At 42.7% G+C, this 57,671-nt stretch carries 28 protein-coding genes (1 of these 28 only partly in view); all 28 read right to left on the bottom strand.

Going from position 1 to position 57,671, the window contains the following annotated elements; translation table 11 throughout:
• A protein-coding gene (locus tag DWW23_RS10900) for a SusC/RagA family TonB-linked outer membrane protein (protein WP_233564313.1) crosses the window boundary here: on the bottom strand, positions 1-791 show its 5' end (the start). 2,461 nt of this gene lie to the left of the window's left edge; only the first 791 of its 3,252 coding nucleotides appear in the window; it begins with the start codon at positions 789-791; its stop codon lies beyond the left edge, outside the window.
• Between the two features lie 206 nt (positions 792-997).
• Positions 998-1,951, bottom strand: a complete 954-nt coding sequence (locus DWW23_RS10895) for a FecR family protein (RefSeq protein ID WP_122353310.1) — start codon at positions 1,949-1,951, stop codon at positions 998-1,000.
• A gap of 8 nt (positions 1,952-1,959) precedes the next feature.
• The gene (locus DWW23_RS10890) at positions 1,960-2,571 is read right to left on the bottom strand and encodes an RNA polymerase sigma factor (RefSeq protein WP_122353309.1); all 612 of its coding nucleotides are present in this window, start codon (positions 2,569-2,571) and stop codon (positions 1,960-1,962) included.
• Between the two features lie 274 nt (positions 2,572-2,845).
• Entirely contained in the window at positions 2,846-6,445 is a 3,600-nt protein-coding gene (locus DWW23_RS10885; RefSeq protein ID WP_122353424.1) for a glycosyl hydrolase, read from the bottom strand.
• A 126-nt stretch (positions 6,446-6,571) separates the two neighbouring features.
• Positions 6,572-8,359, bottom strand: a complete 1,788-nt coding sequence (locus tag DWW23_RS10880; protein ID WP_233564312.1) for a RagB/SusD family nutrient uptake outer membrane protein — start codon at positions 8,357-8,359, stop codon at positions 6,572-6,574.
• An 18-nt stretch (positions 8,360-8,377) separates the two neighbouring features.
• Positions 8,378-11,527 (bottom strand): TonB-dependent receptor, encoded by a 3,150-nt coding sequence (locus DWW23_RS10875; RefSeq protein ID WP_229800985.1) that lies wholly within the window; start codon positions 11,525-11,527, stop codon positions 8,378-8,380.
• A 333-nt stretch (positions 11,528-11,860) separates the two neighbouring features.
• A complete protein-coding gene (locus DWW23_RS10870; protein WP_122353307.1) occupies positions 11,861-12,871 on the bottom strand; it encodes a FecR family protein in 1,011 nt (336 codons plus the stop codon).
• Positions 12,872-13,012: 141 nt separating this feature from the next.
• Positions 13,013-13,561: an RNA polymerase sigma-70 factor gene (locus tag DWW23_RS10865; RefSeq protein ID WP_122353306.1), complete on the bottom strand. Its 549-nt coding sequence runs from the start codon at positions 13,559-13,561 to the stop codon at positions 13,013-13,015.
• Positions 13,562-13,729: 168 nt separating this feature from the next.
• Positions 13,730-16,012: a hypothetical protein gene (locus DWW23_RS10860; protein ID WP_233564311.1), complete on the bottom strand. Its 2,283-nt coding sequence runs from the start codon at positions 16,010-16,012 to the stop codon at positions 13,730-13,732.
• On the bottom strand, positions 16,009-17,844 hold the full coding sequence (locus tag DWW23_RS10855; protein ID WP_122353305.1) for a right-handed parallel beta-helix repeat-containing protein: 1,836 nt from the start codon (positions 17,842-17,844) through the stop codon (positions 16,009-16,011). Before DWW23_RS10855 ends, DWW23_RS10860 begins: the two co-directional genes overlap by 4 nt.
• Positions 17,831-20,047 carry a glycoside hydrolase family 3 C-terminal domain-containing protein gene (locus DWW23_RS10850; RefSeq protein WP_122353304.1) on the bottom strand — a complete coding sequence of 739 codons (2,217 nt, stop codon included), beginning with the start codon at positions 20,045-20,047 and terminating at the stop codon, positions 17,831-17,833. The genes DWW23_RS10855 and DWW23_RS10850 overlap by 14 nt, the downstream gene beginning before the upstream one ends.
• A 13-nt stretch (positions 20,048-20,060) precedes the next feature.
• The gene (gene galA / locus DWW23_RS10845) at positions 20,061-22,505 is read right to left on the bottom strand and encodes a beta-galactosidase GalA (protein ID WP_122353303.1); all 2,445 of its coding nucleotides are present in this window, start codon (positions 22,503-22,505) and stop codon (positions 20,061-20,063) included.
• 30 nt (positions 22,506-22,535) lie between these two features.
• Complete coding sequence (locus DWW23_RS10840; RefSeq protein ID WP_122353302.1) at positions 22,536-24,272, bottom strand: discoidin domain-containing protein; 1,737 nt, start codon at positions 24,270-24,272, stop codon at positions 22,536-22,538.
• A gap of 316 nt (positions 24,273-24,588) precedes the next feature.
• Positions 24,589-26,868: a hypothetical protein gene (locus DWW23_RS10835; protein ID WP_122353301.1), complete on the bottom strand. Its 2,280-nt coding sequence runs from the start codon at positions 26,866-26,868 to the stop codon at positions 24,589-24,591.
• Between the two features lie 12 nt (positions 26,869-26,880).
• A complete protein-coding gene (locus DWW23_RS10830; protein WP_122353300.1) occupies positions 26,881-29,121 on the bottom strand; it encodes a hypothetical protein in 2,241 nt (746 codons plus the stop codon).
• Positions 29,118-31,340, bottom strand: coding sequence for a glycoside hydrolase N-terminal domain-containing protein (locus DWW23_RS10825; protein ID WP_122353422.1), 2,223 nt, complete (start codon positions 31,338-31,340; stop codon positions 29,118-29,120). Before DWW23_RS10825 ends, DWW23_RS10830 begins: the two co-directional genes overlap by 4 nt.
• Positions 31,341-31,401: 61 nt before the next feature.
• A complete protein-coding gene (locus DWW23_RS10820) occupies positions 31,402-34,089 on the bottom strand; it encodes a hypothetical protein (RefSeq protein ID WP_122353299.1) in 2,688 nt (895 codons plus the stop codon).
• Between the two features lie 106 nt (positions 34,090-34,195).
• Positions 34,196-36,580 carry a hypothetical protein gene (locus tag DWW23_RS10815; protein WP_122353298.1) on the bottom strand — a complete coding sequence of 795 codons (2,385 nt, stop codon included), beginning with the start codon at positions 36,578-36,580 and terminating at the stop codon, positions 34,196-34,198.
• Positions 36,581-36,623: 43 nt separating this feature from the next.
• A complete protein-coding gene (locus DWW23_RS10810) occupies positions 36,624-38,045 on the bottom strand; it encodes a family 43 glycosylhydrolase (RefSeq protein WP_122353297.1) in 1,422 nt (473 codons plus the stop codon).
• Between the two features lie 6 nt (positions 38,046-38,051).
• Positions 38,052-39,947, bottom strand: a complete 1,896-nt coding sequence (locus DWW23_RS10805) for a right-handed parallel beta-helix repeat-containing protein (RefSeq protein ID WP_122353296.1) — start codon at positions 39,945-39,947, stop codon at positions 38,052-38,054.
• A gap of 99 nt (positions 39,948-40,046) precedes the next feature.
• Positions 40,047-42,314: a hypothetical protein gene (locus DWW23_RS10800; protein ID WP_122353295.1), complete on the bottom strand. Its 2,268-nt coding sequence runs from the start codon at positions 42,312-42,314 to the stop codon at positions 40,047-40,049.
• Between the two features lie 11 nt (positions 42,315-42,325).
• A complete protein-coding gene (locus DWW23_RS10795) occupies positions 42,326-45,061 on the bottom strand; it encodes a glycoside hydrolase family 38 C-terminal domain-containing protein (RefSeq protein WP_158583174.1) in 2,736 nt (911 codons plus the stop codon).
• 35 nt (positions 45,062-45,096) lie between these two features.
• Positions 45,097-47,355, bottom strand: coding sequence for a GH92 family glycosyl hydrolase (locus tag DWW23_RS10790; RefSeq protein ID WP_233564310.1), 2,259 nt, complete (start codon positions 47,353-47,355; stop codon positions 45,097-45,099).
• A 35-nt stretch (positions 47,356-47,390) separates the two neighbouring features.
• The gene (locus DWW23_RS10785; RefSeq protein ID WP_122353292.1) at positions 47,391-50,369 is read right to left on the bottom strand and encodes a LamG-like jellyroll fold domain-containing protein; all 2,979 of its coding nucleotides are present in this window, start codon (positions 50,367-50,369) and stop codon (positions 47,391-47,393) included.
• Between the two features lie 279 nt (positions 50,370-50,648).
• Positions 50,649-52,436, bottom strand: a complete 1,788-nt coding sequence (locus DWW23_RS10780; protein WP_122353291.1) for a RagB/SusD family nutrient uptake outer membrane protein — start codon at positions 52,434-52,436, stop codon at positions 50,649-50,651.
• A 19-nt stretch (positions 52,437-52,455) separates the two neighbouring features.
• On the bottom strand, positions 52,456-55,851 hold the full coding sequence (locus DWW23_RS10775; protein WP_122353290.1) for a TonB-dependent receptor: 3,396 nt from the start codon (positions 55,849-55,851) through the stop codon (positions 52,456-52,458).
• A gap of 154 nt (positions 55,852-56,005) precedes the next feature.
• A complete protein-coding gene (locus tag DWW23_RS10770; RefSeq protein WP_122353289.1) occupies positions 56,006-57,001 on the bottom strand; it encodes a FecR family protein in 996 nt (331 codons plus the stop codon).
• A 96-nt stretch (positions 57,002-57,097) separates the two neighbouring features.
• A partial coding sequence (locus DWW23_RS10765; protein WP_122353421.1) for an RNA polymerase sigma-70 factor occupies positions 57,098-57,671 on the bottom strand: 574 nt, incomplete at its 5' end.

Below are 57,671 nucleotides of genomic sequence, written 5' to 3'. Positions count from 1 at the left end.
TAGATAGCTCCATCCAATACGATCAAAGGATTATTACCTCCATCCCGGGTTGAGTTCTGACCACGGATGCTGAATCCTGCCACACTACCTGCTTTATTTACGCCACCGACATTCAGACCGGGAACCGATCCCTTGATTGTTTCCATAATATTATTTGTCGGTACATCCCGGTAGGTATTGATATCAGCTTTAGTCACAGAGCCGGTTATAGCCTGTCTGTTCAGCGTACCGTATCCAATTACGACCACTTCATCCAAAGCTTGAGTATCTTCCTGCATTTTTATCTTATAGACAGTTTGATTACTTACAGAAACTTCCTTGGTTGCGTATCCGATATACGAAATCAGCAAAGTCATGCCCGGAGAGGCTTCGATATTGAATTTTCCGTCCACATCCGTTATTGTTCCTATAGTAGTTCCCTTCATGGAAACATTGGCTCCGATAATCGGTTCGTTATTGTCGTCTACTATTGTTCCGGATATTTTCATGGGATTGGTACCCGCTTTTTTTACGGCAAGATAAATCTGATTATCTTCTTTCTTCTCATAGATCAACACCGTTCCATTCAACAATCGGCTCATGGCTGCATCTATCGACTGATTATTGACTTCAAAAGATACCGTTTTATCCAAATCCGGGAGTTGATTACTGTAAAAGAAACGATAATCTGTAGCTTTTTCAATGGTACGTAAGGCCTGCCTGATGGTTTGTCGCTTTACATTGACAGTCACCTGTGCAAAAACGGAAGTAGATAGAAAGGCTACTATACATATAGCCCCTATCTTTTTCATAATATTTCCTTTTTTCAGAAAGGAAAAAATAATTTCTGATTTTTTATTCATACTTTTGTGTAGTATTAAATGGTTAATTACCAGAGAGTGACTACTTACGAATATTCAACTCTCTTAATTGACTGATAATAGGGGAAGGTGTTGCAAGCACTTTCCCTTTTTTGTGTATGTGTTTTTTCTACGTCATATCCATACTATTTAAAGGGTTAATCACTATAAAGTTCTATCACGTCATCTTTTTTCTTATAAGAGATGGAAGATGTAAATTGTAAGGCATAAAGAGTAGACTGTAAGCTGGCATTTTTCAGGGTTCCGGTGAAGGTGATGCAATTCAGCCTATCGCTTTTAATCTCAAACTTCACATTATAATTGCGCTCCAGTAGTTTGATAATATTCAGAATCGGCTCATCGTTGAATACCATTTCATTATTCATCCAGGCGATAAATAACCGGTCGTCTTCCTTTTTCTTTATCATACGGTTTTTCTTCAACGAATAAACGGCTACTTCTCCTGGGCTTAGGTTGAGAGATTGGGTAGAAGACGAAATAATAACCGAACCTTCTGCCAGATAAGTCGTGATATTCTCATCATCAGGGTAGGCATGGACATTAAATGAAGTACCCAAAGCACGTATCTGAATATCTCCAGCTTTTACGATAAAAGGAGATCGAGCATCTTTTGCAACATCAAAATAAGCTTCTCCAACCAGTTCGACCTGACGTTGTTTCCCGTTGAAATTACTACCATAACGTAGTTTCGAGTCAGCATTCAGATGGACTATTGTGCCGTCCGGCAGAGAAATATCCGATTTCTGTCCCTGGCCTACTTCTACAGTCATATCATTATATTTGGTTAACAACCTGTTTTCGTTCCAATAGAATAATGATACAGCAATGGCACCGACTACGGCTACACAGGCAGTAATCCGCATAAAGCTCCTCCTGATATTTATCTTTTTGGGGTTAACAGTCTTACTGATAACCTTAAAAATACGTTCATCTACCGACTCCGGCATATGACCGAAAGAATGTTCCCAGATTCCATCAAAGTCCTCCACCCACCTGTCTGAGTCGTTCAACATTGCGGCTAACTGACGTTTTTCATGCTCAGTAGCCCTATTATCATAGAATTTGTCAAGTAATTCCAAATGTTTGCTCATAATCTCCTTTAAAATAAAAATGATAAAACCGGATAAAGCAATAATATGATACCATTCAGCAAGTCTCCCCTGTTAGCCCTCAGCATTTGGGAAAGGAACTTTGTTGACTGCCTCAGATGACTTTCCACCGTATTTTCAGAAATACCCAGCTGGCTGGCTATCTCTTTTTGGGAAAGGTGTTCAATATGTTTCAAACGATAGACTCTTTGTCTGGCTGGCGGCAGCATAGAAATAATACGTTCTACTTCCTCCAACAACAGATTCAATTCAACTTCATTCTCTACACAATTCTCGGCTTCCCTAACGTTCTCTATCTGTGAAATCATCAACTGTTCCTGAATGCGTTTTGCCGTTTCCTTCAGAAACAGGTTACGAGATATCTTTTTCAGATAACCCTGGAATGAAAATTCAACCACAATCTTCTTCCGATTCTCCCAGATAATGATAAATGTCTCCTGCACAACTTCCTCCGCCATCGAATAATCGCCGTGTGAAAGTCGGATGACAAACTGAAAGAGAACGTGTTTATACCGATTGTAAAGCTCTGTGAAAGCTTTAAAGTTATCAGACATAATCTCCTTCATTAACTGTTGATCTGATAACTGCTCAATTTTGTGCATTCGTGGTGTTTTTTCTATAAATGATACATTGCATTATTACCGAATCCTATATTAAGGAGATAACAGGGGGGAGGTTTCCGTGATTCAAAAGTGATTCTTTAACATTATTTTGCACACAAAACACAAAATAAAAGAAGGTGACACACTATAACACTATATTTGCTACGTCACTATTTATCGAATACAAATATAAAAGCAGCTATCGCTATATAAAATAGCAAATAGCTGCTTATTAAGTGGATTATTATTGCTTTTAAAGCAATAAGTACCCTGATTATTCACATATACTCAACGACACAGGCCCTAAAAGTCCGGCAACACCGTCTCCTCTATATGGAGTCGGAATCGTCTGATAATGATTTGACAATGTACTATAAACCAACACTTCAAGTTGATTGTCGCCCTGTTTAACATACTTGCCAATATCCATTTTATATGGTGGCCTCATCATTATACCAACCTCTTTTCCATTAACTTTTATCTCACAGGAAGCATTTACATCTCCCAGATCTAAAACGACTTTACTCCGTGCCCCGATTTTTGGTATAGTTATCTGCTTTCTGTAATACATTCCACCTGAATAATATTTCAAAGCTCCGGTTTCTGACCAATTACCGGTTTCTAAAAGTCCCTTTCCTGTCTTTATTTTAACAGGTTCACAAATCACACCAGCTCCTTGATAACCAGGTTTTCTTTTGACAGAGAAAGCAACCAAGCCAACCTTTTTCCGAGTATCCGGAAAAATAACCCGATATTTACTTACTCCCGAAGAATCCTCGGACAAAAGCTGAATATTCCTTTCCTCTATAGCCTTTCCATTGAACCATACTTTCAAATCACTTCCGGCTATCGTCATATCCATTTCCTCCATTCCGGGAACAGACCTGAAACGATAATTCCAAACAAGATTGTTGCCGCCATAAGGATCATATAACAAATGATCCCCCAAAGCCCATCGTGTCGAAATTATTTTATCATATGAAGATGGTTTTTCCGGGGTAACAGATGATGCCGGGAAAAATACCACAGAACTTCTCTTTCTAAAATCCCTATATGTTCCTTTTTGAAATCTGAATTTCCCTTTCTCCGTATTAGCATACGCAACAGTGCATTGATGCCATCCTTCTTCCAGCAAAATATTCCGATCTGCCGGCTTCTGATCGACTAAAAGATAATCGGGATCAACACCCTCTATTTCAATTCTATAATAACCAGTAACCGGGACATATACCTGACTTCTGTATATCTGATGTCCTCCCTGATCCAATATGAAGAAACCATTGCTGACTTTACCTTTCAAACCATGCCAGCCTTGTGATCCCGGATTATCAAAAACACCATATTGCCACGAAAATTCCAATATTTCCTGCGATGAACCATTCTCCTGTGAAACATTTTTTAATGGAATATCCGCAGACTTAAACTCACTTACAAACTGAGGACCAAAACCATACACGCTTTCAGGCCATTCCGAATCATCAAAATCAGGTAATATCCAGTTTTCAGGAGAAAAAACTGCCGGTTGATGCTTAAAAGAACGGGCTTCAGCCCCAATAACTTCCGAAGCAGGGAAACGAAAATCACCCCATTTATTGTCTAAAGTCGGCAACAACTCAGTCTCCCACGAACCAGTAATCAATGATTCGTATATTACCTTCGGTTCTTTTGTGAACTCCGGTGCCATAGTAGGTTTTCCCTTTGAAAAAACAAACAAATACGAATTATCAGGTTCTTTTTCCAATTTGAGCCATGTTCCTTCTTTTGTTTGACGGATGACAGGATAATCGGATATTGTCCCGTCAGAAGCATTCCAAAGTTCAACTTTACCTGTAGCTCTGAAAAAACACTCCGTATCTTTAGGCACGTCCATAATCATATAGACATCACGTTCTCCCACACACCTATGCAAAACTTTACCTTCTCCGGTTCCCGATATGAAATCGGGAATAATCAGGGCCTTTATTTGTTTCACAACCTCATCTTCCGAAAGATATAACCCTACACCATTCGAATTATTAACCTGTTTCTTTACTTTCTTTCCCTGAGATATTTCCTGGGAAGTCGCACCAAATATTTCCCGGATAATCGCATCCACCTTGGGATCATTTTCTCCAAGACAGGTACTGGCTTTCGGTAATTCGCCAGTTGCAATTATTATCCCTCCCGAACGATAAAAGTCCAATACTTTTAGTAAAGAAGAATAATGCATCGCTTTCATATCTGCCAAAATCAATATACGGTATTTTTCTCCAGAGATGTTCAAACAAGCGTTTTCAACTTTTGATTTTTGCAATGATCTGTAATCCATAAAGTCATAATCCAAACCGGAATTACTAAGTTTCATGGCTTGTTCAAAAGCTATCTTTGTATTAGCCTCCGGATAAGCCTGCATCGATTCTGTCGGATACATTAACGCGATATCACAAACATGAGTACCCTGGCTCATCAAATAGCTCAATCTTTCCGTATACTGAAGCCATTGTTTCATATGCGGCCAATAAGGCATTCTAAAATGAAAACAAGGCGGAGCCCATTCCCACCAACCACCATGCGTAGAATAATATAGTCCATGCATACAGACTAAATTTCCGCCTGCCATAAAATGATGATCCATTTGTTTTGTCAGCCACGAGCCTGTACTCCCCCATCCCATACTATGAAAAGCTTCAAGCCACGTCCTCGGACGTTCATATAAATGAGCTATCGAACTGGATACTTTCGTTTGTAAAAAACTGGAGCCGGTCGACGGTGCATCATTTCCCGGTGCAGTATACCAGGAATTGGCTCTGAAATAATCGATGTATGCCAATGGTTCCGTTCCACGTCCAAAATTATCGCTTCCATAAATTAAACCACGTGAAGCATGCCAATTATAAATGGGTTGAAAATAACGTTCTTCCGCCAAATCCATTAATACATCGCAATAATCCAGACGTATTTTAGGAGTTATATCCCCGATATCTTCTTTTAAGGCCGGAAGATAAAGTGTAATATCATATCCTTTTCTCTTTTCAAATTCTTCTTTAAAGTCCTCTGACCAGGAACCCATTTTAATAGGATAAGATAACTCGTCCTGAAAAAAATAATTCATGCTGCCTGATGCTGCATCTCCCATATTTTTTTCAAAACGATCAAAATATACGTTTATATATTCTTTCCCGATGTCCGGATGCAATAAATGGCTTTTTTTAGTTGAAAGAATATATACTTTATAATTTTTCCCTTCCGGAACTTTCCACAAAAGTTTTCCATCAGATATATGTTTAGCCAAATCTATTTTCTCCGGCCAGGCAACAGCACCTACAAACTGTTCCGGGATATCATAAATAAAAGTTGTTCCCTCCAGAACAGTATCAGACACAATATCCAATTCTCCCTGATAATTCTGAAATTTCTCCTCTTTCAACAACTCATCCGTATAATACCCATTACCAATCCATCCGATAGTATAGTCATCCATGCCTAATCCGATATTTCTTAATGTGCACTCTTTAGCAAACCAACTCCAAAAATTCCACCAATCTCCGGAGAAAACATTCGGTCTTCCCGCTTCTGTTTTTCCGGAAAGTCCATATCCGTTTTTCATCTCCTCTACATCCACTTCCGGATCCATATGTATGTAACTCACAGCGAAACCGTCTGTTGCAGATGCCGATAAAATGTCAAGCTGTTCTTTCATTCGTTCCCGGTTTAAACTGTCACCGTTCCACCAATAGAAAGGCACATTACCATATCCTTTCGGAGGAGTAGCAAATTCTGAAAAAACATCTGCATCTTTTTTCGGATATCCTTTATATTTTTGTGACTGAGCAAAAGTAACCAGACCTGAAAGAGAATAAAGAACAATTATTTGAAGAACGATTATCTTCCTCATAAACAAATTATTATATTGTATTTTATTTAAAATCATAAACACATTATCATATAAAGAGGCTTCCCTGTCTTTGCACAGGAAGCCTCTCAATAAATTTATTCTTATCATTAATTTATGACAAGATCATTACCAACCGGGATTTTGTTCCAGTACCACATCTTTATTCGTATCAATAACAGTTTGAGGAATAGGCCAAAGATTGAATGATTTTGTCAATGTTAATCTGGGATAATTCCAATATGAATATTTTTTTATGCGATCGACAGCGACTGTCCCTCCCATACGAAGAAGGGTATTCCAACGACTCTCTTCATACATCAATTCGCGGGTTCTTTCGTCAAGAATTAAATCAATGCTGACATCACTGGCTGTCACCAGGTAACTGCATTTTGCCCGCGAACGCAACATATTTATATCAGACGCTGCACCCGAATTATCTCCTACTCTCAATTTTGCCTCGGCACGTAACAATATTGTTTCAGGTAAACGTATCAAATAATCATCGCGGAAAATACTACGCAATACTCTACCGTCAGCTGCTAATGTATAAAAGTCAGGGCCTATTTTGCATGATATCGGATATATCAAGGTATAAGCGCCATCGTCATATTTACCGTTCGCATCTTTTTTGTAAAGAACATCCCAAGGTATTTGCTTTCCATAATATTCAGATGTTTTTATATTTCCTAAAAAAACACGACGTAAAACAGCCTCTGAATTACGCATATCTTCAGCCCATTTATCTTCATAAACTCCATCACGCGAATAAGGAGTTGGAGTAACCTGGCTACAACCAAAACCTCCGACATCTTCCATCTGACCACCAATGTGAGCTCCCCCCTGATCTCTGAAAACCGGTCCATAAATAGCCGGGTAATCTAAACAAGCCAGATTACCGTCTGATTTATATACTTCATAGTCAGATTGAGCACACCAGATAGCTTCCGTATTTCCATTTTGATAATCTTGATTTCCAATCTGGAAAAGGTCCCAATACACATTTCCTTCTATAGGATAGCCTGCTGAAGAATAAGTCCGATCTGCTGTTTGTTCTGTAACTGAAGTGGCATAATAAAACTCCGGTCCTTCGTTCTTACGTGCACCGAAACGTTCCGTCATAAGACTATAGGTTCCTGAATCTATAACATCATTGGCATACGAAATAGCCTTATTATATGCACTGGCAGCGTCACCACCTTCCTCTTCCAGCAAAACTCCCTTATCAATGTACAACTGACAAAGATTATGCTGAACAGCCGCCCTTACCAAACGTCCGGCCTCTGCTGTTGTAACAGGCAAATCGTTTATGATATCTTCCATTTCATCGATAGCATATTGATAGGTCTCCATACGTGTCGAACGTTTATAATCATATTTAGGAGTAGAAGTTATTTCTGTAACCAACGGAACTCCTCCAAATAGTTCTCCCAAATTTCTGTAAGCAAAAGCCCGGAAGAATCGGGCCTGAGCAATTATATAAGCTTTGTCGGATTCCGAATTCCACATTATATGCTCTAAATCTGCGGCATAAATGGCTGTATTTGCCGTATTAATCAGATAATAAAACGCGGCATATGTATCCTTAAATACTCCATATTCCGAATTAATCATGCTGTAATCGTTAAACCGATAAGAATAACGTATAGTCGGTACATCAAGAACATCAGTACCGTTTCCCATTCCATATGACCACAAATTCAATTCTCCGTAGTTATTGTAAGGACAATAGATATTGTGAACTTTGATATAACAAGTGGCAAGCACTTGATCTACCTGCTCAGAAGTAGTAAATACATTGTCAATTGTGTAAAATGTTTCGGGATCTTCTTCCAAAAATTTACTATCATCACAACCAACGACTGCAAATATCGTCATCAACAACAATAATGTTTTATATATATATGTTCTTTCCATTGTTTTATAAAGTAAAATTTAGAAACTCAAATTCAAACCAAAAGAAACGTTCGTCATTATCGGATATGTCTGACTTAATGCTGTACTACCGGTTTCCGGATCACCGCCATCCCAGCCGGTAATTGTAGCCAGGTTTTTCCCGGTAATAAACAACTTAAAATTATTAATACCCATATTCTTCACCCATGGCTGGTTGAATGTATACGAAAGCGTTACATCCTGTAAACGTACATAAGCCCGGTTTTGCAAACCAAGAAAATAACTATCTCCTGTGAAAGTTGCAGCCGGATATTTATTACTCGGATTTGCCTCTGTCCAATAAGGTATATACAAACCATTCGAAGCAAACCACTGCCTATCCCCTCCGGTTATATAAGCATTTGTATTTCCTGCCTGATAATAACCGTTACCTCCGAACACTCCGGCAATCATCACATACAACTCCCAGTTTTTATACTGTAATGTATTACTTAAATTCAGTTTGAAATTCGGTGCCTTATTTCCTATTACAGAACGGTCTTTTTCATTGATCACACCATCATTATTTTTATCCACATACTTAGGAGTTCCTGCAGAAACACCATTGGCTTCCATATACTCAGTATCATTTGTCTGGACAATTCCATCCTGTTCATATCCAAAAATAGAATGTATCGATTCACCTATAAACAGACTATTTCCGATATCATCATCTTCCTTTCCGTCGCCATCAAGGTCTTCTCCATACAAGTGAACCAGCTTATTACGATTCAGCCAAAATGTCAATCCTGTAGTCCAGTTAAATTCCTTATTCTGAATATTGACAGTCCGTACAGTAGCTTCTACTCCCCTGTTTTTTACTTCACCCATGGAAGAGTACATACTACCAAATCCAGTCATTACTGGAATCGAGCGAGAAAAAATCTGATCATATGTTTTAGATAAATACACATCTACATCGACGAATAAACGACTATTCAGCCAGGTTGATTCAAATCCCATATTCCATGCCTCAGTCGTTTCCCATCCTAAGTTTGAATTACCTATAGTATTCTGGTTAATACCGTATGAAGGTTTTCCCGAATTACCAAATGGATAATATATACCTCCGGAATGACCCGTTACTACCTGCGACAATGTTGAATATTGTGTCAATCCCTGATTCCCGTTTTTTCCCCACGACAGTTTTAGCTTCATGTCATCAAGAAATTCTACACTTTTTACAAATGGTTCATTGGTCATACGCCAGGCTGTACCTATGGCCCAGAAATTACCCCATTTATTATTTGCACCAAAAACAGACGAACCGTCTCTTCTATAAGAAGCTGTCATGTAGTAAGTGTCACCAAACGAATAAGAAGCTCGTCCAAAATACCCTATATTCGTTCTTTTCCAGTTATTTAATGATATTTTTTGAGTAGACGCATAATGGAGACCATTTAAACCTAAAGCAGTATTCCCGTTCGCTGCAAAATCACTACCTGATAAAGTCTGGGATTCAAACTTCTGGTAGTCACGAGTTGCAACTGCGGTCAGATCAATATTATGTTTTCCAAATGTCTGGTTATAATTCAAAATATTGTCAATCACATAACTGGTTGTTCTTTCATTTGCAATGCTACCTCCGGCACTACTTAAATAACTATTTTGAGTAGCAACAGAATAGCGGGAGTCATCATCATACGACCCGGCCGGAACATTGTATGACTCATGAGTAAAATCACCGTTCTTTCTGTAATTAAGATTTCCTGCATAATTGAAACGGTAGCTTAAACCGGAAATCCACGGACATTTGACCACTGCATACGCATTCGCACGAAGATTATCACGAAGATCCACATTTTCTTTCTTTGATTCGTCATCGATCCCCCACAAAGGATTGCCTCTACCGCGCGTACCGTCAGGAATAGCCTCAAGCATACCATTCGGCCTGTACATCATAGCATACGGAGACAAGATCGTAGCTGACCAAATATTAGCTCCAATACCGGAATAATCTGTTCTGGTATATGCTGCATCAAGACCAATCTGCAACCAACTTGTAATATCAGTATCTATTTTTCCCAATATTGAGACACGTTCATAATCATCACCTTTTATTACACCTCCACTCTCTGTATAGGAAGCTGATAAATAGTAGTTCATCCTATCACCGGCTCCGGATACTGCCGCCTGATAATCCTGGGTCCATCCAGTTCGTGAAATTTCATCCAACCAATCTATTTCTTTTCCGGAATTCATGTTTATTTCTTCCTGAGGTACCAAAAAACTATAATCAGAATATCCGTTCGCAGCGGCCGTGGCATCAAGCCATTGTTCACCATTCATCAATTCTGGTTTAAGATGCCATGACTGCATGCTTCCTCTTGCATTAAAATGGATGACCGGCTTACCTTGCTTACCTTTTTTAGTTGTAATAATAATTACTCCATTAGCAGAACGAGAACCGTATGCAGCAGCAGAAGTAGCATCTTTCAATACGTCATAAGATGCTATATCATTGGGGTTAATATCATTAATACTTCCCATAAATATAACACCATCCACTACCACCAGCGGATCGTTTGAGCCGGATATGGAATTTTGTCCGCGAATCTGCATAGTAGGAGTTCCTCCTGCTGAATTTGTCGCACCAATATCAAGTCCGGTCACATTTCCTTTCAAAGACTCCAAAGCATTTGTATTTGTCGCCAATGATATCGGTGAATTTTCCAACTTGACAGAAGATACAGAACCTGTAAAATCTTTTCTTTTAGCAGTTCCGTAACCGATAATAACGATTTCATCCAATGCTTGTAAATCCTCTTTCAACAGAACATTCAAACGATCTTTATTTCCTAAACTAATTTCCTGAGTAACATATCCTATATAAGAAATCTGGATCACAACATCAGTAGGAGCCTCTAACATAAAATTACCATCGATATCAGTGATAGTTCCAACGGTTGTCCCTTTTACAGAGACATTCGCTCCGATAACAGGTTCTCCATTCTGATCTTTAACTGTTCCACTAATTTTTCGCGATTGATTACTTTGACTGTTACGTGATATTTTCAGAATAATCTGTTTTCCAACCACTTCATAACTGATTTGTTTTCCCGCAAAAGCTTTTTTCAAAATAGCATCCAGACTTTCCTGACGAGCATCCACAGAAACCTTTTGTGACTGATCTACTGTCTGGTCCAGCATAAAGGTGTAATCTGTTTTTGTTTCTATTTGTTTAATTAACTGCCGAAGCGATTCATTTTTTACTGATAAATCAATTTTTTCACTTTGGGCATAAGTAGAATTAAATATAAATAACGTAAGTAAAAGCGGAATTAACTTCCTTCTTAATTTAAACATTATGTAATAGCTTTAAGATTATAAAATATATTATATCTTTGCCTTTATATATCAATTAGTTATTCTGTCTAATTTTAGGCAGAATAAAAGCACAAGCATATATATTTCAAAAGGCATGGAGATTAGGGGTCTCTGTGCCTTTTACGCATAAGGCAGAATACGTCTAAAAAGACTTTCCTATTTATATCTGATCGTCACCTCCTTTCCGTCTAGTTTATACTCTATTGGAGAAATTTTATTGATCATCTCTAATAATTCTGTTAATGATTCCGTCTTAATTGTAAACCAATAAGATTTTGAGACGTCTACATTCGATAACGTAATATCTACTCCATACCAACGTCCCAGTTTCTTCCAAACTTCTTCTACAGGATCACCATCAAACTTTAAAAGATTGTGATGCCAGCTCGCTTCGATCTCCGCATCACAAGATTCAACCCGGCAAGACAAACTCTTTTTAGAAACTATAGCTTCCTGATCAGGAGACAAATAGGTCAGCAAATTTTGATTTTCGGCCGACAGCAAGCTAACCTTCCCTCGAAGCAAAGCGACCTTTATGGCCTCTTCATCTGTATAAGCACTGACGTTGAATGCCGTACCATGCACTTTTACATCCACAGTACCCGTCTTGACTATAAAAGGATATTGAGTATCTTTTTTAACGTCAAAGAAGGCTTCTCCTTCCAGATTGACAATACGGTCATGCGTACTATATTGATAATTATAGGACAAACGCGACCCGGAATTTAACCAGACAAGTGTACCATCAGGAAGAACAAGTTGGGTTTTCTGCCCAGAAGGAGCCATAATTACATTTTCAAACTGAGATGCCTGCCAGGAATCTTTTTGACTATTAAATAAAAAAGACAAAGAAAATCCAAGAATCAAAGCTATAGCAGCTGCAATACCGGAGATGCGGATCAATAGTGAGCGGGAATACAACGGGACCTGTTTTACTTTATGACGGATACGATCCTGTATCTTCCCCCAAACTTCGACTTTGTCGGGTATCACATACGAAGAGGCATTCACCCGTACACCTTCCCATTGCTGCTGCAATTTATTCAGTAGAAGACGATGTTCGGAATCTTCATTCAGCCAATGATTTACTTTCTCCCTCTCAGACAATGTACACTGTCGGGATAAGTATTTAGCCAGTAGTTCATATGGTATTTGTTGCTCGTTCATTTTCTTGTTCTTTGTTAGTTGACACATAAATCCCCCTAAAACCCCCAAAGCCCTATAAATTATTTTATAAATAAATTGAAATATATGCCATCCAACCACCCAAAAGAAGTGTTACTTCACAAAAAACCAAGTAAACTTATGTCAGTAATTCTTTGATAAAAGGGAAAGTAAAATGATCATCACCGATTCATCAGAATGAGCTGCTATGTATTCACGGATCTTTTTTAATGCAATACCCATCTGATTCTCGACAGTCTTTACGGAGATTTCCTTTACATCAGCTATTTCTTTATAGCTTAATTGTTCTTCACGGCTCAGGATAAATATCTCCCGGCACTTTTCAGGTAAAGATCCGACAGCTGCTTGTAATAGTTGATAAAATAACTCACGGTCCACACAATCGACCGATTCGTTTTTCTCTAATTCAATACGGGCCCACTTCTCTAATAAAACAGTATGATTATCTTCATCACGTAAATAATTCAGCATCCGGTTACGGGCACTGTTATATAAAAAAGTCTTGATATATTGTATTTCTTGTCCTTCATAGTCCTCCCACAAACAGACAAAAACATCCTGCACCACTTCCTCTATCACCTGATAATCACGGGTATAGTAATTCAGGAAGCGGCATATAGTTTCAAAATAGTCATTATATACATCTTTGAATGTTCTTTCATTGATGATCATGGTGGTATAGCTTTTTCATTAAATCATCTCGTATCCCTTTTCGCGCAAAAATAGGCAAATAAATAACATATAAATAAGAAATAACGAAAAAGATAAAGCTTGCAGGGACTGGCTAAAAACAGATATTAAAACAAATCAGTACACCTGCAAGCATGAAAAGTATATTAATCAATCACTTACTACAAATAAATAACTTGTACCCGGTAAAGTTTCCAAATGAAAAACATCGTCTTCCAGTTCTTTTTCATCCAGCAGCTGGCCGGACTTCCGGACTTCCATCCGGACTTTCTTTTGTTTCCAGGGATTCAATAAAGTCAACGGTCGTCCTTGTTCACTCACTATGGTAAGGGAAGTAACCTCTTTATTTTTCAATTCTGCGGATACCAGAAAAGCACCCTCTACCCGTATCTGATGGAAAGAAGCATCTTTCTCACGCGGCCAGACCGGAAAAACACGGACAATATCCTGATGTCCCATACAAAGCATCTCATTGATCGTATTGGGGACAGTGCTCCAATTTTCGATGCCATGCGGATTATCCAGCTGGAATCCGTTCGGATACGTATGGTGGGAATAAACATTCAGATGAACCAGGATGCTGTCCGGATCATATCCTATCCGTACGGCCGCCGGGAAAAAGCTGTTCGTTCCGTTGAAATCGGACCAACGTCGCATTTCATCGACTGTATTATGTGCAATCTGCAACAGTTGCGGGTCTGAATTCAAGCCGATCTGCCCTGCCGGATAAATATGCTGTATCCCCAAGGTATTATCGCCCCACCAATCCGTACCTTTCTCCGTATAGCGAAAGACTGTTTTTCCGTTCCGCTCCTGTAGCGGATAATCGGACATATGATCTTTGATAAATGCCCATTGCTCTCTTTTATCTTCATCGACACCTAAAAAAGAACTCATATCCGATACTGTCTGCATGACCATCCGAACCAATCCCAAAGACAGGATCGGGTTCATTGTTCCTACCGTGCCTTCGTGGATGGCATCATTATAGATGACATAGCGATCTCCTTCAAGAGTCAGATATTTTTCCCAGAAAGCAGCAACACCCTTCACGAACGGATATACTTTCCGGGTATATTCTTTATCCCAAGTCCGGTAAAACTGCATCGACATATTGACAACCGCATAAGAGGAGTTGCTCTTCTGTCCCATGAAGAAACCTTCATCCTCCACCAGCTTTCCATCGATCCAACCTTTAAAATAAGTATCCATAAAGGGAGAACGACGGGTCGTTTCGATACCTAACGGCCCTGCTCCTACCGGTAATAAGATGCCATCGGAAATACCTGTTACTTTTTCTGAATAATAATTACCACGGGCTATCTGGGCAAGCATCGGCATATAATACGGATCGGCCTGTTCGATACGGTTGGATGAATACAAACCGTAATAGGGAGCCATATGATTATAATTCAAATGGTAGTCACCGTTCCAGTTAGGACGTTCCCGGGTAATCCAGGTGCCGAAGATAGAAGGGGGAAAATCCTTATCACGGCTACAAGAGGCCATTCCATAGAGAGACAGATAGTACTGCTTTTCTATTACCGAATCCGGTATACTGACAAAGGATTTCTGCCAATAATCTTTCCACCATTCCTGATGATGCTTTTCAATCTCATTTAAATGGGTAAAAGAACAATCTTCAACTCGTTCAATGACATCAGCAACACAGTCATTACTTTTAAAGTTACTAGAGAAAGCACAGACCAGACGAACCGGTTTACCTGGCTTCAACACAAAACTACCATCGGAAGACTGCCCCATACGTAAAGCCATAGCCGCTTTCGTCGGAATGTCAACAGAATCTTCGAAAGCTCTCCACAAATAAAAGACTCCTTCCTTTGTAACGCCGACCTCCCGTTCATCAGGAAAAACACGTTCTAACGGTGGATTATTTATTGTTTCTTTCTCGCCCGGTAAGGATAGATTCACGTACCCTTCCACGCTGTCTTCACCATTCATTTCCAGTTCAAGAACCAATAAGTCCTCTTCTGCTGAAATATAAGTTTTATAAGATACAGACAGGTCGCCTTTTGTAAATCGGGCAGTCGTAGTTGCATCGTACAACTGTTGCTCCACCAGATAAGAGGCACCTTTTAATGCCGGCATCGACAACTCAATTTTGCCTAACACCAACGGATATGATTCATCTAACGCCGACTTCAACCGCCAGAAATCATTTCTTGCCACATAAAAGGTTTGTGCTTCAGGCGGACCGGCTAAAGCAACACCGGTAAAACCATTCCCCAATAAAGGAGCATCTACCGAATTACGGTTGGGGATCCGTTTCGGAGGCTCGGTAAAACGTATGGTATGTTTCCGTATGATTGCCTCCGATTGTTGTTCACTATCACTAAGATCATTGCATGAGAATAAGAAAACACTCAATGCAGACAAGCCTAATGCCATCAACAAATTACTATTTTTTCTCATTTGTCCAGTGTTATATCTTTAGAAAACCTCACATGTTTTTTTTTCATATTTACCAGATGTAAACCCGAAGACAGAATATCTCCCTCCCAGTTCGTTCCTTCGATAACTACCTGACTGCAACCGTTCAGGAAGAAGGCATGTTTATTAGAAGATCGCGGTTGCAAATCTTTAGTCCGGATAACCGTATTATTCTTAAACGCCAGTCCCTTCGTACTTTTGGCATAAAGAATCGGATAATCAAACACCTGAAATACATTATCTTCTATACGTACGTTTTTATGAACGGGCCGATCAGGATCTATTTGTGTATTCGAAGGATTCAATGCAATAACAGCATTACCCGGACCACCCTGATAAGCACAATCTATAAAAGTATTATTCCGAATCAAAATATCACAGACCGGACCCGATTCGAACCAGCCTTCAGCATCTCCCTCTATCAGGATCGCACTCATACCTGTTTTCTCGAAAGTGTTATTTTCAATAATGGCTTTACGAGGGGTTGTAATTAACAGCCCACGCGTACAAGTACGGGTAAAGTAACTGTTACGGATCTCAACCTCCGGCGTACAAGTCATATTCTCAACACAATCCAATCCGAGCTCAATATCCGCCGGAACAGGATTATCCAGACGCACTATAACCTCTCTGTCTGATACCCGTCGAACCTCCTGCACCTTCGCCCTCTGATAACGTTCCATACGTTTGGCTCTGATAAAAGCGACTTCATCTCCTTCATGAAAAGCAACGAAACCATAACTCTGTCCATGCATAAAACGAAGTCTTAACGTATTAGCATCCATTTTTTCCATGATCCTCAGATTGGTACCATGTATATTTATCGGATCATCATGAGCACCTTCATAACGGCAATCCGAAATGTTTATCATTCCACTACACCCGGAAAAATGCATCATATCGGCAGATGCCGCAAGTATCCTGCCACTACCTTCCGGCGGAACACAATTGACATGGTCCATAGTGATATTATTCACAAACTGACTGACAATACCTAAACCATGCATATAATGCATATTCACATGCTGCAAAACAATATCGCGACTCTCCAGTATAAACATTCCGACCTGGTCACGAATAACATCGCGGACAGTTAATATATTCCCTTCTTTGGGATGAAAATCAGAAGGAGTCGAAAAACTTACAACCCCATGAGACAGTTCTTTTGCTTTTGATTTGGATAAGACATTCCAACCATTCGTATAAACGGAAGTTTTCTTTTCCGCATCATATTCATTGCAATGAATACGATTCGACTTCCATCCTTCACCAAACAGATTTATATATCCGTCCACTATTTCATACCACGAATCCGGATGTAAAGTAACGACAGTTTCTCCGGTCGCAACCCGGGTATATCGAATCTCTGATGCAGTCGGACGCTGGAAGTTTGTACTTATATTCCGGATCTGTATATTTTTACAATGGTCCAGTACCATTGTGATCATTTTCCCGTGATACATTAACAAAGAGCCATTCCCTTCGACAATAAGATCCTCCATCTCTTTAAACAATAATCCTATTGTCTTTATTTTTGAAGGACACTCTTCTTCTGTGGATGTATTAGATATAAAATATTCAGCACGAACAGCACCCTCCGGCCAGATATCATAGCGCCCTTTCGGAAAACACAAGACTTTTGCACCTGTCTGTTTACAAGCTCTTATCGCTTCCTGTAAACCTGTTACAACATTCTCATAAGTATTAGGTAATACACCAAAATCCGAAACATAAACGGTGTCTATTCTATTTGCCTTTACATAACAGGCAAATAGAATAAAACACAATAATAAAAAATATTTAGTATACGACATAAGGTTCTCCTTCAATCTTCAACTCGCCGAAACTTCCTTCCGATTTATAAGGTTGACCTCCGCCGATATATAATTCCACCGGGCCTTCTTTCTGAACCAGATTTCCTTTATCGTCGACCAGAGCCAACTCTTCCGGAGAAAGGGTGAAAGTGACAGTCTGGCTTTCGCCCTTATTCAGATGAATACGTTTGAAACCTTTCAGGGCACGCAACGGGACACGGGTATTTCTGTTTTGAGGATGAGAGACATACAACTGAACAACCTCATCGCCATCCCGTTTACCGGTATTTGTGACTGTCGTTGTTACCTGGATACTTTCACCGGTCTTCACAACAGAAGCATTCGACAACGGTTGATAAGCAAATGTCGTATAACTCAGACCGTAACCGAACGGATAACGGACATCGCCTTTGAAATAACGGTAGGTACGGTTCGCCATCGAATAATCTTCGAAATCAGGAAGATCTTCGTCATTCATATAAGTAGTCAGCGGCATACGGCCTGCCGGGTTATAATCACCGAAAAGGACATCGGTAATGGCATCGCCCGCAGCTTGTCCGCCATACCAGGCTTGCAGGATAGCGTCGGCATTACGGCTTTCCCAATCGAAGCTCATAACAGAACCGGACATATTGACCAGAATCAACGGGCGGCCTGTCTTTTTCAGTTCTTTCATCAACTCTGTCTGCACAGGTGGTAATTTCATCGTTGTACGGTCACCACTGGCAAAACCGCCGTAACCTGCCGCTCCGGCATCACCGGCCTCGCCTTCATAATCGGCACTGATACCACCGACAAAGATAATGATGTCTGCTTTCTTAGCCTGTGCGGCTACCTGGGCAAAAGAAGGGGCACCTTCCAGTTTCTGAACAATACCGACACCTGTCAGCGTATCGATCTGAATCGTATTGCCAAAACGTTTCTTCAAACTCTTGTACGGGGTCATAATTTCGCTGGGCACACCAAAATAATTAGCCAACAATGTACTACCGTTATCCATATTCGGACCGATTAAAGCAATCCTTTTAATCTTAGAAGCATTCAGGGGAAGTATATTCTTATTATTCTTCAATAAGACCATCGACTCCTGCGCCATCTTATAAGCATGTGCCTTATGCGCATCGCACTCGATCACTTCACGCCCGATCGTAGCATACGGAACACGGTCAGCCGGGTCATACATACCTAATTTGAACTGTATTTTGAAGAGACGAGCTAAAGAGACATTTATATCTTTTTCCGAAATAATACCCTGCTGGACGCCCTGCTGAAGTTTCTGATACAAATCGCCACATTCCAGGTCGGTACCTTTCAGTACTGCATCTGCTACAGCATCTACATCATTGCTATGCGTTTTGTGATGATGAGCAAAGTCCTTTACAGCCCAACAGTCGGAGGTCACATAGCCATCAAATTTCCACTGGTTACGAAGAATATCCTGTAACAATTCATTGTGACCACAGCAAGGTTGTCCTTCCAGCCGATTGTAAGCACACATCACACCATGTACTTTCGCTTTCGTCACCAACTCGCGGAAAGCCGGCAGATACGTATCCCACAAATCATACAAAGAGGTACGTGCATCAAAATAGTGCCGATTACCTTCCGGTCCGCTATGTACGGCATAGTGCTTGGCACAAGCTACCGCTTTCAGATAATGAGAATCACTACCTTCCAAGCCACGGACAATGGCCGTTCCCATCTTACCTGTCAGATAAGGGTCTTCGCCATAACACTCCTGTCCACGTCCCCAGCGGGGATCACGGAAGATATTGATATTCGGAGTCCAATAGGTCAGCCCACGGTAAATACTACCGGTCTTTCCTTCCCGTAAATCTTCGTTAAAGAGGGCGCGGCCTTCCGAAGAGGTCATATCGCCCATAAGTTGCAAAGCCTCCGTGTCAAAGGTAGCAGCCATACCGATCGCCTGCGGAAAAACAGTCACCTTTTCCTTCGTACGTGCCACACCGTGCAGCGCTTCGTTCCACCAGTTGTAAGCAGGTATACCTAAACGGGGAACCGCCGGGGCGGCATGTTTCATCAACTGGACTTTTTCTTCCAGCGTAAGGCGGGAAATAATATCCTGTACACGTACGTCCAACGGAAGGTCAGGATTCCGGAACGGATAATCATACGTTTGTGCAACCAGGCCGTTCAGAGAGAGAACAGCCAGTAAAACGATACTTTTTAGTTTGTTTTTCATGAGATTATCTATTTTATTTTGTTACTTCGACAATGATTTTACTCTCTTTCAGTCCTTCCGATACGGCTGTCAGTTCAATAGGTTGTCCTGAACGGTCACTGGTAACAAGCACCTGGGCATAACCACCGAAAGCATTCCTGTGTACATCGCTACCTGCGGGGAAGACATCCGGTTCGTGACTGGAAGGATGGCCGTTCCCCACTCCCAGGATCTTACCGTTACGGACATCGAAATGAATTCCGTTTTCGGCAGTCGGAACCACACGCCCTTTGGCATCCAAGACTTTTACGGTGATGATAGCAACGTCATTGCCGTCACCCTGAATGGCAGAGCCATTTTCACTGACCAGTTGCAAGGAAGCCGGCTTTCCGGTAGTTTCTACCAACTCTGTATATTTCTTTCCGTTCTTCTTTCCTTTTGCCAACAACTTACCCGGAGCATATTTAACACGCCATTCGGGAACATCAAATTTACCAACCTGTTTTTTACCCAAACTCTTACCATTCATGAAGAGTTCGACTTCATCCATATTGGTATACAGGTGTACGTTTACCGAATCGGTACCGATTCCATTCCAATGAGGAAGAATATGCAACACCGGTTCTTCCGTCCACCAAGCCTTATAATACCAGAAAGCATCTTTCGGGAAGCCGCAATAGTCTAAGATACCGAAATGAGACACTACGCCCGGCCAGTAATGTTCTACCGACTCGCCACCATAATCGAATCCGGTCCAGACGAAGGCTCCGGCAACAAATTTACGTGCATCCACATAGCGCATCCACTCCTGCGCACGGGCACCCCATCCCGGATGGTCGCGGTCGTAAGCCTGATGGAAACCTTTAGCGGCATTCGTTTCATAGATGCCACGTGTCATAACCGTACTTGCTTCTTCTGTGAAAATACAGGGCAGGTTCGGGAATTTCTCGTGTACAGCGTCGATATTACCTATCTTATAATAGTTCGAACCCTGTACGTCGACGGCATAAGTGAAGCCTTCCCCCCAACTACCGTTCATCGCCGCCGTGCACGGACGGGAAGGATCCAGTTTACGCTGAACGGCTTTCATGCGCTCAACGATCATACGACCTTTTTCCGAGCCTTGTATCGCCGGTTCTTCATTTCCCAAACACCAAATGATGACGGACGGATGGTTACGATCGCGACGGATCACGGTCTTCATCTGATTCAATCCCTCATCGCTGGAACTCAATACACGCATTTCATCCATAACCAGCATACCCAGTGTATCACAGGCATTCAATACAGCCGTTGTCGGAGGATTATGGGATGCACGATATGCATTCACTCCATATTCTTTCAGACGGGCGATTCGCCACGCATTCAGCTGGTCCGGAACAGCAATACCTACGCCGGCATGGTCCTGATGGCAACATACGCCCTGGATCTGAACACGTTCGCCATTGAGGAAGAAACCTTCGTTGGCATCAAAACGGATATCACGGATTCCGAAAGAAGTATCATAACTATCTACGACTGCTCCATCCACCAGGATATCCGTATGCATCGTATAAAGAGTCGGCGTCTTCAGCGACCAAAGATTGGCCTCCGATACGTTCATCTCTATCTCAAACAGTTCGGTTTCCAATGGTTTGATAGAGAGTGTGCCGCCCGACTTGTTTATTTCCCGACCTTGATGGTCGATTATGGAGTTTTGTACAATGACATTGGCCACATTGCTACTCTGATTGGAGACTTCTACCTGCGCCTTTACGCGTGCCTCCTTCGTCCGGAGATTGACATCGCTCGACACAAAAGTTCCCCACTGGGGGATATGGATCGGAGCGGTGCGATGGAGCCATACATTCCGGTAGATACCGGCACCTTCGTACGACCATAATTCAGAATGAGTAGCATCTACACGCACGGATATCACATTTTCTGCATCCGGTTCATAATTCAGACATTCAGTCACATCAAATACCAAAGGAACATAACCGCTTTCGCCGCGTCCCAGATAAATACCGTTCATCCACACCTGGGCATCACGGAATATACCTTCGAACTCCAATGTATAACGGTCTCCCTTTACCAATTCGGGAGTGAACCGTTTCCGGTACCAGCCCACACTATTTTCAGGTGAACGCCCGCCCAGTTTACGGTATCCTTTTACCTTGAACTGCTCTTTGCTGTAATCCAAAGCCATTCCCCAATCATGCGGCAGAGATATCTTCTCCCATTTACTGTCATCGAACTTCTGCGTATGAGGAATAGATAAACGCGACTCCTGGTCCGCATTCAATAAGGTCGACTCCTGTAAAAATGCGACCTTTGAAAACGACAGTGCCTGTCCATAATTAAAATCCTTTTCCGGATTAGCCGCATGCCCTTTGGCGAAGAGCCAATCCTGATTCAACAACACTTTCTCCCGTTGTGACTGAGCTCCCATCCAAAGGGCAGGGAGCAATAACATCACCGTAAAAATCAATCTTTTCATTCTTCGATCTTTTGTTTTCTATTCTATATATTATTGGCAAACTTCTATCTGCGACGTTTGAGTAACGCCATTCTCATTATAAGTATCTATGGTAAAATAATAAGTAACACCTTTATTAAGACTTCCGATCTCCAGGGTTGTCTCTCCCATTACCTGGAAATTGTTATAAAGTTTGTCTTCCGCCACGCCATAACGGACAATATATCCCTGGGTATGCGGCACTTCATTCCAACTTAAACGAACTTTACACGGGTCGGCAAGATCGCGTTGCACCGTAAAATCATTGATCGCACGCGGCTTACTGCCCAGACCGTTACCGAATATCCTCAAATCGCGGACGGACAGGTTCTGGGATACTGTATATTCTTTATTTTGCAATTTGATATATCGGGCTTTGAACGGAGCCTCAAATTCGATATAGTCGTGAGGCGTATCTGTTTTCTTAGTACTGTAATCCACTACCGGATACCAGTCCTCGCCATTCGCCGAAGCATAGATCAGATAACTTTGGTAAACGCCGGGGACAAAGCCCCGCTGGCTGGCTCCGTATTCGTCGAAATTCACCTGGATCGCCTGGATAGATGCCAGCTGCTGCAAGTCGACCTGTAGCCATTCGTTCTCTTTATTCGAGGCGGCAACCCAAGCCGTACGGGCATCCTCATCGACTGTGTTTCCTGCCGGATACCCATCCAGCGAAGAAGAAACAGTCACCGGCTTCTTATAAGACAGCAGCATCCAACCGGGTTGATAGTTTCCGGCTGTTTGTTCTTTCCCTCCGGGCAGATACATCGGATAATCGCCCAAATAAGTATTTGTATGCAGATAGCCGTCTTTATCGAATCCGGCAGGATAAAAAGAGACTCTCCGCTCAAACATATGGCGGACAGAGATCGAATTGGTCGCAGCCTTCCAATAGTTTTCGTTACCAGCCATAAACATACAGCCATGTCCGGCACCACCGATAAACCCAGTCGGTTTATAAGAGACCGGGCTGTTTTCCATATAAGTAAACGGACCGGTAGGCGATGTACTGACATACACACCATCCGCATACGATTTCCATTCGGTTCCGGGACCGGCATATTGTAAATAATACTTTCCCTGATGAGCCGTCATCCAGGCTCCTTCGATATAAGGACGACGAGGAAGTTCGTTCAGTTCGCCCGTCCGCTCCCAGCCGTAATTTTCTTTATTGCTGTTAAAGCAAGCGACTACTTCTGTTTTTGCTTCCAAGGTATTCAGATCCAACACCTGCATATAGATCGGATCGACAGGTGAGCAACCATAATACATATACAAATTATCCCCTTCCACATAGAAAGCAGGATCCCAGAAAGACCAGATCTCTTTCACCGGTTCCCATTCCCCTTTTTCCGGAGCGGATGAACGGTACAACATGCCTTTCCCGTGAGTGGAACCGACATAATACAGATAATCATTATGTATAAAAAGTCCCGGTGCATAGTCCTCGATCGGCAGCACTGAATCGGTTATAAAAACATGCTTCCAATCGGTAAAGTCATTGGAATACCAGTAGCCTGACGACTTGGAAGCAAATAAATAATAGTTGTCTTTGAAAGAGACTACGACCGGATCGGCAGCTTCCCGAATCCCCTGACCTCCATCTATTTTCATAAACCGATAATTCAGATTGACCGGATTACAAAACGTTTTCGGAGACTGGGCTATCTTTGCTTCGATCTGATGGGAATCCTGGCAACTTACCAAAAAGGGTACAGCCAGTAAGGTTAGCAATAACTTTTTCATACTTCTTGTATTTATCACATATAAAGATTGAGTTTTTCAGGTATTTACGGAGACAAATATACAGATTAGCAAGTAGATATGCAACAAAAACAACGATATTTATTGTCTAACAAACAATATCTATACATAATCATCCTTCATACAATAAGCCTATACACTTTCTGTATCTCGGAAAACACCTGATAGACAGATATCCTTAAGACATCAGGATGCCTATATCATTAAAAGTAGCACTATAGTGCCAAGGTATATAGCACTACTATGCCAACATCCTTCACACTATAGTGCTATACCACTCAATACTATTGTGTTATTTTCAATACCCTTCCGCTCTTCGTAAAACAAACGATTCTACCTTATCGCCATTGGCAAGACGGTACAACGTCCAACTATTTCCGTCTTCACCGGCCTCCAGTCTCCAGTCGTAGGACGGATCCCTGAGAAGTTTCTTTATCTGCCGGGGGAAAGCATTCGCCCTACGGGCATCTTCCCAGGTACGGATAGCTTTGAATATCTTCTCCTTCTGCGGACAGCTTTCCACATCTTCCTGGTTGATCGCCAGGAAATAGGTTGCACCGTATCCGACTGAGATGGCCTGTACATGTTCATATTGCTCCACAGTAGAAGTATCTTTTATAGCAAAATTACCTCCGAACGAAACCGGATAATAATTCGAATAGGTCACGTCACGCAAGTCTTTTCCCTGACTGGTCGCACTTCCCCATTCGCGGGTATCGATATCATACAGGTTACGTCCGCCACCCACATTCCAGACGCTCTGGTAATGCCAGGAGCCTTCCGACAATGTGGCGCCGGAGAAACGGATATAAGGTACATCCAGTTCTTTCGCCCTTTCAAACATTTTACGGAAGAAGCGTTTGGCAGAATAATAACCGTGTCCATTGTTGAAAAGAAATTCCTGTCCGTCGAAGTCATAAAGTGTCAGGCCGCTATAGGCTGCCACCTCTGCATAATACTCGGCGATCTTATCCTGAAGGGCCAGGTCCGGGATCAAACCGTCATAACCGTAGTTGATAGTTACCTGCAACTTATAAACCGTTTCATTTGCCTCATGGGAAGCAGGCTTTGTGCCCCAATATCCCCGGGTTACATTCTGCAAAGTATAAGGGGCCGTTTCGGATACCCCCAGATAATGGATCAGCTCCTTTCCTATTTTTATTATATTCAAATCCTTGCAATGGCCTTCCCAACTGGCAATCTCTTCCAGGTATTTCGGATCGTCCACTACTATCACGGTATCTTTCGCCGTGATACTCTTCACCAGGGTACGTTTCTGCTGGTAACATAAACTGTCGCTCGGTACAGGACTGGCATCCATTGTGCCGGGTGCCAGCGAGTTGGTTATACAGACCCGTCCCAACATCAGCCCTTGTTCCGCTGCCAGATCGGCAAATTCACGATGTGATTTATTACCGGAACTAAAACGGAAAGGTTTCTTTGCCTGGTCCTTTCCGTCCAGATATCCCGCGTTCGCACGGTCGGGACGTAAAAATCCCTGGTCGTAGGCATGGATGGCAGGGAAACCTAACCGGGCGGTATACGAAATAATGCTATCATAGCGGTTACCGCTGGTCATTACATCCGGACTAAAGGCTGCCGGATCCTTGACCCATTTGCCTTTTACGGTCGGATAAGGTAATCCCTCCGAGAGGACAATATTTTGAATCACATCCAATAGTGCTGTGCTGTCCGGACTCCCCCACAAAGCTACGGAAGAGCCGATAAAATCGACACCCGGTATAGGCTCCACATCGATATGGTTCGGAATGTTTGCCGGCATGTTCGGGATCAGGGAATAAAAGACCTGGCGCGGTTTCGACCGGTCACGCGACTGATAATTGAGGTAAATGCGTCCGAGGCTATCCACCAAAGCTGCATTTCCGTACATGATCCGGTAATAAGGTTCCTTATTGGCATAGAAAGCGACATCGCTGATACCATTCCCTCCCAGGGTAAACACCTGGCCTTCATGCAGGCTGTCCGGTAATGGGTAGCGTTCTTTATCGGGCGTATGAATGATATACTGGAAAGGGGCGGCATCGCCTTCGATATCAGGTGTACCGCCTAATGTATTGTCGTCGAGTGCCAGCACACCGATACTGTAATTCACTACATCGCTGGTATCGCGGGCCACACCGATAATTTCACCTAACAGATTGGTTATATTCGTATAGTAAGTTCCCCACTGGATCGCATCGATACCATTTCTCGGCTCCAGGCTATTCAATGTCAGTTTGAAATATTTACCGCAGGGTTGCAAAGCCACTTCCGCAACAGAGCCATTCGGGTATTCCAACGTGAAACAATTGGTCGTTTCATTGAAAAAAGCACTCCGGGGCGTGTAATATACTTTCTTCTCACTGTCGTACAATGACATCAAGGGAGAAGGTTTATCGGCAGGACTAAACTCGCGGTTAGGAGATACGGTCGTATTCTTCATACTCGTTATATACCCTTTATCATTCACACCGATACTAAAATAGTCGGTATTGAAATCCCAGGTCTTTCCGGTCGTGCAACTGAAAAGAAGCAGAGAGGCGGCACACAATGAAAGGATCTTCTTATATTCTGTCATAAGAGTTTATTATTAATTTGTTTTTAGTTTATAGTTTACGGACTTACCCGCCTTTACCGTCACTTTATCTTTCCATTGCAGGAAAGCGTTATCACCCAACGGACGGGCAGACTCCTCTGCATTCTCAGCAAAGATCGTTACGGTAGCATCATAAGCGGTCGGATTCGTGATTTGCAGAACCAATTGCTTATTGCTCTGCTTTACAATTTTAGCTTCCACATGATCAAAGACGTAGAGTGAACCGATGTCCGTCCGCACGTAGATACCGGGGATTTCCAACGCCATCATTGCTCCGTTTGTTTCATTCCATCCGGTCTTGCCGCCATCTCCGCGCGAACCACGGCTGTCGGCATCACAATAAGTCAGACGCTCCGTGATCTTACCATTCGGTTGTACGCCTTCCGCATGGGCATGAATCACGTCCCGAAGTAACTCAGCATAAGATGTATCTCCGGTAGAACGGTATAACTTGAACAAGGCGTCTCCTGATTGTGTACAAAAACCCGGGGCCCCGTGTTTATTCTGCGTGCTTGCCCAAACGGCACCGGTCAGATTCGCACCGAGTTTCGCCAATGGAGTATCTTCCGGCAGACGGTAAGGGAAAGAAACGGTCCAGGTGGCGCACAGGTTTGCCAGATCCCCGGCTTGTTTCAGATATTGTTCTTTTCCGGTTATTTCATAAAGAGTCATTAAAGAAGTGAGGAGAGCAACTGCCGTTTCCGAGTCTGCATTTTGCAGGATATCCCCACAGCCACCGGAAGTAAAGCCGACTAATGCAAAATTATCGTAATAGTCTGCCGCTGCCTCGCAAGCCACTTCCAGATAAGCCGGATTATTATAATACCCGGAAGCCAAAGCCAATCCGGCAACAGCCATAGCGCCGCTCGTCGTATTATAGACAGCCACATTACCGGTTTCCACATCCAGATAATTACCCCATGTACCCTGTTTTTTCCAGGTATTGACAAAAGCATCCGCCAGCAGACGCACATTCGTTTCCCATCCGGCGTCGATAACATTGGCTTTTCCCTGTTCCTTCAACAGCATAAATTGCTTGACCATCCAATAAAGCACATCCCCGTTTTTACGTGTCAGGCCGATTCCCGGATTGTTGACGGCCGCATCACGGTATAATACTTTTCCGTCCGATCCGAGAACATCATAATAATAACCGCTTTTTCCTTTAGCACGCGGCAGTCCGAAGTCGAACGTATTCTTCACTTTTCGTAAATGATCCTCATCGCCTAAAGCCAGCATCGGATAGGTATTCATCAGACCGCCAATCCAGCCGTAGGAAATCCAGTCGGCATTCTCCGGGCAGTAGTATTCCCACTGGTCACCCACATAATAACGATCGTCGATATTCCGTACCATCCGTGTCAGTACCTCGCTCATCGGCATCAGATTACGGGGGGCTTCCCCGGCTGTATGCAGTTTACGATCCTTCATAAAGCGGGCCAGTAATACCGGTACATCTTCGCAGGGAAAAGTGATCTCGGTAACCCGAATAACGATCCGGTCTCCTTTCTTCACCTGTATTCCCTGGTCGGGACTTTTGCTGAAACCGATAAATTCCGGTTTACGTTCCCGTACGCCCGGAGCACTGACGACAAAAGAAGCGATACTGCGATCCGGAGTTTCTTCTACGATCAAAGCATGATCCAACAGTTGACTATCCCATTCGATGCCCTGGTCGGTTAATAAAATCGTTCCGGACTTCTTCCCCCGTTCCAGCATAGTCATAGCCGGAGTTGCCGCATTACTGACATTGATCTCTAAACGGGATGGAGCTCCGAACTCAGGAGAAAGCTGGGGAATCGGATTAGAAGTTAGTGCCAGATCTTTCCGGTTATAATCCGTTTTATCGAGGCCGGTAGCGTACGAACGGTTTACAATACGTTGCCTGTTGCCATTGTAGACAGAAGAAGGGATCATCACATAGTTATCGCTTGTCCAGCCATACCGGTCGAATGCCACTGCCACACCGGCATCCTTCATATCCCGTCTGGCTGTAAAAGAAAAAGTATACAGTTTACCGCCATTTGCCATCGTCTGCTCGGTCCGTACTTCCCAGTTGGAAGACGAATTTATTTCTTCACAATGCTTCAACTCGGCTTCGTTGTAAGAACACTCCAACAAACGGATATTTTTATTCACGTCTTTCACAGCCGGTAACCAGAAAGCCTGTGCAGTTACCTTTGCATACATACTCGACAAAAGACAGAGAACACATAGAATAATTGTTTTTTTCATATATCAGCTATTATTTTATATATTTTGTTTTTCTTTACCTGAAACGTCGTCAGAAAGTAACCGCTTTTATCTTTTTCAGACGAGAACTTACAACCTGATACTTTTACCGGTATGCTGGTCCGTATCCGGCAAATACGGTCTGAAGAAGCTTTGACAACAGCCTGCGAAAGAACCTTCGCTTTCCATTCCATATCCACTTCAAAACCACCTCTTGCCCGTAAGCCGCAAACTTTACCTTCTGACCAGACCTGAGGTATGGCCGGTAACAGATGTAATTCGTTCCGATGACTCTGGATCAACATTTCAGCGATACCGGCTGTTGCTCCGAAATTGCCGTCTATCTGGAAAGGCAATGCATTCAGCAGATTCGGATATACACCAAACTGATTAGGCGTTTGGTTGGCAAGAGCCATAGAGTGCTTCAACAAGGAATGTGCTCTTTCACCATCGAGCAATCTGGCATGTAAAGCTATTTTCCAGGTAAGGCTCCATCCCATCCCTACATCAGCACGGGCATCCAGGCTTTTAGCGACAGCTCTCGCATATTCCGGAGTTTCCAGAGGCGACAAAGCGTTACCAGGATACAGGGCGATCAGATGAGACAAATGGCGATGTGTATCCTTCGGATCATCTTCCGTATATTTCCACTCTTTCAATTGCCCCCAACTACCAACTGCGAGTCCTTTGTCCAATCGGTTATATTTTTCTTCCAGTTCTTTTATAAAAACATTATCTGTACCGATCTGCCTACCGGCTTCAATCGTATTCTCAAACAAATCGGCTATCAATTGCTGTGCATAAGCAATTCCGTCTTCCCAGGGTCCGTGTTCCGGTGACCATTCATCGGGAGCAACCCAGTAGCCTTGTTTATCGAGTACTAACCTATCCATCCAAAACTCACACGCTGATTTCATGACAGGATAAGCAACATTCACCAAATAATCTTTCTGCGGATCATATAAATACTTTTCCCAGATATGCATGCAATACCACGCATTAGCCGGACGGTTCCAGTTCCAGTCAGAATAACCGAAAATATTATTCTGTGTACGCATTGTCCAGCCTTTGCAATCCTGTTCGCGTGCCATCTTCTTCCAGGAATCGTTCAACTGCGATTCATTGTATATATAATTAATAAACGGCCTATGACATTCCGCCAAGTTTGTTACTTCAGCCGGCCAATAGTTCATCTGCACATTAATATTAGAATGGATATCACCTTCCCAGGGTGGTGTATTACTATTATTCCAAAGTCCCTGAAGGTTGGAAGGCAGATCCAGTCCATCCCTGGAAGAGGCGATCATCAGATAACGGCCGTACTGAAAAAACAATTCATCAGCCGCAGGATGATAAATACCTTGCGTATAATCTGCAAACAGTTTATCAGTCGGAACAAACGACTTCTCATCTCCTACAGAAAAACACAGACGATCAAACAGCTTCTTGTAATCCGCGATATGTGCCGCCTTGATCCCTTTATATCTCTTGTTCAGGGTCTTAGAGATGGCCTCTTCTATCTCTTCTTTCCATCCGGTTCCTTCAGAAATATATCGAGATGATTTTGCCGAAAAGTTAGTACCCAGTCCTAACAAAAGAGTTACTGCATCAGCCTCTCTTACGACTATTTTTCCCTGTTCAACGGTTACGGTTCCACCTTCATTTCTCACATGCAGACGAGCGGCATAAGACAAAAGGGTCAGCTTTCCGGAAAAACGAATATCTGTTCTCCCTATCTGCTTATGTTCATTAGCATGAACCCCTTCCAGGTCCAATGCCAGATTCAGGCTTTTCTTCTTATCTGCAGACAATCGGATCACAATCACATCATCCGGGAAACTGGCAAAATATTCCCTCTTATAGGAAACATCCCCCTGACGGTAAGAAACAGAGGCTATTGCATTTTCGAGATTCAGTTCCCGCCGATAATCCGTCACCTCCTGTTCTGGTGAAAGAAAATCAATCCGAATATTCCCGAAATTCTGATAGGCACCTCTGACAGACGGACTGCCAGTCCATAAGGCCTTATCGTTAAATTGTATGCTATCTTGTTTGACTCCTCCGAATATCATTGCACCGATACGTCCGTTACCGATCGGTAACGCTTCTGTCATCCAATCTCCTGCAGGCTTCGTATACCATAAGGACAAAGAAGAATTCTGCTGTATCTTCTTATCAGCATGAACCTTCCGGGAGGAAGGTTCTGCCGACAAGTTCTGCATAAAAGCAGAGCATACAAAAAAACTAATACATACAAAAACACACTTATTGAATTTCATTCGTTTATTTCTCCAGTATTAATGATAACGGCTGGTAAGCCTTCAAGTTAACAGTTATTTTATTTTGTTTCACAGGAAAGGCTTTTCCCTGACGCTCTCCACGCAGATTACAATACTGGGCCGTACGATAGCCGCTGTCAGGCAATGTGATTACACATTCACCCGCATCCCCTGCCTGTTCCCAGACCCGCAGGACTTCTCCGTCTCCGTCCGTGTTAGCTCCGAAGGCTGTTACCAGAACTCCTTTTTTCGACAACTGTATTCCTTCTGCCGACAAAGGCAGTTCTCCACCTTTTCCTTCTCTGTAAACAGCCATAAGAGGTACACGTGTTTCTTCTGTCGGAGTGATCAGCGAAGGCTCATTCTTATATTCATCGACCGACCATAGATAAATCCTGGCCGACAGAGCACCTTCCACCCACTCTGTAAAGTTTGTTCCCCACTGAGTATTGAATAGATTGACAAACACATTCGGTCTTTGAGGAATAAAGTCACCGGTAAAACGATATAATCCCGGGCGATCCAGGCTGACAGCCGGAGCATTCGGTGTATTCAATCCGAATCCCCTGCCTTTCGGGTCGACAACAGCCATACCTGTATTCAGAAAATAATAATCATGATTAGACCGTTTTATAAAATCCGTAGCCGGATTAACAACAGCCCCTGTACGTCCTAAATGGAAGACCGGCTGAGAGACATTGAAAGGGAATGCCAACCATCCGCCTTCCGGCTGCATATCGGCCCGCTTATTCTGCATCCCCCAACAAATTTCCATATAAGGAGAATCTTCATAAAGCGTATAAGTCAAGGTATAATCTTCACCACGGCCGGAACGGCAGAAGGCTGTGGCTTCCACCGAGTGTACTGTCTGATTATAAGCAATTCTTAAAGCTTTACCTTTTACCATTTCATACTTTAAAGCCGAATCTACCGGACGTCCCATCTCCGGATCCGCCCAACCATGATGTCCCGGTTTTACGTATGCTTTGTTATATCGTTCGATCTCTTCATTACCAAACTTCTCATGAATAAACTCGCCAAAGCCGTATTCACTGCCGGTATCGACCATCTCCTGCTGCCGTTTCTTATCCCAGACAGACAACAGAGCACCGTTATCTGGTGAAATAACTACTTTGAAATACTGGTTTTCAATAACATTCTCTGCCTGAACGACACGAATGGAGTGAGCCTTTTCCGAAACAGGTTCGGTTATCACCGAATAAGTTTTATATCCCAAAGTAGGTACATCATGAGCGGTAAATGAGAGATAGTTACCCTCATTATAAGCGGGAATGATCTCGCCAGTCTGTTCGTCTTTCAATCCATAAACAGTAAATTTCTTCTGATAGACACTCATATACAACGAAATAACACCCGAGCGCTTCCAGGGTAACGGGTTATATACCACAACCTTCTGCCCGTCACCCTCTACGGCATTGGCCAGATTACGCATGTCTTTACGCAAAGAGGGGATAAGATATTGTTTCGATCGATGTACACGGCTAGCCTTTTCGTTCCATGATTCTTCAATAAAATCATAAGCACCTTTCGCACGATCTATCACAAACGGATCGCCATATTTCCAGGAAGCCTGGTGGCCGTGGCTGATTGCCAGTCCGAAAGTATGTTCGTCAAACAATACCGACTGTTCGATAGCCTTATCGACATACGGTTTCACAGGTTCAGCCTTGGCGTTCCAACCTTTTAGCAACGTATTCAAGGTCTCTTCATTATAGATCAGACGTTGCATCGATTTATTGATCTTCACCTCTTTGGGCATCGACATATAACCATGGATCCAGGTGTCGGGCATATCTCCCCGTACCACAGGAATAGAAGGATTCTCTTTCATCAACGTATCGTAAAAATCTTCCAGTTGTCCTATCCTGACCCTGGCTCCCGGCACTTTCTTACGGGCTTCTTCCAATACAGCCGCAACCTCTTCCGGTTTCGGTGCTCCGGTATTTTCATGTGTATGGATCATGGCTAACCATGTTTTATACTTCCACCCTTCAGGCGGTAAAACACCTGATCCATAATATTCAGCCCAGTTAAACGTCAGTAGCCGGGAGCCGTCAGGACCTTCCCACCAGAATAATGTCGGAAGTTCCGGAGAAACTGAACCCGGATTACATCCGATATGTAAAATCTTTACTCCCGCCTGTGTCAGTAGTGTCGGTAAAATCCAGGAATGACTAGGAACGTCAGTCAGTTTTGCGCCTCTTGTCAACGGATGCCCATACGTCCGGTTGATTTGAGAAGAATAGGACATTCCGCGAACCAACGTTTCCAGATCGCTCGACTCCGTCTCATAAGTAAAAGGAAGAGCGTGTACCCTGAAACGTCCATCTTTCAAGGCTGCCTCAATGTCCGGCTTCCGGTCTGCCGATATATTGTCCAATATATATTTCATAGGCCACCCGGGGAGCGTCCACACAAACTGTTTCTCCTGTGGCAACTTACTCGTTACATCCACCGAATGTAAGGTTTCATCCATCATGGAAGTGGCATATTTCTGCAATATAGATTCCGACCAGTCTGTATATCCGATATCAAAATGCATTTTAAATACAATAATGATATCTTCAACCGATGTCTTTTCAGAACCATTATCGACATCTATCGCAGCTATCTGCGCATTCGACCGGGATATAAATAATGCCAGTACGATAAAAAGTAAAATCCGTTTCATATAAGTGTAAGTATAATATGAGACAAAAATAAGAGGAATAGCATCTAATCAATTTATACTTTCCTTTTATTAAGTTATACAATCTTACGTATTGTACCAAATACAATTAGTACTTAGCTTTCGAGGCTATTTTTATATCGTCTGTTGCCTTTATTACAACCTCCACGATATTTCCGGCCTTCACCAATACTTTTTTCCACTGTGTAAAATTACAATACCCTAAAGGCTTGCCGACAGAAGAAGACCGTTCTGCGAAAACAGCTGTCACAGTATCGAAACGCGTAGGATTAGCTATCCTCAATGTCACCTCGTCACCATTACGACGTACAACCTCAACCTTTAAATGATCAAAGACATATAATACATCCTGATCGGTTTGTACATATATACCCGGAACTTCAAGCGACATCAGCAAACCGCAATCTTCCGTCCAGCCATTGGATGTTTTAAGAATCACTCCGACGGCACCTTTTCCATCTGCATCCGTGGTTTGGATACGCTCCATCGATGTCCCCGGTCCCATACCGGTTGTAGATCTTCCCGGCGTTTCCATTACCTCGGCATGCGCATGGATGATATCTCTCAACAGATCGGCATACCGCACCTGGCCGGTAGCCCTGAACAGTTTAAATAAATAATCTCCCGAGCTGGTGCATATCCCAGGTGCTGCATGTTTATTTTGTACACTAGCCCATATTGCGCCAGCCGTATTCGCTTTTAAGTCATACAATGTAGAACCGGGCGGATATTCATAGTCATAGGATAAGGTCCAGGTTGCCGCCAAATGAGCTGTCGTCTGAGCCATGGACAACCATTTTTTATCCATTGTCACATAATACAAAGCCATTAAAGATTCTATAAATCCATAGGCGGAATCGGCATCTGCATCCTGCATTATATCCCCGGAATGCGCACAGGTGAGTCCCAAACCGGCCACATAATCATCATAAAAGTAACCGGCTATTTCCATGGCTGTTTTCAAAAAAGAATTCTCTTTGAAATATCGAGCAGCCAGTACCAATCCGGCCGGTGCAATAGCGCCGGAGGTCGAATGATAAATGATTATTTCGCCCGTAGCCGCATTCACATAGTTTCCTAAATCTTTATTTTTAACCCAGGTATTCACAAAAGCTTGTGCAAGATCTCTTGCGGCATCCTTCCATTCCTGTTTCACTAAATTACCATATCCCTGCTGTTCGAATAGCATAAGGTGTTTCATCATGAAGAACAAGGCATCCGAATTTTTTCTCACCAAAGCTGCGTCAGGAATATTATCCCTGTCACTCCCAACCTTACCATCCCGAAAACTACCATAAAAATATCCGCTCTTACCACGCATATTCGAAACGACATAATCATACGTTTGAATAACCCGTTCACGCGATAATGAATCGTCTAATGCCAACATAGCAAAAGTACCCATCAAGCCACCAACCCAGCCGAGCTGATAGCCATCTGAATTCTCCATACGGTAAAAACTTTTACCCGTTCCTTTTTCCAACCAACGAACCTGATTCTTATAATCAGCCGTGAAAGAGGTAACCGTACTAAACGGGCACAAATTCCTCGGATTATTTTCCCCTGTGACTTCTTTGCGTACGTTCATGAATTTATCTAAAAGATCCGGAATACCGCTTGCTTCAAAGTTATAGATACGAAACCTCATCCGTAACCGATCACCGGAAGTCCACTTGCATGCCTGATCCCCACTATACCCAAAATCTCCAAACCCTGCAGTCAACTCACGAACACCGGGAGCACTAACGACAAAAGTAGCCATATCCTGTGATGCATTTTCTTCAATAAACATTCCATAATTGCCTAAATGACTTTTCTGCTCTGTCAATATGATGCATCCTCTTTGTTCCTTCGGAGAGAAAAAACAAAATGCAGGTGTTGCCAGATTACCTGTAAGCGCCTCTATTTTAGAAGCACTTCTTTCCTCTGACAAACGCGGGCTATTGGAAAACAATAGCGGAACGTTCTTATTATAATAGTAATATGAGGGATAAGGAGCCATATATCCATTGGTCTCTACATGAAACCTGTTTCCATTATATACATAGGCGGGCATTAAGACATAGTTCTCGCGGCTCCAACCGGTAAAATCAAAAGCCAACGCCACACCACCCGATTTCAGCTCTCCTTCTGTTATCATAAAGGTAACATCTAAATCTAAGGCATCGGGACAATCGGCTACTGTCGTTTCGTTAATATTACAACTCCATGAGGAAGTTTGCACTTGCGCTTTTCCTTTTTTAAAACCCTTTGCCGATTTTAAGACCACATCCTCATATTCACAAACAATCGGACGCAGATAACCATGCAAAGACTTTAAGAAGTCGGACACCTCTGTAGATTTTCTATCCGGGACAGACACCTTTCCGTCTTCCGGTAACCAGGATCCTTTTCTGTTATCCTGGGCATCGACCCATGATGCCATGCAAAACAAAAATATCAACAGTAATATGTTAATAGATTTCCCATTCATCTTCTTTGTCTTTTATCTATTAATTAAAAACGCTCCGTTCTAATTATCTTTTCTCAAATGTAAACCATTCCAAATTCAGCAAGTCCTCCCCGGATGTTTCCGTATCAACCGCCTTAAAGACCAATACCAGTGCATGTTTTCCTGTGACCGGTTTAATTTTCGTTTCATGAATAGCATACGCCGTTTCACCCTGCATCGGAGCTATCTCGCAGGTCCCGATCAACTCACCATCCGGACTATCCAGGCGAATTTCGATCTTAACCGCTTTGTTTTTATCCCAGGTCTTACAAATGAAATGATTGACATCCGAACCGGTAAAGTCATAATATTTCCAATAAGCATGGTCGCTATCATGAACAGCAGCCAAATACTCGACAGGAATATCATTCGCCGGACGACGTACGGATACCATTACATTACCAGACATCAGACAAGCCCTAGCAGCATCCATCCGGTATAAAGGAGAGATAGGTCCGCCAATTCCCTGTGTAGTCATCTCCACTTTTGGGATCGTCCCGTCCGGATTGAAAGAGATTGGCTCCAGACAAGCCTTTCGCATGGTCGCACTTGCATGAGTAGGGCGATGATAAGCAATATACCACTGACCGTTGATTTCGGTAATACAGCCATGGTTATTCACCAAATTCCGGCCACTACCCCAATTATCGATAATAACCCCTCTATACGTATAAGGGCCTAACGGCGATGTCGATGTCGCATAATCCAACGTTGCACAATTGGATTCTCCGTGCTGCGAATGGCTTCCATACACAAAATAATAGATACCATTCCTTTTCCGGACAGAACTGCCCTCGTTGAAGAAATGGGTTTCATACGTCAGCAAGCTATCGTGCACGGCACCTTCGATTGAGAGCATATCTTTACTCAATTTCGCTCCTTTGGCATATCCTTGTCCCCAATAGAGATAGGCCTGCCCATCATCATCGATGAATACAGAGGGATCGATACCTTTTGCACCTTCCATCACTTTTCCATTTTTAAACGGACCGTAAGGAGAAGAAGATACAGCGACACCTTCATCGTCACCCCCTCCTGCCAAACAATAGTAGAGATAATATTTCCCGTCATGATAGATACAATCCGGAGCGTATAAGATCCTGTCGGTATAATCCACTTGTTTACCCGGTTCGTCAGTAGCAAAAGAAAATTGTTCCACATTCCAGTTCACCAGATCGGAGGAAGAAAGCACGTTATAGGAACGCGAACACCAGGCGTTGCCCGGTTCATCACGCGATCCGTAAACATAGACACGTCCATCAGGCATCTGCCTTACCTCCGGATCAGCAATATATACCCCCGGAGGTGCGATAGGATTGAGCATTCGGTTTGTTGAAACAGGGATAGTATTTCCATCCGATACCTGTTTTGTGTCAAACTGACAACTGACAAACAACCCTGCCATAAACAGGCTGCCCGCCAGATATAAATGATTCTTATATGACATTGACTGTTATTTTAAGTTAGGCCACACTTTTATACGTTTGGAAGAAGGTAAACTTTCTACCGGTCCCACAACCGGGGACGCAGAACGTTCTTTACCGAAAAAGTCTTTCTCCAGTTTAAAAGGAGTACCGTCAAAGTTCTCAAACGGAAATCCCGTCAGTTGGGTAATACCCAGACGGTCGGCATCAATACTTTTTCCTTTGAAAGAGGATAGTTCCTGCAGGTTAATGTCACTTACAAGATATACTTCACCATCTGCCGTTTCTTCCACTTTAAGTTTCGGGTCTACTGTCTTTTCTACCCAATCCTGCGTTTTGTTTGTCATAGGCAGGGATCCGTTGAGGAACAAGTTGTTCTCTGCATAGATCGGCCGTTGGGAGACATCGAACACCACCATTCCATATTTCAACTTACCGTTATCACCTCCGATAAAAATATTATTATAGAAACGATGGTCACCTTCAGTAATAGTCCGGATACCTTTCACTTCTGTTGAATGGTTCAAGTGATACGGAGTGTAGCGTTGATCGTCCAAACGGTTGATATCTCCTGAAAAGATATTATGCAGGTATGCGCCTCCATCGGTATTTTCCTGTATTGTGCGGGGCGATAAAGAGATGTTATTGTCTACTATGTAAGGACCATGAGAAACTTCAAAGAATAAATCCTGTGTCAGATTATTATATAATAAATTAGATGAGACACGCGCACCCTGTGCCATCCAATCCAGCCAGATACCATAATGTCCTGTTTTATGGATCCGATTGTGATGAATATAAGTATCTATCGCACCATGCAATTTGATACCGGCCATTTCTGCACCACCAAATTGCTGCTTCACTAAGATGTTATAAATATGATTTCCATAAATCTCACTGAACGCAGCCCCCATACTACCACAAATACCGGTCTGTTCGCAATCGGAAATGACGTTATTCCGAACGATGTGGGAACCGACATTCTCCTTGCTCCATCCGCGGCGCAACGTGTTGAATATAACTTCCACATAATGTAACGTACCGTCCAAACGCTTGTCGTTACATTCCAGATTATGTCCGCTGGCACGTTCCTTACCCAGAGTAATACCGTTGGCACGGGAATTCTTAATGACATTATTTTCTATAATCCAGCCTTTACACCAATGTGTAGCGATCATACCGACCTGTTCTGCTGTCGGAGCAGCCCACTGGGTGGCAGCCTGGCTCACATGGAAGCCACGAATCGTGATGTAGTCCAACCCCTCACGAGTCGGATAAAAGCAGGTAGGGCGAACCGATACCTCTACTGTTTCCTTATTCGGATCGACATTGCCAAAGTTTGCGTAAATGGTTGTATTGTCAGCATCTACTTCAGCAAACCATACATTCGTAGAACCCTGTGGATCACGGATCGTACGAAGTGTATCCGGCGTAAACACCTTCTCCAGGCTGAATTCTTCATACAGCGAAACATCGTTCAGATAAACATCTCCCGTATGATGAACCCGTTCGGACCAGAGCCAGTCACCAAACAAACGGTCGTTGAACGGATTATAATTTCCAAAGAATGTATTCGGTAATACAACCTTCCATACCCCTTTACCTTTCTTCTCTTTTTTCCAGTCCGTTACCAACTCCGAACCTTTGATTTCTGCTTTTTCACCATCGGCCACCCGATATAGGATACGTTTTCCCTCTCGTTCCCCGCCACTCAGCGGATTCACCCATTCACGATAAGTTCCGTTATGTACCGTAACCGTATCTCCCGGCAAAGCCTTTTGGGCTGCCCAATTAATTGTTTTGAAAGGGGATGAAACATCACCGTTATTGGCATCACTACCTTTTACCGACACATGATATTCTTTGGCTGATAACATATTTCCGCACAGACAGAACATCGAGATGAAGCATAGTATCTTTTTCATGGTTTAAATATTAATAAGTATCACATCTATTTGATGACACAAATATAAAGGCAGCTATTCCCATATAAAATAGCAAATAGCTGCCTATTCTGTGGATTATTATTGCTTATTATTGGTACATAAATCAAAAGAACGAACTTTCTTGCCATTCTCCATTTGGTAAAGAGTCCAACCGCTATTGTCAGCCTTTGTCTCCAGACGCCAGCTTAGTGCCGGATTCTGTAACATCTTTCGGATATATGTTGGGAAAGCATTTGCCCGGCGAGCTTCCTCCCAGGTACGGACCACATGAAAGATAGCGTATTTCTGCGGACAACTCTCGACATCTTTCTGGCCTAAAGTCATGTTGTAAGTAACCCCATACCCTATAGCTGTGGCTTCAATATGCTCGAAATCTTCCACAGTAGTGTTCTTCGTTATCGGAAAATTAGCTCCGAAGGAAGATGGGAAGAAATTGGCATACGTAACATCCCGAAGATCCTTTCCCTGGCTTGTGGTTGATCCCCAAACCCGCTTCTTCACATCATAGATATTCAATCCACCTCCCACATTCCAAATACTCTGGTAATGCCAAGCACCTTCAGACAAAGTAGCCCCTGTAAAACGAATATCCGGTAAGCCATACGCTTTGGCTTGTGTAAACATTTCCCGAAAGAAACGTTTCACACCATATCCACCGAAACCGGTATGGAAGAAAAATTCTTGTCCATCATAGTCGAACATACCCAAGCCTGAGTTTTTGCAAATATCGGCATAATGGTGAGCAATCTCGTCCTGAAGTTCCAAATTGGGAATCAAACCGGTATATCCACCTCCTACAGCAGGTTGAAGTTTATCTACAGCGTCCCCCTTCGCATGTGTCACGGCCTCAGTATCCCAATAACCACGTGTAACATTCATCAAACGGTATGGTTTTTCTTTGGTTACCCCCAAATAATGGATCAATTCTTTACCAATCTTCACCATATTCAACTCCTTGCTATGCCCTTCCCAACAAGCAATCTCCTCTAAATGCGTAGGATCGTCAATATAGATCAAGGTATCCTTTTCATTTAAATTTTCCGTCAAATAACGGCGGTGTAGGATACAGATACTATCTGAAGGAACCGGGCTGCAATCCTTTGTCCCTGGTGCCATCGAATTGGAGATAGATGTTCTCCCTAAAATCAATCCATCCTTCGCCAAGAGGTCGGCATACTCGCGAGTTGACAAATCACCTGATGTAAAATGATAGCGTTTCTTCTCATGATTAGGACCATCTATATATCCTCCATTCCCCCGATCTGCATGCAAGAAAGGTTGATCGTAGGTATGGATCACTTTGAGCCCCATCTGCTTCACATAAGAAGGAAAACTATCTTGTAAACCACCATAGGTACGCACATCCGGCATGAAATTGCTAGGATCCTTTACCCACTTGCCATTAAACATAGGATGAGGCAGCCCTTCATTCAAAACAATGTTCTCTATAACTTCCATTAAAGCCGTACTATCCGGACTACCCCACAAAGCAATGGATGAACCGATGAAATCTACTCCAGGAACATCCTGACGCATCATGTGGTTCGGTTCATTATTTTGGAAAACAGGATTACCTTCCGGCGAATAAATCATCTTTCCCTTACGACGGTCACGGGAATGGTAACGAATATGAATTCGACCATTACAATCCACATAAGCCGTATTTCCATAAAGGATCCGATAATATGACTCCTTGCGGTTGTAAAATGCCACATCATTGATACCATCGCCGCCCATAGTGAACTGCTGTCCCTCAACCAAGGTCAATGGCAACGGATGGTTCGCATGGTCGGGAGAATGAGCGATATATCCAGACGGTCCCGTCTCGGATGTATAACGTGCTTCTCCACCGATCGTATTATCATCCAAGGCCAATGCACCAATAGCATACCCTACAGCCGCCGAAGTATCGCGGGCCACACCTATGATTTCACCCAACAGATTATCGATATTGGTGTAATAGCTTCCCCACTGCACATCGTCAATGCCATTACGAGGCTCCAGGCTCTCTAATTTAAGTTTGAAATACCGGTCCTTCTCGTCTAAACAAACCGTAGCTACCGATCCATTTTCATACTCTAACCTATATTTACCATCCCTATAAACGGCCTTTTGCGGATAATAATAACGCTTCAAGTCTTCATCATAAAGAGACAACAGAGGCGACGGTTGGTCTGCCGGACTGAAATTACGGCTTTCGCGCGTCAAGTTCCACATTCCGGTAATATACCCCCGGCTATCTACATCGATACCGAAACGATCTGTTTTGAACGAACGAGATCCTTCCGTTCCACAAGCTGACAGCAACAAAACTATTGCAGCCAGTGAGATAAAATTCTTCTTCATTATTATTTTAATTAATATATTAAATAACTAGCGGGGGTAAATCCATCTAACTGAATATTAAACGTACCGTCCTGTATCTTAACAGGCTGCCCGCAGGGAACACCTCTCAAATTCACAGGTTGTGCCACTCCGTCTTTCCGGATTGGCAAAGAGACTTCACAGAAACCACTTTCTCCGGTTTCTTCCCAAAGACGTAACAGTTTGCCTTCGCCATCCGGATTGTTACCGTAAGCAGTGACAAGTACCCCTTTGCGTGAGACTTTCACCCCTTCGTTCACCACAGGTAATTTACCGCCGGGACAGGTAGCAATACCTACTTGTAAGGGTAGCCGAGTTTCCCAAGCCGGAATAACCAGACCGGATGCATCGTCTGCACTTACCTGGTTCACCCATAAACGAACTTCCGTAGTCAGGTTGCCATGCCAGAAAGAGGTAAAGTTGGTATTCCAGCGATTGTTAAACAGGTTAAAATAGACATGTGACCGAGGGTTTTCATATTTATCCGCGAAGTGCATAAAATTTAGATCACCCAGTTGAAAAGCCGGAGCATCCAGTGCACAAATGCCGATCGAATACTCCTTATCCTTTATCATCAATCCCGAGTTCGACCAAATGTAATTGAATTGGCTACCTTCTATCAGATCTTTGGCCGGATCTATCACCGAACCCAGGCGACCGATACGGTATTCCGGTTCCACTGTCCGGAAAGGCAATGCAATCCATCCGGCTTCCGGCTCTTCGGTGGCCGGTTTGTTGACAACCGACAGTTTGATATCGATATAAGGCATATCTTCGTAAAGTGTCACCTTCAGACCAGCCGTATGCTTTTCCTCCCCTACCGAAGCCGGTGGAACAAGAATCGCCTGAATAGATGATTTATGATCTTCCACATACAACTCCATCCGACGCGCAGATTCATGTACTCCTTTTGTCCGATCGTCGAGATAAGAGCTCTTACCGGTGATCCGGTAATGTGAATTCTTATAACCGTCGTAAATATACTCTTTCAGATATTGCAGCGATTGTTTCTTGTCATAGCGTTCGTAAACGTATGAACCGAAACCGTCTTTGGCACGCGAATCGACCAGTTCACGGTTATTCACCTTATCCCAGATACTCTTTATACAACCGCGCGACTTGTCGAATGCTACTTTATACCACTGGTTTTCGATAAAACCCTCACGTTCATTTCCCTTCAATGTTGTTTTCTCTTCAGCCGGTCCTTCTTTAGTCAAAACAAATGTTTTATATCCGTTGGCCGGAATATCCTCTACATAGAATGTACCCAACCGTTTCGAATCAGCACCATATACTTTCAACTTATGAATGCGGTCAGAATCCACTTCTTTCACATACGCGTCCTGGATAGATCCTTGCGTCGGCAAAGCAAAATTCACTATACCACCACGCATCCAAGGCAGCGGATTGTATACCACGAAACGAAAGCCATCCTGCGCCACGTTCTCTGCCAGGGTATAAAGCTCGTTTTCCAGTTCCGGACGCAACACCTTTTCCGCATCCTCGATATAACCGATATGCTCTTCCCACGACTCTACCATGCGGGCATAATTGGGAGTCAACCCTGAAACATAGTTCTTATGCCATTCCTTACCCACCAATCCGGGGATGAAATGCTGATCCGCCAATCCCCAGGTATGTTCACCGTACATCAAACTCTTCTCGTAAACAGAAGCCAGATCCTCATCGATCTCATACGGAATAATGCCCCACTCCTTTCCTTGTGTATGCAAGGTTTCCAAAGCCGGTATCAACGGGCGTATCCGGCGAGCCTTTTGCGTGGCCTGCGGGTTTGACATCACACCATGTACCCAACTATCGGACATGTCTCCGCGTACCACCGGCAGTTCCGGATTCTCCGCCAAAATAGCATCCGCGAAATCAGACATCTTACCGATATGTATTTTAGCCTTCGGATACTTTTCCCTGATATGCGCAATCACTTTCTCCACCTCTTCAGCTGCAGGAGGTCCGGCATTGTCGCCTGCATGTACGAATGTCAGCCACGCCTTGTGCTCCCATCCATCAGGCGGGAATACACCGCCACCGTATCCTTCGGAAAACATCGTCAACACTCTTGAACCGTCCGGTCCTTCCCACCAGAACAGCTCGGGCACCTGTACCACCCGGTTAGTCGGGTTTGAGCCGAAATGGAAGAACTTAATCCCGGCATGATGCAGGATCGTCGGCAGTACCCAGGTATGTCCGGGTACATCCGTCATCTTCCCGTCGGTAGGAAGCGGCAGGTTATATCGGCGTGCCAAAGAGGAAGAATATCCCAGTCCACGTACCAGGTCTTCCACTTCAAGTGTTCCCGTATGTGTAGTGAAAGGGAGAGCATGCGTCACCAGGTTGCCATTTTTCAACGCCCGTTCAATGCGCAACCGGCGTTCGGGCGACTGTCTGTCCCACAACATTTGTTCCAAAGGCCAACCGGGAACGGTCCAGGCAAACTGAGTATCTTTCAACTTATCTGCATTCTTATCCATTACATCCATTGCTTTATCGATCATGGAAGTACGGTATTCATGCACAACATCACGTGCCAAGGCAGAATAGCCTATATCGAAATGGCTTTTGAATACCAGATAAAAGGTCATTTCCAGATTCGAGGTTTGTTCCAGCTCATCATTCTTATGTTTCTTATAATTATCTGCTTGTGCACAAAGCTGAGCGACAGATAAAGAAAACAGGCAAAGAAGTGCCATCGGTAATTTACATAATCTCATATACATACTTCTATTGTGTTTATTCACATACTTCATCAGACCTTTTCTCCCTCTTCCTTCATTTCAAAGAGGAGCTCGCCGCCTTGCAACACCTCTTCAAAGGTTATATACGTTCGGTTCAAACGCTGTCCATTCAGAAAGACCTTGTCCACATACATATTCTTTTCCGACAAACGAGTTGCTTTGATAACGAACTCTTTTCCCGAAGACAGCTTGATTGTCGCCTTTTCAAATAAAGGAGCTCCCAATTCATATTGTCCGGAAGCCGGATCCATCGGATAGAAACCTAACGAGCTAAAGACATACCAAGCACTCATTTGTCCGGTATCTTCGTTCCCGCAAATACCTTCCGGAGTATTATCATACAGGGTAGTCAACACTCGGTTGACATACTTCTGTGTCTTATCGGGACATCCCACCCGGTTATACATATAAATGGTATGGTGTCCCGGTTCATTGCCATGTGCATATTGTCCGATCAATCCGGAAATATCTCCGGAGATATTTTCCCCGCGCAATTCGGAAGACATGGTGAAAAGAGAATCCAGCCGGGCCTCCAATGCCTTTTTACCTCCTAGCAAAGTAGCTAAACCCTCCACATCATGAGGTACAAAAAAAGTCCACTGCCAGCCATTGCCCTCACAATAATCATCCCTACGATGAGAAGAAGCCAACGGATCGAAAGGCGTACGCCAACCACCATCCGCCAACCGTCCCCGGGCCAGTAATGTTCCGGAATCAATTACATTCCGATAGTTAAGTGAGCGATTTGCAAAGTAACCGGCCTCTTTATGTGCACCGATCGCTTCGGCAAAACGAGCCAAAGCATAATCATCGAACGCATACTCCAAAGTACGTGCCACCGACTCCATCTCCATATCACAGGGGACATAACCATATTTTTTATAATTTTCCAAGCCGACAAAATACCCCATGGAATAGCCGCACGTATCTTTCATTGCCGATGCGACCATTGCCTCCAGCGCCAATCGGGTATCGAAACCACGAATACCATTCAGATAAGCATTAGCTATCACCGGCAACGAATGAATCCCTGTCATTTGATAATTCTCAATACCCCACAACGTCCATATCGGTAATTGACCGGCATATTTGTAATGCTCCAGCAACGTCTTTACATAATCTTTCGCCACATCCGGGTTAAGCATAGCCAACAAAGGGCAAGCCGCCCGAAACGTATCCCAAAAGCCGATCACACCACCATAATAATCGAATCCATCGGTTTGATGTACCTGCCAATCCGGTCCCCTAAAACGATTATCTACATCCGATAATAAGAATGGGTATAACATGACATTGTGCAAAGAAGTATAAAAGAGTTCCTTCTTTTTCGGATCATCGGTTTCTATTTCTATCTGCCCCAACGTACGGCTCCAGGATTCAGATGCCGACAACCTCACCTCTTCAAATGTCTTGCCTTCGATTTCCGACTGCAGATTGGCAGCAGCCCCCTCCATACTCACCGAAGAAAGTGCTGTCCGGACTTCCAACTCGCTACGCTCGTTCTCAAAAGTAAGTAACGCCTTTACATTTCGTCCTTCAGCAGAAGAAACCTCCTTTATGCGTTGATCATCGACATACAGGGCACAAGCTTTGATAGGAGATGAAAACTTTGAATAGAAATAGACTTGCTGCCTGGGTGTCCAACCGTTCGAAAAACGGTAGCCGCGAATCGTACATGAGTCGACCCACTCGAACGCAGAGGCATACACCGTATCCACATCATGCTCGGTCTGTATAGTACAAGCACTTTCCGAACCATACTTCAAATCGACAACGACCGGTATTTCACCACCGGTATCATACCGATATCGTTGCAGTCCGCATCGACGGGAAGCTGTCAATTCCACCGTCAGTTGTCCGGCATACAAATTGACCGAATAATACCCCGGCTCCGCTTTTTCCTCTTGATGAGATAAAGCCGCCTGATATTGCTTGGAATACAACTCATTCTCTCCTTTCGGGTGATTCAAGGGTAATGGCATAAAAAGTATATCCAAAAAGTCAGCACATCCACCTCCACTTTTATGCAGATGGCTGAATCCTAAAACTGTCGGGTCCTGATAATGGTATCCGGCTCCATACGGGCGAGTATCCGCACCTATCTGCATCATTCCGAATGGCACAGAGGCAACAGGAGCAACCCTGCCCTCTGAAGCTGTACCAATCCATTTATTGACACAGCGGTTATTCGATTCTCCAACCTCCTTGCATCCTGTTGCCAACAGAACGTAAACGCTTCCACTAATCAGTAATAATATAAACTTTTTCACGTTTATCTACTTATTTATTCAACGAACCTCTACCTTTATTCTTCTATCAGGAACCAGGATACACCCTGCGCCTTTATAGAAACAGGCAATAGTAATTCACTTTGTTGGTTCAACGAGAAACTCTGTTTGTTTCCATCCGAAGCTGTGACTGTTGCTTTACCCTTCAAACCGGTGTAATAAAGAGGTAAACGCATCTCCTTCGTTATATCCCGGTCTGTCGGATTAAATACGACCACCATACCTTTATGCTTAATGAAAGGATTTACGTGCATCATGCAATCCAGATCGCGACCAGTCGGACGGCTGACGTGGATAATATCGGAAGTCAATATATCCCGGTATTCCTTAAACCAGTCGATACAACGGGATACCATCTGTTTGGTTTCCGGCGTATCATATAAACGATTTCCACGAATAGTCAGATGGCAACCGCTTCCCAAAAACTGCATTAATTGCGACTCATAACGATCCAGATTATCACAAAGAGGCTCCAACCCAACTCTTGGGTCATTCGTATAAAAACCAACCAACTGCAAAGTCATCCATCCCATTGTCGGGATCTTATGCCAGGTTCCGTCATAAATATACTGACGGCCTAATAACAATTGCTGTTGCGGGGTCAGGTTTGCACTTGCTTCCCGATATCCCATTCCTGTAGAACATTGTCCGTTCAGGAAATACCAATCCGGAATAGGAATATACATTCCCCTGCGCTGCAGTTCATGGATAACCTCTACTTGCGTTTTCCATTGTTGCCACTGAGAATCTTCCAAACAGGCATGGTAAGGATGTACAGTAGAAGCACAAGGGTCTCCATGATACGGACCATCCATATTATAAGTCATCAACCCCGTCTTATCAAAGAACTCCCACATTTTAGAATAATATGTATCTTTCCATTTGCTGGCAATACAAACACTCTGGCCGAAAAGGCTACCCGGTTTTCCTGTTTCCGGATGAATACAATCCACCTCTGCTCCCCGTCCGCGAGACGCCACCTGTAATTCATATCCTCCCATTACAATACCACGTTCTTTTGCATAGGAAGCAACCCTGCGCCATAATTGCACATAAGCAGAATCCAGATTATCATGACTGATGCCAGGCCAAGCCATAATGTCCAACTGTTCGAGTCCCAATTCGGCCATCTGGTCGATAAACCCTTTCAATTTCGTTTCATCATGTGAAGTAATACCTCCGGAGATCAAAGACTCGGTTGTCTGAGGAGCCAGCTTTTTATACATCCGCCGATGCCCGAGCGATTGCCGCTCACGATCATCACTATCCTGCAACAATTCGAAAGTGATATATGATTTGAACGGAACCTCTTTACTTACTTTCGTACAAGGCCCCATAGGAAGTTTGCTCAGTAATAAATTATGATGTGGGAATCCCAGGAACTTATCCTCTGCCTGATTATGACTGGCCCAGGTGTTATAGTCTTTATCGACTGTCCATTTTGTAGTAGAACTTCCCACATGATATGCCTTGGGAGTACCGGCATAGTGCATCAGGGCACTTCCTTCTATATCCGCATTGACCAATGCAAAAGAGAAATCACTTTCCACATGAATACGTTTCACCTGATCCTGATTGACAGCCAAGACTTCACATTCCATGTCATTCAACAAAACAGCTTCTTCCCCCTCATTGACCACCTCGATCCATTTGGCAATCAAAGGTAGTCCCTGGTAAATTTCATAGTTGACTTTCACCCTTATGTCTTTTACATCCACCATACTTTCGGTCGGGATGAAAGTCATTTCCATACGTACCCCCTTAGCCGGCCAATCTGTGGGAACGGCATTATATTTCGGAGTCCACGGATAACGTTTCAGCGGAAGACCGGTTTCCACCTTTTCAAGCGTAAATGCCAGATCGGAAGCTTCCATTTCCACATACCAGCTATCCAATAAATAAGATAATTCCGGCTGTCCTTTCAATCCGCCGACCTCATACCATACACTATCAATGCAAACACGTGCTTCCGGTTTTACCGCCCGTAAAAACTCTGCCTCATTCGAATGATTCTTATACCCGACGCAGGCTATATTTTCACCGACATAAAAAGTACGGGAGACTAAACCGTTATTCAACTGAAATTTAGATGTCAATCCATCTTCCGATTTCTGCACGAACAAACAGGCCGGCTCTTCTACCTGATTGATCAACCAATCCTTTTCCTGACGAACATCGGGTAGTTCAGTAACAATCTTCTTGCCCGCACTCGCCTGTTCCAGTTGTTGCACCAAGACACGGCGTTCGGCCAGGCGTTGCTTGCTTATCTCTTTTATCTTTTTATAATCCAATAGGAAATCGGATTCCGGATTGAACTTCCCGGTGGCAAAAGTGCTGTATCTTACTTCATATATTTCACCGTAAAAAGCCTCTTTTCCCTCTTCTGAAACAGCAATAGAAAAATGAGGAGCTATTGCCTTTGTAGGTTTGAATGTTCCGGTCTTTTTCCCGTTCATCCAAACGGTTCCTTTCCCCTCTTCCATCACCATCGCCAGATGTGTCCAGGCGTTAGGTAAAACCTCTCCGATTTCAACACGTCCCGAACCACCGGAAATCAAATACCAGTGTCCTCTCCTATGAACAAATACATATCCTTCCTTGGCAGTTCCATTGGAAAGCAATACCTGTGCCAGCTCTTTTTCCTTCTCACCCTGTTGAGTATCCAACCGGGGTTTTACCCATATTTCCAATACCTGATTTTCTGCCGGAGAACCGAACGCCCCTTCCAGTTTATATCCATCGCCGTTTCCATTAAATAAAATTCCCCCTTCGCCCTTCATCTTCTTGTCACCGGGAGCATCGGCATAGAAAACAGGCCGCCCTATCGCAAACAGTTCTCCTTTTCCGGTTACCGGTGTCAATTTCTCCGGTGCCACAGCATACGTGACATTGCCGGACTTTCCGAAATTATAATGTACAACTGGTTTTACTTTAGCCTCTGCAAACAGACATAGAGTTATCAACGCAGCCGCCATTGCCATCCTTTTCAAATTCATAGACATTTATATTTTTCCGATTAGAATTAAATTAACTTTCACTGTTCATTTATATAAAATACACTTCTTGTACCTAAAACATTTAGTCAAATAGAGTTAAAAAACAAAAAACAGGTAAAATAGTGCAAATATACAAGCAATCATCCCCATCCTAAATAGCAAAAAATTGCCTATTCTGTGGATTATTATTGTTTGTAAGCTTTCATCGATACATAAAAAAAGGAGTGTCTTTCGACACTCCCTTAATCCTACAAAGATTTAATCAATCAATTATGTTTATTATTTTAACGGATCAAAAGTACCGCCCCATTCTGCATTTTGCTCAATCTTGGAGTTACGGTCGATGACTTCCTTATGAATAGAATAGAACCAATGATTCAAATCCAGGTTGAACATGTATTGTTTATCCATATCAACACATTCTACATATTCGAAACGGAACAATTTACGGACTTCCGGATCATACATTTCCTTCGTCCAGTCGAAACCGGCTATATTACTCTGATCTTTTATCACCGGATATAAGCTGGCGCGATATTTAAGGTTGTTCAGAATATCATATCGTTTCCAACGGCGCAAATCAGCCCAACGTTTACCTTCATAGGCAAATTCTATAAAACGTTCATTAATGTAGGCTTCACGAATGTCGCTTTGAGATGTTGCAGTAATTCCGTAGTTACCCGTACTCGATTCAATACCAGCACGTTTACGAATATCATACAATACCTGCAATGCTTCACCACTCTTGCCCAATTCGTTTGCACACTCACCATAGTTCATCAAAACCTCTGCAAAACGAATTTCGATCCAGTCGATATCTGCATCATATACGGTAGCTTGCGTCAAATCCGGATCCAAACCTTTTTTCTGATAGTAACCGGAAGAATTACCGCCAATACCTTTATTCAACTGATCTTGTATCAAAGTCACATATTTATAACCCGTCGACGATCCCTCATCTGCCATTAGTTTCCATGCATTCCAATACTTCATATCGTCAGTCAATACATCACTACATGGATATTCCGTTCCCGGACAGAATATTGTCGCATAAAAACGAGGATCACGATTCATATAGAAATCGGTCATAAACTGCTCATTGTAAGTTGGATCATTAGCCAAACGATTCACATCCAATTCCAATTTGGAACCATCCTCTCTCGGAAATGCCATTAGAAGCGGAAATATTGCCTGGTTATCATTTGCACCGTCTTTTGTCAACGGTTCAGGACGAATATTTTTTTGATCCAGTTTATGGTCCGGATAAATGTACTGGTTCACCATAACTACCTCACGATTCTGTTCATCATACCAAATATCTGCAAAGTCGCCTTCATATAAACCTTTACCTACACTTTGTAAAAAGTCCACAGCCGCTTTATTTGCACTATAGGCAGTCTCCCAACGGGACTGGTCGCTGTTCGGATTAAACAACGGACTGGCATATTGTAACAACATACGACCTTTAAAAGCCATGGCGCAGCCTTTGTCGATACGTCCATAATCTTTTCCTTCCCACGTATCAGGGAGAGAGGCGATTGCTTCATCCAAATCTTTCACGATCTGTTCCACGCATTCGGAGGTACTGTTTCGAGTGACAAACAAAGAGGGAACATCTGTCACATCTTGAAAATGAAGAATCAATGGAACACCACCTACTGAAAAGATTTTTCCCCAATAATCCCATGCCCTCCAGAAAAGAGCCTGACCTCTTAACGGTTTCTTTTCTTCATCTGTTAAAACAGTCACTGTTTCCAACTGATCCAAGAAGAAGTTAATACGATCTATATTCCCATAATCCAACTTTTGTCCGCAATTATCAATCGTGATCTGTCCTCTGACATATTCACTCATGCTAGTAGGACCATTCATCCCCTCATCCGTATTGTTGGCACTAACAGGCCATCCCGGCAACATTCTGCCGTAAATATCGGTCAGGAATGAACTGATCATTGTTTTATCTTTCCAGACATTATCCGGAGTTATCGTTCCTGAATTTTCATAGTCCAAACTACAACTGCATAGGATAGCAAGGGCTAAACTGCATATAATATTTTTTCGTTTCATACTTAACAAAGCTTTTTAGTTAGAATTTCACATCGACACCAAAGTTCCATGACCGTAAAATCGGGAAAGCATTTCCATTTCCAATTTCCGGATCATAATAATTCTTATTAAAGCTACTTAATACGAATAAATTTGTTCCGGTAACAAACAAACGGACATTATCAAAAATCTTATTATAGAATTGTCCCTTAGGCAAATCATAGCTTACCGTCAGATATTTCAGACGCATAAAACTAGCATCTTTCAACCAGTAGCTGGAATTTGTCTGATATGTTTTCGAGTTGTTGTTACCGATACGTTTCGGCAATGTAGCATTTGGAGTTTCCGGTGTCCAGCTATCATAATACCATTGGTTCCACATACGGTTCCATTCTACGCCACCAGCCAAATCAGACATCCATTTCTTTTCGCCCAATCTTCCGGAGAACATCATATCGATATTTAAACCTTTCCAGCCGCCACCCAGATTCAAACCATAAATAACAGGGAAGTTACTGTCTTTTAATATTACCCGGTCCCAATCGTTTATTACGCCGTCGGGAGTTCCGTCAGGCCCACTGAAATCCTTAAATACCATCATACCCAATTCCGGAGATAAACCGTTGTGTTTGTAATTCGGATTAGCTGCTTTAAACGCATCCAGTTCTTCCTGAGTACGGATGATCTTATCAAATTCCCAACCTGTTATATAAGAAGTTGATTTACCTTCTGCGATATCGATCCATTGCGCATTTTCCGCATGGTCTTTTTTAATTACTTTGTTCCAACCATACGACATCGTCAAGTTTGCGAAATAAGAGAAATCTCTACTTTGTCCGCGATAACCCAATTGGAAATCGACACCTTGTGCATGAACCTCTCCATAATTTTCTGCCGGCATGGACAAACTAAATGTCGATGGTAATGTATTAGTACGGCTACCCAAAATATCATAAGAATTACGGTACCAGTAATCAGCAGACATATTCCAATGGTTCAGGAAGTTCATATCCACTCCGACATTATAACTCAATGATTTTTCCCAAGTCAGATTCGGGTTGACCACACTACCATAAGTTATACCAACCGATTTCACAGGGCTTTTACCCAAATAAGCAGAATTACCTGAGCTATAAGACTCTTGCCACTGCCATCCACCAACGGAATCGTTACCGGTCAAACCGACAGAACCACGTAATTTCAAGAACTGAATGGCACTTCTATTAAAGAAACCTTCTTCTGAAATAACCCAACCGAGAGACCCTGCCGGGAAAAATCCCCAACGCTGCTCCGGAGCAAAATTCATAGAACCGTCTTCACGGAAAGAGAAAGTTGCCAAATACTTATCAGCATACGAATAACTGAACTGTCCGATATAAGACATACGACCACTGATCCAGTCGGTATCACCATTTCCCCAAGTATCCGCACGGGCACTACTTGCTGCCCAGAACTGGTCGGTTGTATATACCGGGAAAGTTTCACGTCCGCCTGTAACACCAGCACCACCACCTTCGTACCATTCCGTTACGAATGCTGCCGATACACGATGTACGCCTTTAAATACATTTTCATAATTCAACTGGAAGTTAAACTGTTTGTCATCACTCCAACTGGATTTACGCTCAATATAATCCTTACCGACCCATGTCGACTTTCTTGTACTTATGATGTCATTATCATTTGTCGACATAATGCGATTATTCGTACCACTTTTTTTCATGGTCACCAAATCATAGTTGATATAAAATTTCTTGTTGACATCGTTCGTCCAACTTCTGCTATAAGAAACTTTTGCGCTTAAACCTTTCAAGAATGGCATCTTATAAGTTGCACTGATAACAGCTTGAGGTTTCAACATCTGTGATTTGTTATAACCACCCCTACCATCGACAGCAGCTCCCATATTGGCAATCCAGCCATAATCGATATATTGTCCGTTATCCGTATAAACAGGTTGGTCCGGTTGCCAGACTCTCAGTTTACTATAATTGGATCCAGCATCTTCGAAAACAGCGTTTCCTGTGAAGTTATTGTAAATAGCCAAACCGGCAAAGACCTCTAAGTCTTTTGTAATATCGGCTGTTACATTCATACGAATGTTATATTTATCATATGTCAACGGCTTCAAAAAGCCCTCTTGTTTCACATAAGAAGCAGCCCCGAAATAGCGAACCCGATCACTACCGCCATTTACACTCAGGTTATGTGTTTGAGTTGTCGGATTCCTCCATACTGTTTCCAACTGGTCATACCCCCAACCACCATTTATCGTTTTAAAATGATCAATTTCATCCTGCGACCAGGCCCAGCCTGCAGGATCGGCAGAACCATTGATGCGGGTGTACATTTCACCTGCCTGAACAGCACTTGTCAACTCTGAATTCTTTGTACGGGAATCCGTACTAAATCCATACGAATAATTAAACGTCGGTTTTCCCCGATTACCTTTTTTAGTCGTAACAATTATTACACCACCGGCAGAACGGGAACCATAAATAGCAGCAGAGGCAGCATCCTTTAATACAGAGACATCCTCGATTTCATTCGGACTCAAATTATTAAAATCACCACCACCACGAACAACACCATCGATCACATAAGTAACATTCTCTGCGTTCCAGGAAGCACCTGTACGAATGGAGATACTAGGTGCAGCACCAGGAAGAGCACTCGGCGTACTCACATTCACACCAGCTAATTTACCGACCAAAATATTTCCGGCAGAAGTAGTAGGAAGCGCTTTCACATTCTCATCCACCTTCATGGAAGATACCGCACCTGTCACCAGTCCTTTTTTCTGCGTCATGTAACCGACAACTATCACTTCATCCAACAACTCCGTATCACTAGCTAACGTAATATTGAATGCTTTTTTCCCCTTTACCGGTACTTCCAGATTCTTAAAACCTACATACGATATCAATAACGTCGCATTATCATCCACATTTAAAGAAAATTTACCGTAGATATCCGAAATCGTACCATTATCCCTGGTACCTTTCTCTAAAATATTAGCGCCGATCACCGGTTCGCCATTCGGATCATAAATAGTACCGGTAACGATCTTTTTATCCTGATCGACCGCCGTTGTAATAAAAGTGGTTTCTTTCGGTTTATAAATAGATATTGTTTTATTTTCAATATCATATTTCACCTCCATGCCTTCAAAAACGGAGGCCAGTACCTGATTTAAGGTTTTATCCGTTGCATTGACCGTAACTTTTTGCTTAATATTTATATCATTGTTACGGACCAGGATAGAATATCCCGTTTGTCGTTCTATATCATCAAGAACTTTACTGATAGGTACATTTTGATGATGTACTGTAATTTTTATACTTTGCAATGCTGCATTAGCATACACAGAAGCAGAGATTACACTCATCGCCAAAAATAAGCCCAATTGTTTGATTGAAAAATACTTTATTTTCATACTTTTGTAACGATTTTGTTAGTTAACAACTAATTAATTCAAAAAATCATCTAATGAATCGGAGAGAAGTGCCAACCATCTCCGATTCTTTTTTTATCCGGTTCTTTCCATAAGTTCTCTTTTTTAAGTTAAACATTCTATTTCACTCGCAGTTTTATTTATCTCTTAATGTGATGACAGCTCCACTCTGTTCAAAACGATACTTCTTGTCCACATCTATAAAATTAAACACTTCCTGAAGCGACATATTCAGATCGATACTTCCTGAAAAATATTCATTCGTCACTTTTTGGCTATCCACATGGATCTTTATATTGTATTTCCGTTCTATATCCTTCAATATATCCAGGAAAGATGCATTCACAAAACTCAATCTGCCCGTCGTCCACAATGCTGATTTATAGGAATCGGCAGTCTCACTGTACAAGTCTCCGGTATTGCGGTTGTAAATAGCTTTCTCATCCGGTTTCAAACGAACATACTTATTATTGGCAAAGACATCGACTCCTCCTTCGATCAGGGATACTTCTGTCGATTGGTCTTCCAGATAGTAACGGAGATTAAATTCCGTACCTGTAACTTTCACCGTCATATCCCCGGCATATACCTGAAATGCTTTTTCTTTATCTTTTGCCACCTCAAAATATCCTTCTCCCACCAGATATACATTTCGTTCTTTTTTTCCATAAGATAACGGATACTTTAACACGGAACCGGAGTTAAGGACTACTGTGGAACCATCCGGTAAAAGAACTTTTGTTTGTGAGCCCAAAGGGACCGTTGTCTCATTATATAACTGGTCACCCGATTTATCCAACTCATTATATGTAAAAATCGAACCGACAGATACAGTTACCATTAATAAAAGGACAGCAGCAATATTCCGGGCATAAACGAACCACCTACGCCGGGATATTCCCAAGGTTGTCAAATGCAATCTTTCTTTCAGATGAACATATCCGGCCTTTTTCCTGGATTCAAAAGCAGGAATATGGAGCAAAGCATACAGCTTGACCATCTCATGGTATTGTTTCCGATATAAATCCGACTCTTCTATTAAAGCAAACAAAGAGATCTTTTCTCCGTCTGTTATCGAGCCTGAAATATATTTATCCATTAATTCCTCAAATAGTATATTTTTATCTTGCATACTGCTATATTTTCTGTCTGTTTATAATTAATACACATCCCAATCGAAAAACATTTAGATGAAATCATCTTTTTTCAAGATTAGTGAAATAAATATTTAGTAAATAAAAAAGAGAAGAAGATGTTTAAGGGCTTGCTTCAAACGGTCGGTCGCATTTTTGAGCTGAACACGTACTGTACTAACAGTCAGTCCCATATCCTCTGCAATTACATCAGCAGCCTTTCCGGCATAAAAATATTCTTCAAAAACTTTCCGGCATTTTAAAGGTAATTGGTTCACAGCCAAACGGATCTCCTCTTCTGTCTGCCGCATTTCCACATACTGTAACGGGGCGGGAGTCGATTGAATATAAGATTCCTGGTGAGCCAGTAACTGATCTTTGTGAATATCCAGCATATTCTGCTGGCTTCTCTGCGAACGAATGTAATTAAGACATCCATTCTGTACGGAACGAACTAAATAATAATGAATTGGATACGCTAAGGTTTCCCTTTTAAACCAGACATTTATAAAAACATCATCTACAATTTCAGAACAAAGATCTTTGTCCAATAAGTAATATAGGGCAATTGCATTCAGGTAACTATAATAGTAGCAATATAACTCAGAAAAAGCCTTTTCAGAACCATCTCTGATCTGTTTTATGATCTCTTCATTTATATGGTTTGTA

The sequence above is a fragment of the Parabacteroides sp. AF14-59 genome (genome assembly GCF_003479515.1).
GTDB classification, from domain to species: domain Bacteria; phylum Bacteroidota; class Bacteroidia; order Bacteroidales; family Tannerellaceae; genus Parabacteroides; species Parabacteroides faecis.
The sequence above is the reverse complement of the archived record's forward strand: the minus strand, read 5'-3'. Positions and strand labels throughout refer to the sequence as shown.

What these genes read in the sequence shown, in the direction of transcription:
- DWW23_RS10895 (WP_122353310.1), bottom strand. Translation starts at nt 1,951, where the DNA reads ATGAGCAAACATTTGGAATTACTTGACAAATTCTATGATAATAGGGCT.
- DWW23_RS10890 (WP_122353309.1), bottom strand. Translation starts at nt 2,571, where the DNA reads ATGCACAAAATTGAGCAGTTATCAGATCAACAGTTAATGAAGGAGATT.
- DWW23_RS10885 (WP_122353424.1), bottom strand. Translation starts at nt 6,445, where the DNA reads ATGAGGAAGATAATCGTTCTTCAAATAATTGTTCTTTATTCTCTTTCA.
- DWW23_RS10880 (WP_233564312.1), bottom strand. Translation starts at nt 8,359, where the DNA reads ATGGAAAGAACATATATATATAAAACATTATTGTTGTTGATGACGATA.
- DWW23_RS10875 (WP_229800985.1), bottom strand. Translation starts at nt 11,527, where the DNA reads ATGCTGGACCAGACAGTAGATCAGTCACAAAAGGTTTCTGTGGATGCT.
- DWW23_RS10870 (WP_122353307.1), bottom strand. Translation starts at nt 12,871, where the DNA reads ATGAACGAGCAACAAATACCATATGAACTACTGGCTAAATACTTATCC.
- DWW23_RS10865 (WP_122353306.1), bottom strand. Translation starts at nt 13,561, where the DNA reads ATGATCATCAATGAAAGAACATTCAAAGATGTATATAATGACTATTTT.
- DWW23_RS10860 (WP_233564311.1), bottom strand. Translation starts at nt 16,012, where the DNA reads ATGAGAAAAAATAGTAATTTGTTGATGGCATTAGGCTTGTCTGCATTG.
- DWW23_RS10855 (WP_122353305.1), bottom strand. Translation starts at nt 17,844, where the DNA reads ATGTCGTATACTAAATATTTTTTATTATTGTGTTTTATTCTATTTGCC.
- DWW23_RS10850 (WP_122353304.1), bottom strand. Translation starts at nt 20,047, where the DNA reads ATGAAAAACAAACTAAAAAGTATCGTTTTACTGGCTGTTCTCTCTCTG.
- galA (WP_122353303.1), bottom strand. Translation starts at nt 22,505, where the DNA reads ATGAAAAGATTGATTTTTACGGTGATGTTATTGCTCCCTGCCCTTTGG.
- DWW23_RS10840 (WP_122353302.1), bottom strand. Translation starts at nt 24,272, where the DNA reads ATGAAAAAGTTATTGCTAACCTTACTGGCTGTACCCTTTTTGGTAAGT.
- DWW23_RS10835 (WP_122353301.1), bottom strand. Translation starts at nt 26,868, where the DNA reads ATGACAGAATATAAGAAGATCCTTTCATTGTGTGCCGCCTCTCTGCTT.
- DWW23_RS10830 (WP_122353300.1), bottom strand. Translation starts at nt 29,121, where the DNA reads ATGAAAAAAACAATTATTCTATGTGTTCTCTGTCTTTTGTCGAGTATG.
- DWW23_RS10825 (WP_122353422.1), bottom strand. Translation starts at nt 31,340, where the DNA reads ATGCAGAACTTGTCGGCAGAACCTTCCTCCCGGAAGGTTCATGCTGAT.
- DWW23_RS10820 (WP_122353299.1), bottom strand. Translation starts at nt 34,089, where the DNA reads ATGAAACGGATTTTACTTTTTATCGTACTGGCATTATTTATATCCCGG.
- DWW23_RS10815 (WP_122353298.1), bottom strand. Translation starts at nt 36,580, where the DNA reads ATGAATGGGAAATCTATTAACATATTACTGTTGATATTTTTGTTTTGC.
- DWW23_RS10810 (WP_122353297.1), bottom strand. Translation starts at nt 38,045, where the DNA reads ATGTCATATAAGAATCATTTATATCTGGCGGGCAGCCTGTTTATGGCA.
- DWW23_RS10805 (WP_122353296.1), bottom strand. Translation starts at nt 39,947, where the DNA reads ATGAAAAAGATACTATGCTTCATCTCGATGTTCTGTCTGTGCGGAAAT.
- DWW23_RS10800 (WP_122353295.1), bottom strand. Translation starts at nt 42,314, where the DNA reads ATGAAGAAGAATTTTATCTCACTGGCTGCAATAGTTTTGTTGCTGTCA.
- DWW23_RS10795 (WP_158583174.1), bottom strand. Translation starts at nt 45,061, where the DNA reads ATGAGATTATGTAAATTACCGATGGCACTTCTTTGCCTGTTTTCTTTA.
- DWW23_RS10785 (WP_122353292.1), bottom strand. Translation starts at nt 50,369, where the DNA reads ATGAATTTGAAAAGGATGGCAATGGCGGCTGCGTTGATAACTCTATGT.
- DWW23_RS10780 (WP_122353291.1), bottom strand. Translation starts at nt 52,436, where the DNA reads ATGAAACGAAAAAATATTATATGCAGTTTAGCCCTTGCTATCCTATGC.
- DWW23_RS10775 (WP_122353290.1), bottom strand. Translation starts at nt 55,851, where the DNA reads ATGAAAATAAAGTATTTTTCAATCAAACAATTGGGCTTATTTTTGGCG.
- DWW23_RS10770 (WP_122353289.1), bottom strand. Translation starts at nt 57,001, where the DNA reads ATGCAAGATAAAAATATACTATTTGAGGAATTAATGGATAAATATATT.